The sequence below is a fragment of the Mesoterricola sediminis genome (assembly GCF_030295425.1).
GTDB classification, from domain to species: domain Bacteria; phylum Acidobacteriota; class Holophagae; order Holophagales; family Holophagaceae; genus Mesoterricola; species Mesoterricola sediminis.
In genome coordinates this window covers 3145652-3201148 of record NZ_AP027081.1, presented here as the reverse complement: position 1 = coordinate 3201148, position 55497 = coordinate 3145652, and the positions used below count along the sequence as shown (strand labels likewise).

The following is a 55497-nucleotide window of genomic DNA, read 5'->3' as shown; positions in this document are numbered from 1 at the left end:
CCACGCGCCGGTCCCCGGCGCGGTCCTGGGCCTGGGGCTCCTGCTCCTGCTCCTCGGCACGGGCCGGCTGCCGATCCGGGCCCTCCAGCACAGCACCCGCTGGCTGATCGGCGAGATGCTCCTGTTCTTCATCCCGCCCATGGTGTCCTTGCTCGACTACCCGCAGTTCCTGGGCTGGCTGGGGGTGAAACTGATCGTGGCGATCGCCGCGGGCACCCTGGCGGTGATGGTGGCGACGGCGGCGACGATCGAGATCGGCCACCGGGCCCTGCGCCCGCGGCGTTAAGGGGGGGATGGCGATGTCCTGGCTGGCTGGAGCCCTCTGGTCCCTGGCGACGATTGCCCTGTACGGGCTCGCCAAGCGCCTCCACCGGCGTTTCCAGGCCTGGTGGAGCTCCCCGCTCCTGACCGCCCCGGCGACCCTCCTGCTCGCGGCGGCGAGCCTCCACGTGGGCTACCGCGCGTACATCGGGGGGACCCATTGGCTGGTCGCGCTCCTGGGACCCGCCGTGGTCGCCTTCGCCGTGCCCATCCACAAGCGGCGCGCGCTGATCCTGCGGCATGGGCCCCTCCTCCTCGCCGGGGTGATCGTCGGCAGCCTGACCTCCTTCGCGTCCTCCCTCCTCCTCGCCCGATGGCTTGGGCTGGACGGGACGCTGGTGCGCAGCCTGCTGCCGCGCTCCATGAGCACCCCCTTCGCCCTGCTCGTGTCGGACAGCCTCGGGGGGGTGCCCGCCCTCACGGCGGTGTTCGTCCTCCTGACGGGCGTCCTGGGGGCGGCCCTCGGCGATGGGGTCCTCGGCGTGCTGCCCCTGCGCACCGGCCTCGCGCGGGGGGCCCTGTTCGGGATGGGCGCCCATGGCGCCGGCACGGCGCGCGCGCTGCAGATCGATCCGGAGATGGGCGCCATCGCGGGCGTGGTAATGGTGCTGGTCGGCCTGGTGAACCTGGCGGTCGCGCCGTTCCTGGGCCCCCTGCTGCGCCACCTCCTGTGACGATGAACGCCAGGATCCGACGGGCGCCCGGGGGGCTATGCTGGAGGGGCCGGACGGCCTCCGCCCGGATCGCCCGGTGAATCCATGACCGTACCGCTTGTCATGTTCCTCGTCTTCTCTGGCCTGGCCCTCCTGGTCTGGGCGGCCTTCCGGTCCCGGTGGTACCAGGAGCGCCTGGGGGATCTGCAGGGCATGCGCCGCGCGGCGGGGCAGGAGGAGGACGGCACGGGGCTGCACCGCCTCGACCCCCTTCACCAACTGACCCGCCCGGGCGACGGGCCGCGCCGGCCACGCGCCTGAACCCCCCTGCCACCCCTGGAGGCGACCCATGCGCATCACGGACCTGCCCTTCGGCCTCCCGGACGGGATGGGGGCCCCCCGGGCCTTCATCGTCGCCTGAGGAGGTGGCCATGCCGTTCCTGCCCGCGACCTTCCAGGTGCCCCCCGAGGCCCGGCATCCCCGCTTCCGCCTGCGGCCCCTGGCGGAGGCCGACGCCGAACGGGACCTGGCGGCGGTGCTGGGGAGCCGGGACCGCCTCTGGGCCCGCTTCGGGGCGGCCTGGGGTTGGCCGCCGGCGGACCTCTCGCTGGCGCGGAACCGGCTGGACCTGGCCTGGCACGCCAAGGAGTTCCTGCGGCGATCCTCCTTCGCCTACACGGTGGTGGACCCCGGCGACCGGCAGACCCTCGGCTGCGTCTACGTGGACCCCGGGGAGACGGCGGACGCGGAGGTGGCCTTCTGGGTGACCCAGGCTGCGGCCGACCAGGGGCTGGAAGCGGACCTGGAGGCGTTCCTGGAGACGTGGCTCCGCGAGGCCTGGCCCTTCCGGACCTTCCGTCTGGGCGGGCGCCACCTGGAAGGGCGGCCGACGGTCCCGGCCCTCGTGCTGATCGACGTCCAGCGCTCCCTCCTGGACGAGGGGCCCTGGAACCGGGAGGGGCTCCTGGACGCCCTGGGCCGCCTCCTGGCCGGGGCCCGAGCCGCGGGGGCCCCGGTGGTCTTCGTGCGGGACACCCGGGTGAGGCCCGACGGCGCCCTGGACGGAAGTCTGGCGGTCCTCCCGGAGGATGGCCAGGTGATCAAGGATGCCTGCGACGCCTTCCTGGACACGGACCTGGACGCCTGGCTCCGGGCGCGGAGAATCGGCCGGCTGGTCATCGGGGGGCTCCAGAGCGATTACTGCATCGACACGACATGCCGGCGGGCGGCCTCCCTGGGCTACCGGGTGGACCTGGTCGCCGAGGCCCACTCCACCTTCGGCCACGGTGCCCTGGAGGCCGCCGCCATCGTCGCCCACCACAACCATGTGCTCCGGGCCTTCAAGGCGGGCCGGGGGGCGGTGCGGGTCCTGCCCCTGGCCCGGGTGGACTGGTCGGAGGGCTGACCTACCGCCGGACGGGGATGCGGTGTTCGCAGGGGGTGCGCGTCTGGCACTTGCCGCAGCCGTACCGGGGCTGGTGGCGGGCGAGGGTGCCGTCCTGCCAGACCTTGCAGGGGCCGTGCTCCTTGCCCGCCTCCGTGATGGCGGCGGCAGGGCAGCGGGGGATACAGGCGCCGCAGCGCCCGCAGTAGGCGTCCAGCGTCTCGTAAAGGCGTGGGGTGTGGGGCAGGGGGGCGTCCGTCACCACGCTGCCGATGCGGCCGGCCGAGCCTGCCCGGGTGATGAGGGAGCGGCTGAGGGAGAAGGTGCCGAGGCCGGCGATGTAGGCGGCGTGGCGCTCGGACCAGTTGGCCCGCATGGCCTGGACCGCGTAGCGGGGATCGGTGACCGGGACGAGGGCCCGCCAGCCGGAGGCGCGGAGGTGGGCGGCCAGGGCTTCGGCCATGGCTTCCACGAGGAACCCACCTTCATACCGGCCGTAGAGCCATTCGGTGGCCGTCTCCGTGGGCACCCGGTTGGCCTCCCGCACCCGGGCCGTGAAGGGCAGGAAGAAGGCGACGACGGACCGGGCGCCGGGCACCCACGCGTCCGGCGGGAGGTGGTGGGGGCCGACCACGTCCGGCGCCCGCAGGCGGCCCCAGAGCGGATCGGCGGCCGAGGCCACCCCCACCAGGGGGGCCTCGAAGAGGTCCAGGGGGCCCGGGGCCGTCAGGGGGGTGGCGAGGGCCTCCGGCTGGGCGATCCGGTTGGGGCCGGCATGCATGAGCCAGCGCTCCAGTTCCACCTGAAGGTCCATCAGCCGCATGGCGGCCTCCCGCGTCCGAAGCGGCCCCCGCGGGCCCCCCCCGATGGTACACCCCGCGCCCGGGGATGTCCTTCCCGAGGGCGGCGCCCGCGCCGGTCCAGCCCCTGGGGCCCTTCGACCCCTCGCCCTCCGCGCCGGGGGGCGCGGAGGCGCCGGCCTCAGGAGGCCGCGGTCCCCTTGTGCCGCCCGGCGAGTTGATCCGCGATGGGGTCGGTGAGGCGGCCTGCGAGCCGCGCGGCGATGGCGCCCGGCACCTCTTCCGGGCGGATGCCCAGGACAAAGGCGATCTCCCCGTGGAGCAGGCGCTCGGCCTGGGTCAGGAGGCGGTGGTCGGCTTGGTTGGGCAGCTTCTTGTGCGCCTTGCGGTGCTGGCGGTCCTCGAACAGGACCCGCACGAGCCGCGCCAGGGAGCGGCAGTCGCCCGAGGCCAGGAGGGCGGCGCATTCCTGGTTCCGTCCCCGGTCGCTGGGCGAGGCCAGGCCTTCCAGGTCCTCCAACCCGTCCAGGAGCGCCTCCACCGCCTCCCGGGTCAGCAGCGGGCGCATCCGGGCCCGGAGTTCCTCGCTCGCCAGGGGCACGTACAGGGTGAGGGCCGGGTCGTCCACGGGGCGGAGCACGAAGCAGGTCTGGCCCGCCAAGGCCCCGGTGCGTTCCTCCCGGATGTCCGCCACGCGGCAGACCCCGTTCAACCCATAGAAGAGGTGATCGCCCACCTTGAAGGACGTCCCCGCTTCGGATCCCATCCGGCTTGCCTCCTGCCTTGACACGGTCCCCTCCTGGATATAGTTATATATCCATTACTATTTTAGCCCTCCCGCTTCCCCGAGGCAAGCATGGCCCACCCCGCGCCGGAGCCCGTTCACCCCAGCGATCGTCAGGAGCTGCTGGCCAGCCTCGCGGAGGGCATCCTCGGCCTGGCCCGGGAGCTGACGCTCTTCGCGCCCGCCGACCCGGAGGCGGTGCGCCTGACGGCGACGGAGATCCACGTGATGCGCCAGATCCTCCGCGACCCGGGCTGCATGCCCAAGGAGGCCGCCCGGGGGGCCTCCCTGCAGCGGAGCAACTTCAGCGTGGCCCTCCGGGGGCTCCGGGCCAAGGGGCTGGTGGCGGCGGAGCCGGATCCGGCGGATGGACGCAGCCTGCGCCTCTGGCCCACGGAACGGGCGGCTTGGAACCATGCCCACTTCCGCCGGACCTGGGCCGCCCTCCTGGACGCGGCCCTGGACCCGGCCCTGGACGTGGCGGCCTGCGCGGAGGTGCTGGGCCGCATGGAGGCGCAGGTGGCCGCCCGCCGGCGCCGGGGACCCGTCCCGCCTGGACAGGCCGGGGCCCGCGTGGTGTCATGAGCCCCTGACCTCCCGGGGGGCGCCGTGAACGACCTCTACCGCATCGATCCCAAAGCCCTGGAGGCCCGGCGCCGCGAGGCCCAGGAGACCCACGTGGTCACCCTCCAGGAGGACGCCGTGAAGCCGCCCCCCACGGTGGGCACCGCGCCCTGGCAGGCCATCCTCTTCGGACCGGCCCTGGGCCAGCCCTCCGGCGAACCCCGCCGGACCTCCCCCTGGGTGGGGCGGGTCCTCCTCGCCCTCGCGGGCGCGGCGGCTCTGGCCTGGCTGGTGCGGCTGCTGCTGCGGGGGTTCTAGGCCACCGGCACCTCGGGGGGGCCGCCCAGGACGAGGAAGGGCTCCTTCAGGCCCACGAGGTGGGCGAAGTTCTTGAGGCGCTCCAGGTGGGTGGGCCCCAGCCGCGTCTGGGGGGGGTAGAGGAGGATGCCCTCCCGGGTCTGGACCCCCTCGACGAGGGTCTGGCCGGCCTGCACGGTCTCGTGGGTGGCCAGGTGCGGGGCGTCCCCGGCGACCGGGGCCCCGTCCTCGGGCATCAGGAGGGCGGTGCCCAGGGCCTCCAGGACCCGGGGGTCGTGGACGCCCGCCCCCTCCCGGAGGCGCTCCAGGGCGGCGCCGGGGGTGTGGCCGGAGGCGCGCAGGTCCAGGAAGTCCGAGCCCGCCTTGAGGATCCGGGCCGCCAGCGGCAGGGCGTCCTCCCGGATGGCATCCTCGGGGAACCCCGCGCCGCCGTATTCCTTGGTCATGTAGAGGATGGCCTGGGCCACCCCCTCCATGCGGGGGATGTGGAGGAGCAGGTTGGAGCTGATCTCCGGCAACCGCTCGATGGCCTCCACCTCCTGGGGGGTCGCCTCGCCCTGGCGAACCCGGGCCAGCACGCCCGGGGGGAGGGTGAGGAGGCCGATGCGGCTGAGGAGGCACGCGACGTTGACGATCCAGGGGGAGGGGTGGTTCAGGACCCGCGCCATGCGCTGGGCCAGGGGCGCCAGCTGCTGGGCGCGGGAGAAGGCCTCCGGGTCGGCGATGGAGAGCAGTTCCACCAGGAGGGCGATGCTGCCCTTCAGGGTGCCCTCCACCAGTTCGTGCTCCGCGGCCACGAGCTGGTACTGCTTGATGGCCAATTCGAGGGTGAGGGCCAGGTCGTCGGCATCGCAGGGCTTGGTGAGGAAGCGGAAGATGCGGCCCCGGTTCACGGCCTCGATGGCGGTCTGCTGGTCGGCGTTGCCCGTGAGCATGATCCGCACGGTGTCGGGGGCCAGGGTCCGGGCCATGGACAGGAACTGGATGCCGTCCATGCCGGGCATCCGCATGTCCGAGAGGATGACGGCGTAGGGGCCGGAGGTCCGCATCAGCTCGAGGGCCTCGGCGCCCCCGGGCGCGGTGTCGATCTGGAAGCGCTTCCTCAGGTTCCGGGTGTAGGCGGACAGGATGTTCGGATCGTCGTCGACCAGCAGGACCTTGTCTCTCATTCGTTCGTCTCCTGGGCCGGCTTGTGGAGGGGGATGCGGAGGATGAAGGTGGAGCCCGCGCCCGGTTCGGTCTCGAAGGCGACGGAACCGCCGTGGCGCTCCACGGCGACGCTGTGGACGATGGCCAGGCCCTGGCCGGTGCCGCGGCCCACCTCCTTCGTCGTGAAGAACGGGTCGAAGATCCGGGCCTGGACGGCCTTGGGGATGCCCGTCCCCGTGTCCCGCACGCGGATGGCGGCCATGTCGCCCTCCAGGGCGGTGGAGACGGTGATGGTGCCCTTGGCGCCGGCGGGCACGGCGTCGGCGATGGCGTGGGCCGCGTTGACGACCAGGTTGAGCACGGCCTGGTTGATCTCTCCGGGGTGGCAGAGGACGGGGGGCAGTCCGGGGTCGAGGTCGAGGACGAGATCGGCCACGTACTTCCATTCGTGGCGGCTGACGGTGACGGTGCTCTCGATGGAGCGGTTCAGGTCCACCTGCACCATGGCCTCGCCCCCGGGGTGGGAGAAGTCCTTCATGGCGCGCACGATGCGGCTCACCCGGGCGATCCCCTCCGTGGACTGCTCCAGGGCGCGGGGGATCTCCGTCCCCAGGTAGGCGACGTCGGCCTCGTCGATGACGCGGCGGGCCTCCGCCGGGTCCAGGGTCCCGGCCAGGGCGGCTTCCGCGGCCTCGAAGGCGTCGAGGACGTCGCGGAAGGCGTCGGTGAGGAACTTGAGGTTGTCGCCCACGTACTGGGAGGGGGTGTTGATCTCGTGGGCGATGCCCGCGGCGAGCTGCCCGATGGCCTCCAGCTTCTGGGCCTGCCGGAGCTGGACCTCCAGGCGGAGGCGCTTCTGGTCCGCCGCGACCCGGGGGGTGATGTCCTCGAACATCCAGACGGAGCCTTCGTCGGGCTGCGTGGGATCCAGGGCCCGTCCCACCACCCGGCACCAGAAGCGGGTGCCGTCCTTGCGCGCCGTCTCCCAGGTGTCGTCGGTGGGCTCGCCGCGCTCCAGGGCCGCGTAGAGGGCGGGGGCCTGGGCCTGGTACGCGGTGTCGTCCGGGTAGAGGACGCGCGTGGTCTGGCCGACGATCGCCTCCATGGGGAGGCCCAGGAGCTCGCCGCACCGGGGATTGGCCCATTCGATGATGCGCTTCCGGATGAAGGCGATGCCGAGGATGGAGTTCTCCAGGACGAGGTTCTTGATGGCGTGGGCGCGCATCAGGTCCAGGTCGAGGGCCGCCCGCTGGGTGATGTCCCGGGCGACCACCACCGCGAGGCCGTCGACGGCGCCCGAGGCCTGGACCGGGGTGATCCGGCTCTCGACCTGCCGCCAGGACCCGTCCCGGTGGCGCATCCCGTACTGGAGGGTCGTCTCCCGGCCCCTGGCCAGGGCCTCGGCGATGCTGCTCCGGACCCGCTCCCGGTCCTCGGGGTGGACGAGCTCGAGGGGACCCGTCGCCTCGAGCTCGTCGAACGAATAGCCCAGCTGCCTGACGTACGCCCGGTTCTGGTAGACCCGCCGGCCCTCGCGGTTGACCAGGGAGACCAGGTCCCCCGCGTGGTCGGAGATGATGTGGAAGATCTCCTCGTTCTCCCGCAGGCGGCGTTCGGTGGAGAGCCGGGTCCGCTCCGATTCGGCGCTGCGGGCCTGGGCCCGGAGAAGGCTGGCGGTCGTGGTCTTGCGCTCCCAGGCGTACCGCGCGGCCCGCACCAGGGCGCCCGTGGAGACCTCCCCCTTGGCGAGGAAGTCCTGGGCCCCCGCGCGGATGGCCTCCAGGGCCAGCTCCCGGTCGTCCCGGGCGGTGAGGATCACCACGGCCGGGTCGAAGCCCTCCGCCCGGATCATGGAGAGCCCCTCCAGCCCCTTGCAGTCGGGGAGGCCCAGGTCCAGGAAGAGGATGTCCACCGGGTTCGCCCCCATCCGCGCCAGCGCCTCGCCCAGGGAGGCGCAGGCGCCCACGGGCAGGTCCGGGAAGCCGAGGCGCAGGGTCCGGGCGGTCAGTTCGCGGGCGAGGGCGTCGTCCTCGACGACCAGGAGGCCGCGGGGCTGGGGGACCTGCATTCCGGGGTCGGGCATGGTGACATCGATCCTACCAATCCTATCGGCAGCCTCCAGGGGATATTGATATCCGGCGCGACAGGGCGGAAGGTCCGGTATCCTGGGCGGAAACCGGGGTCCCCCATGACGGGCCGCACGCGCATCCTCTTCGTCGATGATGAACCGCTTGTCCTCCAGGCCCTGGAGCGGCAGCTCCGGGGCCTGCGCGGCGAATGGGACATGGCCTTCGCCGACAGCGGGGAGCGGGCCCTGGAGCGCCTCTCCCTGGCGCCCTTCGACGTGGTGGTGGCCGACCTGGGCATGCCGGGCATGGACGGCACGGCCTTCCTCGGCCAGGTCATGAACCGGTACCCGGGGGTGGTGCGCCTGATCCTCACGGGCCATTCCAGCGCGGCCCAGATGCTCCACGCCGAGGGCGTGGCCCACCAGTACCTGGCCAAGCCCTGCGAGCCCGAGACCCTGCGGGCCGTGATCCGGTCCGCGGCCGGGACGGCCTCGGCCATGCGGAACGAGGCCGTGCGGCGGATCCTGGGCGGCGTGCGCCGGCTCCCGGCGCTGCCCGCGGCCTACCAGGAGATCCAGACCCTCCTGGAGGAGGAGGACGTGAAGATCGCGGACCTGGGCCGGGTGGTCAAGCGGGACCCGGGGCTGGCGGCGAATGTCCTCAAGGTCGTGAATTCAGCCTACTTCGGCCTCCGGCAACATGTGTCCGACCCGGCGGACGCCGTCGCCTACCTGGGGATCGACACCCTCAAGGGCCTGGCCCTCGTCCACGGGGTGTTCGGGCAGGTCACGGACCTGCCCGCGGGCTTCAGCGTGGGCGGACTGTGGTCCCACTGCCTCCAGGTGGCCCTGGCCAGCCGCGGCATCGCCCGCCACGAGCGCCTTCCCCGGGAGGTCCAGGGGGACTGCTTCACCGGGGGCCTGCTCCACGACGTGGGACTCCTCATCCTGGCCTCCGCCCTTCCCGACGCCTACGGCGCGGTCCGCGGGCTGATGGCCTCGGGCCAGGACATCGTCGCGGCCGAGATGTCCGTCCTGGGCGTCCACCACGGGGAGGTGGGCGCCTGGATCCTGGGCCTGTGGGCCCTGCCGGCTCCGGTCGTGCAGGCCGTGGCGGCCCACCACGCGCCCCCCGACCTGGATCCTCCCGGCCCCGCGGGCATCGTCTCGGCGGTGGAGGTCCTGTCCGCCGCCCATGGCGACGGCGCCGTCTTCGGCCTCGTCCGCGATCCGGATCCCGGGCGGGTCCAGGCGCTGCTGGGGCCGCGGGCCGAGGCCTGGACCGCCGCCCTGGAGTCCCCGGACTGAGCCCGGATTCCGCCATTGATAGGGCTCGACTCGAACAGGCATCCCGGCTGAGGCCAGGGTGAACGGGGATCTGGCTTCAGCAGGCTGCTTCAAAAATCAGACCTTGCGAATGGTGCAAGCTCTCTTTCAGGTCCTCGACGGCTGGATCCGGGCTGAGCCCGCTCAGGCCCGCGGGAACCGGCAGACGTCGGGCAGCTCGACGTGGAACCGGCTGCCGCCGCCGGGGTTGTCGTCCACCCAGATCCGTCCCCCATGGGACTCCACGGCGGCCTTGCAGTAGGCCAGCCCCAGGCCGCGGTTGTGCCGGGCGTGGAAGGTCCCATGGCGGGTCTCCAGCTGGGCGTAGAGGTCGAACATGCGCCCCCGGACGTCCTCGGGAACCCCCGGGCCGTGGTCGGCGACCCACAGGTGCAGGGACCCATCCTGGCCCCGGTCCGCGCCGAGGGCGAGGAGGCTCCCTTCGGGGGCGTAGCGGAGGCTGTTGTCGAGCAGGTTGTCCAGGACGCGGTCCATGAGCACCGGGTCCATGGCGTGGCGGAAGCCGGGGGGCAGGGGCTGGATGCCGGCCCTCACCTTCCGGGCCCCGAAGAGGACGGCGTGCCGCGCGAGGACGGCGTCCAGGAAGGGCGCCACCTGCACCTCCGCCAGATCCGGCTGGATCCCCGCGTGCTGGGACCGGAGATGGTCCATCCAGGACACCACCAGCTTCATGAGGTGCTCGGTGCCGGCGAGGACCCGGCCCCAGGCCTCCCGGTCGGGCCCCTCGGCGGCGGCCCGCATCTCGGCCTGGAGGAGGATCGCCGCGATGGGGTTCTTGAGGTCGTGGAGGAGGAAGGCCTGGAGGCGGTCCTGGAGCTCGCGGCCCTGGAGGATGACCTGTTTCTGGTCCTCGATGGTGGCCACGCTGGTCTTGAGGTCCTGCACGAGGAGGCCCACCCGGATGAGGGACTTGACCCGCAGGAGGAGCTCCTGGCGGCGCACCGGCTTGGCGAGGAAATCGTCGGCGCCGCAGCTCTGGGCCTGGGCGTAGGCCTCCTCCACGTCCGTGCCCGTGAGGATGAGCACGGGGGTGTGCTCCCAGCCGGGCATGGCTCGCAGGCGGCGGCAGGCCTCGATGCCGCCCAGGCCCGGCATCATCACGTCCAGGATGACCAGGTCCGCCCGCCGCCGCTCGGCGTAGGCCAGGACATCGGCTCCGTCCGCCAGGCCGTGCACGGTGTACCCCTCGCGCACGAGCGCCCGGTTCAAGGCCAGCCGCGTGTTGCGGTCGTCGTCGACGACCAGCACCGTTTCGCCATTGCCCCAGCCGGACGTCATGGCCCCCCCAGGATGGGGCCCATTCTGCCATGAACGGCACGTTTCACGGAGCCATGAGAGGATCGGTCCTGGAGACCTTCCATGACCTCCATCCTCCTCAAGAAAGTCCTGGCGGCACCCGGTTCCGACGAGGCCTGGTTCGAGGGGCTCCTCCGCTGGGTCCTGGAGGCCTCCCCCCGGGGCGGGCCCGATTCCCCCCGCAGCCGCAGGCTGGAAGAGCTCCGGTCCCACCTCGAGGACCATCCCATGGCGGACACCTGGCGGGCCCGCATCCGCCAGGTCTGGACGCACACCAGCGCCGTGGGGCTCCTGGCCGACGCGGGCCTCCCCGTCCACGGCGCCTTCCTGCGGGAGGCCCTGGAGCGCGTCCTGGACGGGATGGTGCCCAGCCTGGACGAGGCGGGGGATCTCTCCGCCCTCCTCCACCGCCTGCCCCTGGACGAGCGGGACGGGGACTGGATCGAGGGCCTGCCCCGGGACCGCGGGCCGTGGCGGGAGCTGCTGGCCGTGCCGGGGCCGGCCCTGTGGGACGCCGTCCAGCTCCTGGCCCACCGCGCCGCGGCCCTGGGCCTGAGCCGGGACCTGCTGGGCCTGGGGCCGCGGGACCGGGAGCTGGACTCCCCCTTCGCGCGGCTTCCCGAGGCGGCCGCCGACCTCCGGGAGGGACGGGACCCGGGCTGGGAGGGCCTGCTCGGGGCCTGCGCGGCCCGCATGGCGGCGGGCCTCGCCCACATGGAGACGCACGGCATCAGCACCGAGCTGGTGTACCGGCTCGACCTGCTGGAGGCCACCATGACGCGCATGGCGCGCCTGGCGGCCCTGGGGCGCGGGGACCTCGACGGCCAGGCCTTCGCGGCGGAGCTCGTGCGCCAGAAGGCGCGGAACCGCCGCCTCGGATCCCTCGTGCGCGAGAGCGTGCGCCTCATGGCCCGGAAGGTGGTGGAGCACGCGGGGCAGACCGGGGAGCACTACATCGCCCTGACCCGTTCCGAATGGGCCCGGACCTTCGTCTCGGCCGGCGGGGGCGGCATCGTGACCGCCTTCACCGCCTTCTTCAAGTACGCCATCCCGGGCCTGGGCATGGCGCCCCTCCCCGCGGGGGTCGCCTTCGCGGCCAACTACGCGGCCAGCTTCATCACCATGCAGTTCGCCCACCTGACCCTCGCCTCCAAGCAGCCCGCGATGACGGCCGCCACCCTCGCGGGGGCGCTGGAGGAGGCCCACGCCCTGTCCCGGCTCCGGGAGATGGCCGCCGGCATCACCCGGAGCCAGGTCATGGCCACCCTGGGCAACGTCCTCGTCACCCTCCCCGTCACCGCGGGGATGGCCCTGGCCTGGCGCTGGGCCACGGGCCGGCCCTGGGTGGACCCCGCGACGGCGGCCCACAGCCTCCACGGGATGCACCCCTTCCTGTCGTGGACGATCCCCTACGCCATCCTGACCGGCGTCATGCTGTGGATGGCCAGCCTCGCCTCCGGCTGGGCCGCCAACTGGAGCGCCTATCGGCGGCTCCCCGAGGCCCTGGCGGCCCATCGCCGCCTCCGGGCGGTCCTGGGCGCGGAGGCCGCGGCCCGCGTCGGCGATCTCACCCGGCGCCACTTCGGCGGCGTCGTGGGCTACCTGGTGCTGGGCTTCCTCCTGGGCTTCCTCCCCGTGGCGGCGGCCTTCGCCGGCATCCACCTGGAGGTGCGCCACGTGACGCTCAACGCCGCCTCCCTCGCCCTCTGCGCCGTGCAGGACGCGCCCCCCTGGCGGGACATCGCCTGGGGCCTGGCCGGCGTCGCCGTCATCGGCGTCTGCAACTTCGGGGTCTCCTTCTACCTGGCCCTCCGCACCGCCATGCGCGCCCGGGGCATCGCGGGCAAGGTGCGCCTCCTGCCCGTCATCTGGCGCCAGTTCCTGCGGGAGCCGTGGTTCTTCCTGGGGCCGCCGCGGGGGTGAGGGCCCCCGGGCTCAGCCGTGGACCTTGTGGAAGTACCACGCGGTGAGGACGAAGCCCACCAGGATGACGATGACCCGCACCGTGCGCCGGCCGACGCGGTGGGCCATGTGGGACCCGAAGAGGCCCCCGGCCATGGCGGCCGCGGCCATGACGGCGGCGGCGCTCCAGACGATGTTGTGGGCCCGGAAGACCGCCTCGCCGGCCAGGAAGCAGAGGATGGCGATCCCGTTGATGGAGAGCGACAGGAAGTTCTTGAGCCCGTTCATCTGGTGGATGTCGCTCAGCCCCAGGAGGGAGAGGGCGGCGAGCATGAGGATGCCGATGCCGGCCCCGAAGAACCCGCCGTAGACCCCCACGAGGAACTGGAAGCCCACGGCGCCCACCCACCAGGCCCGGCTCCGCTCGCCTCCAGGGTGGGCGCCCAGGAAGCGCTGGATGGGATCGTTGGCGGCCATGAGGAGGGTGGCCGTGAGGATGAGCCAGGGGATGAGCAGGTTGAAGGTGCTGGCGGGGGTGGCGAGCATCAGGCCCGCCCCCACCAGCGCGCCGCCGAGCGAGGGGGGCATGAGCCGGAGCGCGAAGCTCCGGGTGCCCTTGAGGTCGCCCCGGTGGCCGATGAAGCCGCCCACGGAGCCGGGCCAGAGGGCCAGGGTGCTGGTGACGTTGGCCTGCTGCCCCGTGAGCCCGATGCCCAGGAGGGCCGGGAAGGACACGAGGGTCCCGCCACCGGCGATGGCGTTGAGGGTCCCGGCCGTGAAGGCCGCCCCGGCGACGGTGAGGTACTGCCAAGCGGTGTGCATGGAAGAAGCCTAGGGTGTGTTCGTAATCTAGGCTAGTAATGGCTAATCCCCATCCGTGCCGGAGCATGGGGGAGCTGGAATAGTGAGTCTGTGCTGCAGTGCCTGATGGCGCCGCGCATTCGCAGCATCCTATTGGAACGCGGAGGCGCGGAGGATCTCGCTGAGGCTCGCGGAGAAAGGATCAAGCCCACAAGCCCCCTCCACTCGATATCCAGGAAAACCTCCCGCTTCACCTTATGGCCGGCCAGTCTCAGGGAGTGCGCCAGACAGACCTTGTAGGGATCTTCCAGGAGTCCGTGCCCCAGAGCCTTCTGGATCTCGATGGCCTCCCCGATGATGGCCTGGGTGATCTCCTTGTGCGGATGATCCTCCCCGTCGACCTCTCCCCAATGCCTTCCCATCACGCCTCCCGTTGGGACGTGTCATTGGGAGGTGGCAGGTTCCAGGAGCGCTTTCCTCCGCGACCCTCTGCGAGATCCTCCGCGCCTCCGCGTTTCATAGGATCAATGAGGATCCGGAACGCTTGTCACCCTCCGCTCATAGCCTCAGCCAGATCACGATGCAGGCCAAAGCCACCTGGGCTGAGAAACTTCGCGCCGTTTTGTCGAACCTGGTGGCCAGCGCCCTGAACTGTTTGAGCTTGGCGAACCCATGCTCGATGGCATGGCGGGCCTTGTATAGGTGTGAGTCCCAGGCCGCCGGATTCTTGCGCCGGGGATGAGGTGGGATGACGGCTGTCGCACCCATGGCCTCGATCGCCTTCCTTACCGGGTTCCCATCGTAGGCCCGATCTCCGAACCCGTACTCTGCCTGCCAACCGCACAGCAATCCTTCAGCAGACCGGCTTTCATGGGCTTGCCCCGGAGTGACCAGGAAATCCAAAGGATTACCGTGGGCATCGCAGATCAAATGGATCTTGGTCGAGCATCCACCCCGAGATCGTCCGAGCGCCTGGTTCCAGAGCCCCCCCTTTTGCCTGCTGAATGTTGATGAGCGCGAATGATGGTGCCATCCGGCATGACCCACTCCAGGTCGGCTTCCTTGCGCAGGAACTCCAGGATCCTTTGCCACACGCCGCGCTTGGCCCAGGCCTCAAATCGCGTGTACACGCTTGTCCAAGGTCCAAATTCCTCCGGCAGGTCCCTCCACGGCGCCCCAGTCCTGTGCCTCCACAGGATCGCCTCCACCATGGGACGGTTGGGGTGACGGGATCGCCCCATCCCTCCACGCTCTGGCGGAAGGAGCGGTTCAAGCTTTGCCCACATGGCATCGGTCAGGAAACTTCTCGGCATCGTTACCCCAGGAAAATTCGTGGTGTACGAGCCTTTACGTATGAGTACAAGTTAACTATTTATCTAATCTATAGATTCCGAACACAGCCTAGGCGACCGGACCGGCCTTGGGAAGCGCGGGCAGCTCCCGGAGGACGGCGGCGACGGCCTCCGGGACGGCGGCGGCCACGGCGGGGCTGAGCTCGGTGGCCAGGTCCTGGGGCAGGGCGATGCTGACGGTGATCAGCGCGACGTCCGGCTCGGGGGCGCCCAGGAGGTAGAAGCTGTCCAGGAGGTCCCGGAGGCCGATGTCGTGGGCGGCGAGGCTGGGGGGGAAATCCGAGCTGAAGCGGGGCCGGAGGCGGCGGACGGTGCCGGGCGGGTTTCCGTCGGCGGTGGCGTCCACGAGCACCAGCCTGCCCGCTGCCTGCATGGGCTCCAGGAGCACCAGGCTGCCGGTCCCGCCGTCCAGGCAGGTCACCCCGGGCGGGGCGGGGGCGGCCGCGAGGGCGCGGACGACGTGGACCCCCACGCCCTCGTCGCCCAGGAGGGTGTTGCCGATGCCGAGGACCAGGACGTCAGGGGCCTTCACGCCGCTCCTTCCGCTCGAACTTCCAGCCCCCGACCATGGAGGAGGTGGTGCCCCGGCCCTCGATGTAGTCGTGGTAGAAGACCAGGTAGATGTGCACCATGCAGAAGAGCACGTAGAACCAGAGCATGATGTGGTGCCACTGGCGCACGTTCTGGTCCCCGCCCAGGAGGGGGACCACCCACGCGAAGGCCTTGGCCACCCAGCTGCCACTCATGGGCGCGTAGAGGGCGAAGCCGGTGGCCACCTGGAACAGGAACAGGAAGAAGGTCCCGAAGTAGATGGCGCCCGCCAGCGGGTTGTGGCCCAGGTGGACGTGGCCCTTGAGCCGCGTCTGGAAGATGTCCACCTTGAGGACCTCCAGGATCTCGGCCAGGGTCCCGCGGGAGGTGGGGATGAAGGTCTTCCAGGAGGCGTACTGGTTGCCCGCGAAGCCCCAGTAGATGCGGGCCGCGAAGTTCACCAGGAAGACCCAGGCCGCCGTGAAGTGGACGAACCGGACGGCCCCGAACCAGTACTGGCCCGAGGCCTCCTGGGCCATGTCCACGTGGACGGGGTTCCCGATGGCGAAGCCCGTCGCCATCAGGAGGGCCACGGCGATGCCGTTGATCCAGTGGAAGGCCCGGACGGGGAGCTCCCAGACATAGACGCGCCGGTAGGTCGCGTTGGTGGAGGTCATGGCCGCCTCCCGTCAGTTGAACTGGACCTGGTGGATCTGCCTGCCGTCCGGATCGTACAGGTGGACGGCGCAGGCCAGGCAGGGGTCGAAGGAGTGGATCGTCCGCAGGATCTCCACGGGCTGGTCCACGTTGGCCACCGGGGTGCCGATCAGGGCGGCCTCGTACGAGGACCGCTGGCCCTTGCCGTCCCTGGGGGAGGCGTTCCAGGTGCTGGGCACCACGAGCTGGTAGTTGTCGATGGCCTTGTCCTTGATGCGGATCCAGTGGGCCAGGGCGCCGCGGGGCGCCTCGGTCAGGCCGACGCCCTGGGCCTCGGCGGGCCAGGTGGCGGGGTCCCAGGCGTGGCGGGTGTGGGTGCGCAGCTCGCCGTTGCGGATGTTGCCGATCAGCTCGTCGAAGAACCCCTTCATCCAGTGGGCCACCACCTGGGTCTCGACCCCGCGGGCGGCGGTCCGGCCGAGGGTGCTGAAGAGGGCGGTCACCGGGACGTCCAGCTTCTTGAGGACGGCGCCCACGAGCTCCTTCACGTCCGTGTTGCCCTTGGCGTAGGCCACGAGCATCCGGGCGAGGGGGCCCACCTCCATGGGGTGGTCCTTCCAGCGCGGCGTCTTGAGCCAGGAGTACCGGCCCTCCACGTCGAGCTGCTCGTAGGGGGGCTTGGGGCCCGTGTACGCGAACTCGGTCTCCCCCTTCCAGGGGTGCAGGCCCTTGTCGTCCCCGCCCGCGTAGCGGTACCAGCTGTGGCTGATGTACTCGCGGATCTCCTCCTCGTTCTTCCCGTTGACCTCGTGGACCTCGTTCAGGTTCCGGCCGAGGATGGCGCCGCGGGGCAGCAGGAAGGAGGAGACGTCCCCGTAGCCCCGGGTGGGCAGGTCGCCGTAGGCCAGGTAGTTCTCGAGGCCGCCGCCGATGGCCCCCCAGTCCTTGTAGAAGGAGGCCACCGCCAGGAGGTCGGGCACGTAGACCTGCTCCACGAAGGCGATGGCGTCCTTGATGAGGCTCGCCACGTGGTTGAGGCGCTCGGTGTTGATGGCGCCCACCTCCTCCGTGCTGAAGGAGCAGGGCACGCCGCCCACGAGGTAGTTGGGGTGGGGGTTCTTCCCGCCGAAGATGGCGTGGATCTTGACGATGTCCTTCTGCCACTCGAGGGCGTCCAGGTAGTGGCTGACGGCGATGAGGTTCACCTCGGGGGGCAGCTTGTAGGCCTTGTGGCCCCAGTAGCCGTTCGCGAAGATCCCGAGCTGCCCGCTCTCCACGTACTTCCGGAGCCGCTGCTGGACGGCGGCGAAGTGGCCGGGGTTGGACTTGGGCCAGGGCGACAGGGACTGGGCGATCTTCGAGGCGGCGGCCGGGTCGGCCTTGAGCATGGAGACCACGTCGACCCAGTCGAGGGCGTGCAGGTGGTAGAAGTGGACCACGTGGTCCTGGAGGTACTGGGCGCAGAACATGAGGTTGCGCACCAGCTCCGCGTTCTTCGGGACGGTGATCCCGAGGGCGTCCTCCACGGCCCGGCAGCTGGCCAGGGCGTGGACGGTGGTGCAGACGCCGCAGACCCGCTCGGTGAAGGCCCAGGCGTCCCGGGGATCCCGGCCCTTGAGGATCTTCTCGATGCCGCGGACCATCGTGCCGGCGCTGTAGGCGTCCTTCACGACGCCGTTCTCCACGACCGCCTCGATCCGGAGGTGGCCTTCGATGCGGGTGACGGGATCGATGACGATGCGCTTGTTCATCACTTGGCCTCTTCTTCCTCGACCTGGCCGGCGGGGGCGGATTCCTTCACGGTCTCACTGATGACGGGACGCTTGCGGATGTTGGTGGTGACGGCGTGGGCGGCCACGCCCACGGCCACGCCCACCCCCAGGGCGGCGCCGATGGCGTCCGCGGTCCGCTCGATGGCGAAGCCCTGCACCATGGGCTGGTGGCGGTAGAAGGGGGAGGCGTCCCAGAATCCGTTCTCGGAGCACCCGATGCAGCCGTGGCCCGACTGGATCGGGTAGCTGGTGGACTGGTTCCACTTGGTGACGGCGCAGGCGTTGTAGGTCACCGGGCCCCTGCAGCCCATGTGGAAGAGGCAGTAGCCCTTGCGGGCCCCCTCGTCGTCCCAGGCGTCCACGAACATGCCCGCGTCGTAGTAGGGGCGCCGGTAGCAGGTGTCGTGGACGCGGCGGCCGTAGAACTCCCGGGGCCGGCCCTGGGCGTCCAGCTCGGGGCCGCGCCCGAACAGGAGGAGGTGGACGATCACCGCAGCCATCACGTCCGCGATGGGGGGGCACCCGGGCACGTTGATCACCGGCTTGCCGATGAGCTTGTGGATGGGGGTGGCGTCCGTGGGGTTGGGCTTCGCGGCCTGGACGCAGCCGTACGAGGCGCAGTTGCCCCAGGCGATGACGGCCGCGGCGCCCGCCGCCGCCTCCTTGAGGATGTCCTGGGCGCTGCGGCCCCCGACGCAGCAGTAGGCCCCGTCCGCGCCGGTGGGCACCGAGCCCTCGACGAGGAGGATGTACTTGCCGGCGTACTTCTTCATGGTGTCGTCCCGGCACTTCTCGGCCTGGTGGCCGGCGGCGGCCTGGAGGGTCTCGGTGTAGTCGAGGCTGATGGCGTCCAGGAGGATGTCGGCCACGACGGGGTGGCTGGCCCTGATGAACGATTCGCTGCAGCAGGTGCACTCCTGGAAGTGGAGCCAGAGCACGGGAGGCCGGCTCTTCTTCTCCAGCGCCTCCGCGACGGCGGCGGTGGCCTGGGGCCCCAGGCCCGCGGCGGCCGCGGCGAAGCTGCAGAACTGGAGGAAGTCGCGGCGGCTGTGCCCCTTGGCCTTCATGGTCTCCCACAGGGTTTCCCTCGGTTCGGACATGCAGCCTCCTCTGGCGAGAATGAGACGCGATATTATTAAATATTCAATATCCTTGGGTGGGCCGAGGCTATGGTAGGCGGGTCCGGGCGGAAGTCAATCGATAGAAGACCTTCCCGGTCCCCGTTGGCCCTGTGGGATCATGGGGCCAGCCCCTTGAAAGGACCCCCCATGAACCCCCGGATCCTCCTGGTACCCGTCCTGGCCGCCACCCTTCCCGCCTTCGCCGCCGAACCGGCCCGGCCCGCCCAGGAACTCCTGGACGCGGCCCGGAAGGCCGCGGCCCCCGACCGCGCCGTCTTCGTCGCCTTCCACGCCTCCTGGTGCTCCTGGTGCCGCCGCCTGGAGGGCGTGCTGGCCCGGCCCGAGGTGAAGGCGGTCCTGGACCGCCACTTCGTCGTCCAGTGGCTCACGGTGCAGGAGCGGGGCGAGAAGAAGCTCCTGGACAACCCCGGCGCCGCGGAGCTCTACGCCCGCTGGACCGGGGGCGCGCCGTCGGGCATCCCCTTCTACGGGATCCTGGACGCCCAGGGGACGCTGAAGGGCACGTCGCTGCGGGTCCTCGAGGCCGGCAAGGCCCCGGAGAACCTGGGCTACCCCGGGTCGGACGCGGAGATCGGGCAGTTCCTGGCCTTCCTGAAGGAAGGGGCGCCGAAGCTCACCGCCGCCGAGGCGGAGGTGATCCGCGGGGCCCTGGACGCCGCCAAGCCCCGGCCGAAGGCCTGAGGAGACCCGCCATGGAACCCGCCAACCGCTTCGACGCCGCCGCCGCGACCTGGGACCAGGAGGACCGCCGGGTCGTCCTGGCCCGCGAGGTGACCGCCGCCATCCTGGACCGGGTGCGGCCGGAGCCCGCCTGGCGGGCCCTGGACTTCGGGGCCGGCACGGGCCTGGTGACCCTGGCCCTGGCCCCCCACGTGGGGCGGATGACCGGCGCGGACACCTCCGAGGGCATGCTGGCGCAGCTCGCCGCCAAGGCGGGGGCCCTGGGCCTGCCCGTCGAGGTGCGGCGCCTGGACGGGGCGGGGGACCTGGGCGGCCCCTACGATCTGATCGTCAGCAGCATGACCCTCCACCACGTGGTGGACGTGCCGGCCCTCCTGGTCCAGCTGGCCCGGCACCTGGCCCCGGGCGGCCGGATCGCGCTGGCGGATCTGGAGCCCGAGGACGGGTCCTTCCACGGGGAGGACGCCTCGGACGTGCATCACCTGGGCTTCGAGCCGGCGGACATCGCCGCCTGGCTGGAGGCGGCGGGGCTGCGGGACGTGGCCGTGGCCCGGGCGGTGGAGACCACCAAGAAGGGCCGGACCTTCGGCATCTTCCTGGCGACCGGGCGCGCGGGGGCCTGACCGGCATCCGGGGGATGGTGATCGACCGGGCGGTCCGCGACAATGGGGCATGCCCGAGCGAACCACCGGCCTTCGCGCCATCCATGTCCGTCCCGGCCACCCGGACTTCCTCGACCTGCCCTGGGGCATGCCGCTGGCCGCCTGGCCCGGTGCCACCGAGCGGATCCTGGAGCTGCCCCGGGGCCTCTCCCGCCACGAGGTGCAGTTCGTGGACTACGGGGACGGCGCCCTCTACGCGGTGAAGGAATTGCCGGCGGGGCTGGCCGAGAAGGAATACGGCCTCCTCCTGGAGATGCAGGCCCGGCGCCTGCCCACGGTGGAGGCGGCGGGCCACGTGGCGGCGGGGGACTGCAGCTACCTGGTCACCCGCTACCTGGACGCCTCCCACCCCTACCGGGTGCTCTTCCTGAACAAGGGCCTGGAGCGCTACCGGGTGCGGCTCCTGGACGCCATGGCGGGCCTGCTGGTGCGCCTCCACCTGGCCGGGGCCTACTGGGGGGACTGCTCCCTCTCCAATGTGCTCTTCCGCCGGGACGCGGGCCAGCTGGGGGCCTACCTGGTGGACGCGGAGACCTCGGAACTGCATGACCGGTTATCGGACGGCCAGCGTCGCCTGGACCTCATGATCATGGAGGAGAACGTGGGGGGCGACCTCCTGGACATCTCCATCGCCGTGCCCCTGCCGGAGGGCCTGCGGCCCGAGACCTTCGGGGCCGATGTGCGCCGGCGCTACGAGAGCCTGTGGCACGAGGTGAACCGGGAGGAGGTGCTGAGGCCCGACGAGCGCTGGCGCATCCAGGCCCGCATCAAGGCCCTCCACGCCCTGGGCTTCTCGGTGCAGGAGATCCGCTTCGTCGCCACCGGGGACGGGGACAAGCTGGTCATGCGCCCCATCGTCACCGACCGGGACTACCACCGGCACCGGCTCCACGACCTCACGGGGCTCGTGGCCGAGGACCGCCAGGCCGAACTCATGCTCAACGAGATCCGGGAGCTGCGGGCCCGCATGGCCAAGGCCCACAAGCGGGAGGTGCCCCAGTCCGCCGCCGCCTTCCGGTGGCTCACCGAGACCTGGGACCCCGCCCAGCAGGCCCTGGCCCCCCTCGTGAAGACCGACGCGGAGGCCGCCGAGATCTACTGCCAGGTGCTGGAGCACAAGTGGTTCATGTCGGAGAAGGCCGGCAAGGACGTGGGCCTGGACGCGGCCCTGAAGGACTACCTGAAGCGCTTCAAGCCCCGCCGCCGGAAGCAGGGCTGAACGCGAAGAACGGGCGCCTTCCGGCGCCCGTTCCGGATGCTTCAGGATCGGCTACTTGCAGCAGCAGGCGGCCTTGGCGACCTTCTCGACGTGCTGGGCCAGCTGGCCGGGCTTCACTTCGGCGAGCTCGTAGGCCACGCGCACCATGGGCTTGCTGACCTTGAGGACGCGGGTGATGTCGATGGGGGTGGCGGAGACCACCACGTCGCAGGGGGTGGCCTCGATGGTCTGCTCGAGGTCGGCGACCTGCTCGGGCCCGTAGCCCATGGCGGGCAGGATGCCGCGGGCGTTGGGGTACTTGTTGTAGGTGAAGGCGATGGACTTCACGGCATAGGGGGTGGGATCGACGATGGAGCCCACGCCGACCTTGCGGGCCGCGACGACGCCGGCGCCGTAGCTCATGGAGCCGTGGGTGAGGGTCGGGCCGTCCTCGATGATGAGGGCGTTCTTGCCCTTGACCATCTCGGGCTTCTCGCAGGTCACGGGGCTGTTGGCGCGGATGACGGCGGCCTTGGGGTTGAGCCTGGCGGCGGCGGCCTCGATGGCCTTGATGTCCTCTTCCTTGGCGCTGTCGCACTTGTTGATGACGATGACGTCGGCGCGGCGGAAGTTGGCTTCGCCGGGGTGGTAGATCTGCTCGTGGCCGGGGCGGAGGGGATCGGCGATGACGATGTGGAGGTCGCTGGCGTAGAAGGGCAGGTCGTTGTTCCCGCCGTCCCAGAGGATGACGTCGGCTTCCTTCTCGGCGCTGCGGATGATCTGCTCGTAGTCGACGCCCGCGTAGACGACGAAGCCGTTGTCGATGTGCGGTTCGTACTCCTCCCGCTCCTCGATGGTGCACGCGTGGAGGTCCAGGTCGGCGTAGGTGCCGAAGCGCTGGCAGGCCTGCTTGGCCAGGTCGCCGTAGGGCATGGGGTGGCGGATGGCCACGACCTTCTTGCCCAGGCCCTTCAGGATGTTGGAGATGTAGCGGGTGGTCTGGCTCTTGCCGGCGCCGGTGCGCACGGCCGTGATGGCGATGACGGGGACCTTGGACTTGATCATGGTCTTGTCGGCGCCCAGCAGCTCGAAGTCGACGCCCAGGGCGATGCACTGGCTCGCCATGTGGCCCACGTACTCGTGGGTGACGTCCGAGTACGAGAAGACGGCGACGTCGGGCTTCTCGCGCCGGATCAGGTCGACCAGCTCGCTCTCGGGCACGATGGGGATGCCCGCGGGGTAGAGCTTCCCGGCCAGGACGGCGGGGTAGAGGCGGCCCTCGATGCCCGGGATTTGGGTGGCGGTGAAGGCCACGACCTGGTAGTCCGGATTGTCCCGGTATACCGTGTTGAAGTTGTGGAAGTCGCGGCCAGCGGCTCCCAGGATGACGACGCGACGCGGAGTGGACATTGGTTTCTCCCTGAATGGGGTCGACCGAATGACCGACACACCCGAAATGGGTAGTCATGGCCTCGGGACCATGGATGATGGGAGCATCCTAGCCGGGGGCCGCTCTTTTTTCACGGTGAGTGTGACTTTCCTCACGGCTGCCGGTCCGGACGTCGAAAGTGCTAGTCTGTCGGCATGAACGCCTCCAGAATCCTCCGCCGCGTCCTGGGGCACCTGGCCTTCCGCATCCTGGCGGGCCTGGTGATCCTCTATGGCCTTTTCGGGTTCCTGGCCCTGCCGGCCCTCGTCCGGACCCAGCTGCCCAAGCGGCTGGCCGCCCAGCTCCACCGGGAGGTGAGCCTGGCCCGGGTGCGGACGAACCCCTTCGCCCTCTCCGCCACCCTGGAGGGGTTCCGGGTGAAGGACCGGGATGGGTCCCCCTTCTTCGGCTGGGACCGGCTGTACGTGAACCTGTCCGCTTCTTCCCTCTTCCGGCTGGCCCCCGTCTTCCAGGAGATCCGCCTGGAGGGTTTCTCCGCCCGCATCGTCCTGGACGCCCAGGGCGAGCCCACCTTCAAGGACCTGATGGAGCCGGCGCCCGGACCGGCCAAGCCCTCCGGCCCGCCGCCGGAGATCCGGATCGGCCGCCTGACCGTGACCGGCGCCCGGGTGGAGCTGCTGGACCAGCAGCCCCGGCCCCCCTTCGCGACCACCCTCGGCCCCCTCAGCCTCACCCTCGACGGGTTCCGGCTGGCCCGGGACAACCGCAATCCCTACGCCTTCTCGGGCAGCACCGAGCGGGGCGAGCGCTTCGGCTGGCAGGGGCAGTTCTCCGTGGAGCCCCTGCGCAGCGCCGGGTCCTTCTTCGTGCAGAACGTCTACCTGCCCAAGTACGCCCCCTTCTACCGGGACGAGGTGGCCTTCGACCTCCAGGGCGGCGCCCTGGACTTCAAGGCCGCCTATGACTTCCAGTGGGGGGAGGGGCGCCACGCCTTCCTCCTCAAGGACGGCGAGGCGGGCCTCGCGGGCCTGGCGCTGGCCGAGCGGGGCCAGGCCGAGCCGGCCGTCGTGGTGCCCCAGGCCCAGGCCCGGGGCCTGGAGGCGGACCTGATGGCCAACAAGGCCAGCCTGGCCAGCCTGGTGGTGCGCGGCGTTCGGCTCACCGTGCGGCGGGACGCCACCGGCTCCCTCAACCTCCAGCGCATGGCCGTCCTGAAGGAGAAGCCCAAGAAGCCCGACGACAAGCCCTTCGCCTTCACCCTCGCCGAACTGGGCCTGGAGGACGCCGCCCTGCGCTTCGTGGATCAGGGCCCCAAGCGGCCCGTCGACCTGGGCCTGGACCAGATCGCCGTGCACCTGAAGGGCCTGAGCCTGGACAAGGACGGGACCTGCGACCTGGACGCCGGCCTGCGGTGGAACGGCCGGGGCACCCTGCGGGCGACTGGTCGCCTGGCGCCCATGAAGGCCTCGGGCCAGGTGGACCTGAAGGCCGACAACCTGGACCTGACCCCCTTCAACGGCTACCTGGAACCCTTCGCGGACATCCTCATGACCTCGGGCCGCTTCTCCGGATCCGGGCGCGTGGCCTTCGACGCCCCCCGGGACGCCTACGCCTTCAAGGGGGACGCGCGGGTGGACGCCTTCAAGGCGCAGGACGGGCCGGGCCGCGAGGCCCTGGCGGGCTGGGACGCCCTGAAGGTGACGGGCATCCAGGTCAGCACGGCGCCCCAGACCGTGATCCTGGGCGGCATCGACTGGGAGGGCCCCACGGGCCGCTACATCCTCTCGGCCCAGGGCACCTCCAACGTGGCCGCCGCCCAGGCCGCCGCCGCGCCCGCGCCGGCGAAGCCGGCCCAGGCCGCCGCCCCCCTGAAGGCGGAGATCGGCGGCTTCCGCATCCACCACGGGGCCTTCACCTTCCTGGACCGGTCCATCCAGCCGGTGGCCGCCCTCTCCCTGGACGCCATCGACCTCCAGGTGGGCCGGCTGACCATGGACCCCGGCGCCCGGGCCTCCCTGGACCTCAAGGCCAAGGTGGACGGGCGCTCGGCCTTCACCGCCAAGGGCACGGTCAACCTCCTGTCCCAGGCCAAGTACACGGATCTGGCCCTCCGGCTGGACGGCATGGACCTGTCCCCCCTGAGCCCCTACGCGGGCAAGTTCCTCGGCTACGGCATCGAGAAGGGCAAGCTGGAGGTGGGCATGACCTACCTTGTCCAGGACACCCGGCTCCAGGGTGAGAACCGCATCCGCATGGACCAGTTCACCCTGGGCCCGGGCACGGACAGCCCGGACGCCGTCCACCTGCCCGTCAAGCTGGGCCTGGCCCTCCTCCGGGACCGCCACGGCCTGATCGATCTGGATGTGCCGGTGCGGGGCGACCTGGCGGAACCGGACTTCCGGCTCGGCCGGGTGATCTGGCGGGCCATCCTCAATGTGTTCGCCAAGATCGCCACCAGCCCCTTCTCCCTCATCGGGAAGGCCTTCGGCGGCGGGGACGCGGACCTGAGCGTCCTCGTGTTCCAGCCGGGCAGCGACCAGATCGACGCCCAGGGGGCCAAGGTCCTGGAGACCCTCCGCAAGGGCCTGTTCGAACGGCCCGGCCTGCGCCTGGACCTGGAAGGCACGGCCAGCGAAGCCGAGGACTTGCCGGCCCTCCGCCGCCAGGAGCTGGAGGCCCAGCTGGGCCGCCTCAAGGGCAGCCCCGTGACGGCCGACGACCGGGCCAAGTGGCTTCGCGCTGCCTGGCTGGAAGCCTTCCCGCCACCCAAGGAGAAGGGGGCCAAGGCGCCCCCCGAACCCCCCGCCGCGGACATGGAGGCCCAGCTCCTGGCCCGGGTCCAGGTGGACGCCGGGTCCCTGAAGCTCCTGGCCCGGCGCCGGGTCCAGGCGGCGCGGGAGCGGATCCTCCAGGGGGGCCAGGTGGAGGAGGGCCGGGTCTTCCTGGCCGAGGGCTCCGAGCGCGCCCGCAAGGAGGGCGGCCCCCGGGTCTTCTTCGAGCTGAAGTGACGCCTGGACGGAACAGGGGCCCTCGCGGGCCCCTGTTCACGGAACGGCGGGCGGGAGGCTACCTGGCGGTGGCGTACTCGCGCAGGCCTTCCTGGGTGGGCTTCATGGCCTTCTCGCCCTTCTTCCAGTTGGCGGGGCAGACCTCGCCGTGCTGGGTGTGGAAGTCGAGGGCGTCCAGCACGCGGAGGACCTCCTCCACGTTGCGGCCCAGGGGCAGGTCGTTCACGGTGATGTGCCGGAGGACGCCCTTCTCGTCGATGATGAACAGGCCGCGCAGGGCGATGCCGCCGTCGAGGAGGACGTTGTAGTCCGAGGCGATCTTCTTGTTCAGGTCGGAGACGAGGGGGAAGGACAGGCCCTTGATGCCGCCCTGGGCGCGCTCGGTGTTCGCCCAGGCCCAGTGGCTGAAGTGGGAGTCGACGGAGACGCCCAGCACCTGGGTGTTCCGGGCCTCGAACTCCTTGACGGCGTCGGAGAACGCGATGATCTCCGTGGGGCAGACGAAGGTGAAATCGAGGGGGTAGAAGAAGAGCACCACCTTCTTGCCCTTGAACTCGCCCAGGGTGACGTCCTTGAACTGGCCGTCGACGAGGGCGGTGGCCTTGAAATCGGGCGCGGGTTGGGTCACGAAAGCAGCCATGGGAGCCTCCAGGAGGGGGGGTGGAAACCGGTGAAAACCCAGGCTACCCCGGGCTCCCGGGCCTGGGCAAGGGAAATGTGACAAATTTGGTAAACTATGTGTAAATCCCCGCTCATGGTAGGCTTATCCTTTCTTTTTGCACGGTTTTTCAGAGGCGTTCATGCAGGACATCCAGTTGAAGGTCTTCTCGGAGACCGGCCGCCTGAAGCAGGTGGTCGTTCACCGGCCCGGTCCCGAGGTGGACATCATGGTGCCGGACATGATGGAGCAGCTGCTCTTCGACGACATCCTCTACGGGGACCTGGCGCGGCGCGAGCACGACGTCTTCAGGCAGGTCCTGGAGCGGGTCGCCGACGAGGTCCTGGACATCCAGGACCTCTTCGTGGAGGCCATGGACTCCGAGGGCACGAAGCTGGCCTTCATCGAGGATTTCCGCCGCCTCGTGGACCTGCAGGACGAGTCCGCCAACCTGCTGCGGGACATGGCCCCCGCCGACGTGGCCCAGGCGCTGATCACCGGCATCCCCTGGGAGGACACCCTGGGGCACACGCACTGGCAGAAGCGCTTCGACTACACGGTGCGCCCGATCCCGAACCTGCTCTTCATGCGGGACCCGGCCGCGGTCGTGGGCCACGGCTACAACATCAACTTCATGGCCACGTGGGCCCGGGAGCGGGAGCCGCTCATCCTCAGCTACGTCTTCCGGCACCACCCCCGGCTCCGCCACCTCAAGGAGACGGACCGCCTCTTCGACCAGCTCACGCCCCTCCTGAAGGGGGAGATCCGCATGCCCCAGAGCCTGGAGGGGGGCGACACCCTCGTGCTCTCGGAGCGCGTGCTGGCGGTGGGCTGCAGCGAGCGCACCTCGGCGGACGCGGTCTACCAGCTGGCCGAGAGCCTCCGCCAGGACCACCACCGGGGGGAGGGGACCTTCGACACGCTGCTGATGGTGCTCATGCCCAAGATCCGCAGCGCCATGCACCTGGACACCATCTTCACCCGCACCTCCGAGGACGAGTGCCTGATCTACCCGCCGTTCTTCACGGACGACAGCCGCGAGCTGCTGAATGTGGTGAAGTTCGACCTGCGCCACGCGAGCCTCCACACCTCCACCGAGCCCAACCTGCTGCGGGCCCTCCGGGGCTGCGGGATGGACCTGCGGCCCATCCGCTGCGGCGGCGACAACTACATCATGCAGCAGCGGGAGCAGTGGACGGACGGGGCCAACGCCTTTTGCCTGGCCCCGGGCGTGATCGTCCTGTACGGCCGCAACCGCGCCACCGCCGAGGAATTGGCCCGGGCCGGCTACCAGGTGACCCTCGCCCGGGACCTGCTGGCCGATCCCGCCATCGATCTCCTGGACGGGCGCAAGTACGCCGTGCTGCTGGAGAGCAGCGAGCTGAGCCGGGCCCGCGGGGGCCCGCGCTGCATGACGATGCCCCTGTCCCGGGACTGAAACCCCGGAATCTGTGACCTCGCTCACCCTGCTCCCGAACAGGCGGGCCGCATAATCGTCTTGCCTAGATTGGGAGCCCCCATGACCTCGTCCGCCAAGCCCCAGACGAAGATCTTCTCGCACGGCTACGACCCCCAGCGCTCGGAGGGCGCTGCCGTCCCGCCGGTGTTCCGGACCTCCACCTTCATCTTCAAGACCGCCGCCGAAGGCAAGCGGGCCTTCGAGATCGCCTACGGCCTGGACGCGGCCAAGGCGGGCGAGAGCCCGGCGCTCATCTACACCCGCGTGAACAACCCCAACAGCGAGATCCTCGAGGACAAGATCACCGCCTGGGACGGCGCGGAGGCCGCGGCCCTCTTCAGCTCGGGCATGGGCGCCATCTCGAGCGCCTGCTTGGCCTTCCTGCGGCCCGGCGACACGCTGATCTTCTCCGACCCGGTCTACGGCGGGACGGAGTTCTTCTTCCGGCGGGTGCTGCCCCAGTTCAACGTCCGCACCATCCCCTTCCCCGCGGGCGCCACCCGGGAGGACATGGAGCGCCTGGTCAAGGACGATCCCACCGTCAAGCTGATCTACATCGAGAGCCCCGCCAACCCCACGATGCTCCTCTCCGACGTCCGCGGCGCCCGCGAGATCGCGGACCGGTACAGCAGCGACGACCGGCGCATCCTGGTGATGGTGGACAACACCTTCATGGGCCCCATCTTCAGCCGGCCCCTGGACCAGGGCGCCGACGTGATCCTCTACTCGGCCACCAAGTTCCTGGGCGGCCACTCCGACCTCGTCGCGGGCGTCGCCATGGGCTCCGCGGAGCTGGTGGGCCAGATCAAGGTCATGCGCACCATCCTGGGCTCCAACAGCGATCCCGACACCGCCTGGCTCATCCAGCGCAGCCTCGGCACCCTCCAGCTCCGCATGGAGCACCAGCAGGAGAGCGCCCAGCGCATCGCGGAGTTCCTGCGCACCCATCCCAAGGTGCAGTGCGTGGCCTATCCGGGCAGCCCCTCCATGGGCGCGCGCCAGGTGGAGCTCTGGAAGACCCAGTGCACCGGCACCGGCAGCCTCATCAGCTTCTGCGTCAAGGGCGGGGAGGCCGAGGCCTTCAAGGTGCTGGACGCGGTGGAGCACCCCAAGCTGGCCGTGAGCCTCGGCGGCATCGAGAGCCTCATCGAGCACCCCTCCACCATGACCCACTCCGACATGACGCCCGAGGAGAAGGCCCACGCCGGCATCACCGACAACCTGATCCGCATGTCGGTGGGCCTGGAGGACGCCCAGGACCTCATCGACGACCTGGCCCAGGCCCTGGACCGGATCTGACGGCCCCACAAAGAAAGCACCCGGTTTCGGGTGCTTTCGGGTCTCGCCAGCGAAACGGACTCCGGACGTCCGAAGCTGGGGAAGGGGCTCGCTCTGAGGCGGCCTCGCGTTGGGGGTGAGAGCGGTTCTTTTCTACCCTGCCCCCAGCATAGGCCTCCCGCGGCGGGCTGCAAGGCCCGCCAGCGCTGGGTTTGCGGCCTAGGGGGCGGCAGGCCCGGCGTAGTTTCCGAAACGTTGGAGGCGTTCCAGATGATCCGTGGGGCCCTCGAGGACGTGCCCCGCATTTTTCCAGGCCTCCTGGAGGGCGGCGTGCGGGGAACGGCCTTGCGCGGCTTCCTGCTCGGCGGCCAAGGTGTAAAGGATCATGTGGGCGCCGCGCAGGGCCGCCGGCCTGGGCTCCCGGGTGCGCGTCCAGTAGAAGGCCATGGCCTCCCGGAGGCTGGGGCCCGCGTCTGAGCCCGCCTGGATGCAGATCCGCGCCTCGAGCACCTTGGCCCGGAGCCAGTCCGCCTGGAGCATGGGATCGGCGGGGTTCAGGCGCAGCCCCGCCTCCGCCAGGGCGAAGAGGGCGCCGCCCTCGGCGCGGGAGGCGCGGCCCTGGGCCAGGTCCAGCCGCAGGAGGGCCTCCCGTGCCTGGACAGACGCATGGTGCAGTTCGGGGTCGCTGGGGGCCCAGTGGAGGGCCTCCGTGGCCCAGGTGAGGGCCTCCCGGTAGAGGCGGGCGGCGCCGGCCCCGTCCTGGGCCCGCTCCAGGGCCCCCGCCTTCCGGTGCAGGGCCTGGCAGCCCAGCCAGACCCCCGTCACCCGGTAGGGATTGGCCGCCATGCAGGCGCGGGCCTGGGCCAGGGCGAGGTCGTCGTCGCCGTCCATGTAGGCCATGGATCCCCGGGCGATGGCGAGGCGGTCCGGGCGGACGCCACTCAGGTGGGCCATCCAGAAGCGGGCCTGGTCCCGCCGGTCCGAGGGCGCGGGCAGCCCGTTGAAGGCCGCCTCCTCGGCTTCGGCCATCCAGGCGCGCCATGCGGACGCTTGTGCCAGGTAGGCGGTCAAGGGGGTCCGCCGCCCCCCGCGCCAGGCGGTGTCCAGCGCCGTGAGGGCGCCCTGGGGATCGCCCGCGCAGAGGCGGGCCGTCCCCTCCACGAGCCGGGCGGAGGCCTGGATCCGGTCCCCGGGGACGGTGAACCGCGAATCGGCCGATTGGATGGCGTCCTGGAGGCGGGCGAGGTCCGGCCGCAGGTCGTGGGCCGGCGCCCCCCGGCTGCGGTTCCAGGCCTCGGTCAGGCCCAGCACCTCCAGGTCCGCCCGGGTGGCGACCGTCTCGCGCAGGGCCCGCTGGCGGGATCGCCTGACGCCCGCCAGGCCCGCGCCGGCCAGGGCCAGGACCAGGGCCGCCAGGCCCACGGCGAGCCCCAGGCGCCGGGGCCTCTGGCCGGGGGCGGGAACCTGGAAGGCCCGCAGGTCCCGGGCCAGGAGGTCCATGGTGGGGTACCGGTCCGCCGGGTCCGGCGCGAGGCACCGGAGGAGGATGCGCTCCAGGTCCCCGGGAATGGAGGGCTCCAGGCTCCTGGGTCGGGGGAAGCGCTGCTCCCGCTTGATGCGCACCATTTCCCGGGTCACGGTGCTCACGCAGGGAGGCCGCCCGACCAGGAGGAAGTAGAGGGTGCCCCCCAGGCCATACACGTCCGAATGGGGGCCGACGTGGCTGCGGTCCCCCCGCACCTGCTCGGGGGCCATGTAGGCGGGGGTCCCCGTGAGGGCGTTGGGCAGGGTCAGGCCGGATTCGTTGACGGCCATGGCCAGCCCGAAATCCACGATGACCGGCTTCCAGGCGTCGTCGACCCACTGGAGGAGGACGTTGCCGGGCTTGACGTCCCGGTGGACGAGGCCGTGGCGGTGGGCGTGGTGGAGCCCGTCGGCCACCTGGGCGCAGATCGCCACGATCTCCCCGAGCTCCAGCTCCGGGGAGGCGTCCTCCAGGTCCGGGCCTTTGACCAGCTGCATGGCGATGCGCGGGGCCCCCTCGTAGACCTCGATGTCATAAATTTCGCATATATTCGGGTGGTGGAGCCGGGCCTGGAGCTGGGCCTCGTGCATGAAGCGGATCATGGCCGCGGGCTCCATGCGGGTGAGCACCTTCAGGGCCACCGTGCGCCCCAGGAGGGTGTCCCAGGCCTCGTGCACATCCCCCATGCCGCCGGATCCGAGGCGCGGCCCGAGCAGGTACCGCCCCTCCTTCCTGGCGCGTTCGGTCCATTCGGGCTTGGCGCTGGCATTGGGCATCTGGGTGCAGGCTCCCGTTCGTCGGAATGGCACCAAAATAGTAATGATTAATTGCTACGTCAATATGTAGTTTACGACGGGAGAACCAGGTCGTCCGGTTTTTTCACGGGGGCCAGGCAGGCCTGCCCGCGGCAGACGAAGGCGCAGGGCTCGGGGCTCCGCCGCCCCGCGTGGAGGGGGAGGCCGGGGTCGGCCTCCACCAGGGTCACCAGGGCGCCCGGGGCGGCCTGGCGCCGGGCCTCCGCCAGCAGGGCCCGGGTGCGGGGATCCGCGGGATCCCCGGCGATGGCCACCTCCGGGTCCGGCGCCCGCAGGGAGGCGAGGACCTCCGCCATGGCGGCGGCCCCCGCCGGGCTCCGCTCGAGCCAGGGCGCCGCGGCGCGGACGGCGCCCTCGGCCCCCTCCAGGAAGGGGCCGTGGCCGAAGAGGCGGTGGAGGTTGCGGAGGGCCCGGGCGGCGAGGGCGTTGCCGGAGGGCATGGCGCCGTCGTGGAGGGGCTTCTGGCGGATGGGCAGGTCGTGGCGCGCGGGACTGGCGAAGAAGCCCCCCGCGGGGTCCTGGAAGGCCGCCAGGATGCCTTCGCCCAGCTCCCGGGCCCACCGGGCCCAGGCGGGGTCGAAGTCGGCCTGGTACAGGTCCAGGAGGCCGCAGGCGACGGCGCCGTAGTCCTCCAGGAACGCGGGCGTGTGGGCGCGGCCCCCCCGCCAGGTGCGCAGGAGGAGGCCGTCCCGCCACAGTTCCCGGCGCAGGAACCGCGCCAGGTCCTGGGCGGCGCGCAGGTGCGCCTCCCGGCCCAGGGTCCGCGCCGCCTGGGCGAAGGCGGAGAGGGCCAGGCCGTTCCAGGAGGCGACGATCTTGTCGTCCCGCCCGGGGCGGACCCGCCGGTCCCGCCAGGCCCGGAGCCTGAGCCGGAGGTCCTCCGCCAGGGCCGGTCCCGCCAGGTGGAGGACGGTGGCCCCCGCCTCGAAATTGCCCTCCGGGGTGATGCCGTAGGCCGCGCAGGCCCGGGCGCCGTCCTCCGGGCCCAGGGCGGCCTCCGCGTCGGCGGGGGTGAACACGTAGAAGCGGCCCTCGTGCCCCTCGCTGTCGGCGTCCTCCGAGGCGTGGAAGGCCCCGGCGGGGTCCCGCATGTCCCGCAGGAGGTAGTCGAGGATCTCGACGGCCACGTCGGCGTAGCGGGGCTCACCCGTGAGGCGGTGGGCCTCCAGGTGGACCGAGGCCAGCTGGGCGTTGTCGTAGAGCATCTTCTCGAAATGGGGCACCGCCCACCGGGCGTCGACGCTGTACCGGGCGAAGCCGCCCCCCAGGTGGTCCCGGATCCCCCCCCGGTCCATGGCGTCCAGGGTGGCCAGGGCCATGCGCCGCCCGTCCTCCCCGCCCCGCCGGAGCAGGAGCTCCAGGTTGGCGGGCTGGGGGAACTTGGGGGCCGCGCCGAAGCCGCCCCAGCGGTGGTCGTAGGCCTGGGCGTGCCAGGCCAGGGCCTCCCGGACCACCTCCGGCCCGGGCAGGGCCGGGGCCGAGGGGACCTCCCGGGCCAGGAGGGCCGCGAGCTGGCCCGCGTCCGATTCCAGGGCCTCGCGCTGTCCGGCCCAGGCGCTCCGGATCCGCCGGAGCAGGTCCAGGAACCCGGGCATGCCCTGGCGGGCCCGGGGGGGATAGTAGGTGCCTCCATAGAAGGGGCGGAGGTCCGGGGTGAGCCAGACGCTCATGGGCCAGCCCCCCCGGCCCGAGATGGCCTGGACGGCGCCCATGAAGAGGTCGTCCAGGTCGGGGCGCTCCTCCCGGTCCACCTTGATGGGCACGAAGTGGGCGTTCAGCTCCGCGGCCACGTCGGGATCCTCGAAGGACTCCCGCTCCATCACGTGGCACCAGTGGCAGGCGCTGTACCCGATGCTCAGGAAGATGGGACGGTCCTCCCTCCGCGCCAGGGCCAGGGCCTCGTCGTCCCAGGGGTGCCAGTCCACCGGATTGTGGGCGTGCTGGAGCAGGTAGGGGCTGGTGGCGTCCGCGAGGCGGTTGGGCATTTCCGACTCCTTGAGTCAACATTCTGGCACGGATCGTGTGTGGCGTGCGTTTCCATTGAGTTCCCGGCCATTGGAGGGTAAGATCATGGGTTCATCCCATGCCGGGATGGCTCTGCCTGCACCCAGGACCCATGTTCGAATCCCTTTCCGAAAAACTCGGCCGCGCCCTCAAGTCCCTCGCGGGCCAGAGCCGCCTCACCGAGAAGAACATCGAGGAGGCCCTCCGCGAGGTCCGCATGGCCCTCCTCGAGGCGGACGTGCACGTGCAGGTCGCCCGGGCCTTCCTGCAGCGGGTGAAGGAGAAGGCGCTGGGGGTGGAGGTCCTGCAGGGCCTGAATCCGACCCAGCAGTTCATCGACATCGTGCACCAGGAGCTCACCGCCATCATGGGCGGCGTGGCCCCCGAGCAGCCCCTGGACTTCGCCAGCCGGCCGCCCACCGTGGTGATGATGGTGGGCCTCCAGGGCTCGGGCAAGACCACGACCTGCGGCAAGCTCGCCAAGTATCTCAAGAAGAACGGCCGTTCCCCCCTGCTCGTGCCCGCGGACGTGTACCGCCCGGCGGCCATCGAGCAGCTCCATGTGGTGGCCAAGGACGCCGGCGTCCCCAGCTACCGCACCGAGGAGCGCCGCCCCGTGGAGATCTGCAAGGCCGCGGTGGCGGAGGCGGGTCTCAAGGGCTGGGACGTGGTCATCCTGGACACGGCTGGCCGTCTGCACCTCGACGAGGTGCTGATGGACGAGTTGGCAGCCATCAAGGCGGCCTGCGGTCCGACCGAAATCATCTTCGTGGCCGACGCCATGACCGGCCAGGACGCCGTGCGCAGCGCCGGCGCCTTCCACGAGAAGCTGGGCAGCACCGGCGTCGTGCTCACCAAGGCCGACGGCGACACCCGCGGCGGCGCGGCCTTCAGCATCAAGCACATCACCGGCACCCCCATCAAGTTCGTGGGCGCGGGCGAGAAGCTGGACGACTTCGAGCGCTTCCACCCCGATCGCATGGCCCAGCGCATCCTGGGCATGGGCGACGTCCTCACCCTCATCGAGCACGCCAAGGACCGCATCGACGAGAAGGATGCGGAGCGCATGGCCCAGCGCCTCATCAAGAACCAGTTCACCCTGGACGACATGCGGAGCCAGTTCCAGCAGATCCAAAAGCTGGGGAGCATGCAGAAGATCCTGGGCATGCTGCCGGGCATGGGCAAGATGAAGGACCAGCTGGAGACCGTCGTGACGGACAAGCGGGTCAAGCACCTGGAGGCCATCCTCAATTCCATGACCCCCAAGGAGCGGCAGAACCACAACCTCCTGGACGGCAAGCGCAAGCGCCGCATCGCCGCGGGCTCCGGCCGGCCGGTCCACGAAGTCAATCAACTTCTGAAGCAGTACCTGCAGATGAAGAAGATGATGAGCCAGATGAACAACCCGTCGTTCATGAAGCGGATGCAGGCCATGTCCAACATGCCCAACCCGCCCTTTTCCCTCTAACCCAGCACCATTCCTCAATACCAAGGAGTCCTGATGCTCTCCATCCGTCTCGCCCGCAATGGCGCCAAGAAGCGGCCCTTCTACCACATCGTCGTCTCCGAGAACGACCGCATCCCCACCGGCCGCGCCATCGAGATCCTGGGCTTCGTGAACCCCATCGCCACCAACGGCGAGACCGTCCGCATCGACGGCGAGAAGGCCAAGGCCTGGATCGCGAAGGGCGCCCAGCCCTCCAAGACCGTCCTCGAGCTGTTCAAGAAGAACGCCATCCTGTAGTCTGAACCGCCGGCCGAAAGGCCGGCGCCCCAGGCACGTTGGCCGGGCGTGTCCCGGTCTCCCGGCGGAGCTTCCATGAACTTCGAAGCCTTTGTCACCGACGTCCTCACCCCCGTCCTCGATCACCCGGAAGCCCTCCGGGTCGAGGTGAAGGGCGAAGGACGCAAGATGGACGTGCTCATCTTTGCCGAGCCCAAGGACCGCGGGCGCATCATCGGCAAGGGCGGGCGCATGATCAGCAGCCTCCGGACCCTGGCGAAGGCCGCCGGCGAGAAGGCCGGGCTCAACGTGAGCCTGGAACTCTACGACGGCGACGAGCCCCGGGAGCGCTGATGTTCCTCCTGGCCCACCTCGCGAAGGTGCAGGGACTCAAGGGCGAGTTCCTCCTGCACGAGGTGATGGACGCGCCGGAGAAACTGGAGACGATGGGGGAGCTGGTGCTGGCGCCCCCGTCGCTCGACCTGGCCGAGGCCGGGACGCCCCCCGCGGAGGCGCGGCGGATCCGGGTGCGGACCTTCCGGTTCCACCAGGACCGGGCCTGCGTGAGCTTCGAGGGCATCCCCGACCGCACCGCGGCCGAGCCCTTCAAGGGCTGGGCCCTGTGGGCCCCCGACGAGGCCGTGGAACGGGAGGAGGGCGAGTCCTTCCGCCACGAGTGGGCCGGTTGCCAGGTGTACGTGGCCGGGGCGCTGGTGGGCGAGGTGCTCCGCCTGGACCCCACGCCCATGGGGTACGACATGGTCGTCCTGCGGGACCTGCGCCCGGGCCGGACCGGCCAGCGGGACGTCCCCTACATCAAGGCCTGGTTCCAGATCGACTGGGCGGCGCGCCGCATCGACCTGGACCCCCCCCCGGGCCTGCTGGACCTGGACCGGGACTGAGGGGCCCCGGAGGCCCGGGTCACTCGAAGGCGACGTCGAACGCGGCCTTGCCCAGGGCCTTGCCCTCGGCGTCCAGCACCTCGACCGTCCAGGCGCCCTCGTCGCCCTTCCGGAAGGTGCGGTAGGCCTGGGTGCGATAGGGCACGTGGGGCAGGGCGAGGGCCTGTCGGAACAGCTCCTTGCCGTCCCGGCTGAAGGCCACGAAGACCTGGGTGCCCTCGGCGACGCGGCCCGCCTCGCCCTGGACCCGGGCCCAGGCGTAGATGCGGGTGCCGGGGGCGACCTTGAACGCCGTCGCCTCGCCGGTGGGGGCGAACTTCTCGACGCCGGTGCAGGCCTTGACCTCGGCCTCGGTGGCGGCGCCTTCGGCGGCGCGGGCCGCGGGGACCGCCTGCGCCAGGGCGGCGCAGAGCAGGACGGGCAGGACGGAACGCAGGGACATGGCATCTCCTTGAAGGATGAATAAAATATTAATCAATTTTTTCGTTTGGCAAGCTCTTCTGACCTGGAAAGGGAAGGAATCCGGGTTCACGCCCCGTCCGGCGCCGGCGCGTCGTTGGTGACGAGGGCGTAAGCGGTCCAGAGGGCGAGGCCCGCCTCGAAGGCGAGCATGAGGCCATGCCAGCCCGCCTGGAGGCCCCAGGCGCAGGCCCCCACGGCGGTGAGATGGACGGCCAGGGCCAGGGCGTCCAGCCAGGGACTGCCGAAGGCGGCGCCCTCGGCGGCCTGGAGGCGGCTGTGCCGGCGCCCGTAGAGGAAGTAGATGGCGCAGCCCGCGTAGAGCCAGGCTCCGAACCGCAGCCAGGTGGGGCCGGGCATCTGGGCCATGAGGAACAGGGCGGTGGCCGCCCCCAGGGGCCCCAGGAGGGCCGGGCAGGGGGCCCGGAAGGGGCGATCGGCCGTTGGCCGGGTTCGCCGCAGGATGGGCACGGCGGCGCACACGAGGGCGAAGGCCAGGAGGGTGCCGAGGGAGACCAGCTCGGAGAGGAGGGGGAGGGGCAGGAGCCCGGCCGCCACGGCGGCGAGGGGGCCGACCGCGAGGGTGGCCGTGCGGGGGCCGCCCGTGGCGGGATCCAGACGGCCGAACCAGGGCAGGAGGCCGTCCTGGCCCAGGGCGAAGAGGATCCGCGCCTGGCCCATCAGGGTCACGAGGACGCCGCTGGTGAGGCCCGCCAGGGCGCCGCCCTTCACGAAGGCGGCGAGGGCGAGGCCGGTCCCGGCGCTCCAGCCCCGCTGCCGGATGATGGTGTCGATGCCGTGGGCCAGGGGCTCCCGGCCCAGGTCCCGGAAGGGCACGATGCCGGTGAGGACGAGGGCCACCAGCGCGTAGAGCAGGGTGCTCACGGCGATGGTGGCGAGGATGCCCGCGGGCACGTCCCGCTTGGGTTTGCGGGCCTCGAGGCTGGCCGTGCTCACGGCGTCGAAGCCGATGTAGGAGAGGAAGACCACCCCCACGGCGGTGAGCACGCCCCCGGCGCCCCAGCCGTAGCGCGCGCCCTCCTGGGCCACCTCCCGGGCGGGGACCAGGGCCAGGAGGCCCCGGGCCGCGGGGTCGGCGACCAGGTTGTCCCGGGTGACGAGGCCGATGCCCAGGGCCACGAAGACGGCGATGACCACGAGCTTGAGGACCACGATGGCGTTGTTGAGCCGGGCCCCGCCCCGGGCGCCGCGGACCAGCACGGCGGTGAGCAGGAGGGGCAGGAGGGTCGCCGGCAGGTTCCAGAGGCCCCGCGCCGCGGCGCCGCTGGAGAGGACGACCGTGTCCAGGGGCCCGCAGGAGAGGAGGCGCAGGGCGTCCGGCAGGCGCAGGCCCAGGGTGTCCTGGAGCAGGGAGGTGAGGTAGCCGGACCAGGCCACGGACACGAGCACGGCGCCCAGGCCGTATTCCAGGCAGAGGCTCCAGCCCACGACCCAGGCCGGGAACTCCCCCAGGGAGGCGTAGGTGTAGGCGTAGGCGGAGCCGGCGCCGGGCACGAGGCCCACCATCTCCGCGTAGCAGAGGCCCGCCACCGTACAGAGGGCCCCCGCCGCCAGGAAGCTGTAGACGATGCCGGGGCCGGCATAGCGGGCCGCGGCGATGCCGGGGATGGAGAAGATGCCCGCGCCCACCACCAGCCCAAGGCCCAGCATGATCAGGCTGAAGAGGCCCAGGCTGCGGGTCAGCCCCGCCCGCCCCGCGGCCTCCGCCTCCCGCCTGAAGTGGGTTGGGGTTTTCATCAGGATGAGCTGCTTGACCAAGCGCGGCCCCCTTTCACGAACCCGGAGGGGTCGGGAGAGGAGTGCAGCCGGGGGGCGCCCGGTTCCGGAGGAAGGATCTTCAATAATTGTTATTGTTGATGTTCACCAACCCGCGTTCGGCGCGCTGGACCCCGAAGCCGCCTCGGCCCGGATGCGGCGGTTGATCGGGCGCGGCTCGAGCGGCCCTCCCGGCCGAGGTCAGGGTGAGGGGCGGCTCCGGTTCCGGCGGCCTGCCCTAGTCGGTGTCCCGGCCGTGGCCGCTGGCGGGGATCTCGAAGCCGGCCTCCCGGTACTCGTTGATCTTGTTGCGGACGGTGCGCAGCGCGATCTCGAGCTTCTGGGAGCAGTGGGTGCGGTTCCCCTCCAGGGCCCAGAGGGTGGAGAGCAGCCAGAACCGCTCCAACTCGGGCAGGGGGATGCCCAGGGGCAGGGCCACGAGGGTGCCCAGGGGCACGCCCTTGAGGGGCTCGTGGGGATCGGCGACGCGCAGGTCCCGGCCGGCCGGGACGGGGGGCGGCGGCGGGGCGGGGAGGGGCGCCGCGGGGGCGGCCATCACGGGCGGCGGGGGGAGCTCGGCATCGTCGGGCAGGCCCTCCAGGCCCTCGGGGCCCAGGAGCCAGGCCAGGTCGGCGCCGGTGAGCGCGTCGCCCGGGTTCAGGACGACGCAGCGCTGGATGGCGTTCTCCAGCTCCCGGATGTTGCCGGGCCAGCCGTGGCGGCCCAGGGCCTCCCGGAAGCTGGGGGCCAGGGCGGGTGTGGGGCGGTCGTTCTCCCGGGAGTACCGCTCGGCGAAGTGGAGGGCCAGGAGCTCCAGGTCGGCGGGGCGCTCCCGCAGGGGGGGCAGGCGCAGGGGGATGACGTTGAGGCGGTAGTAGAGGTCCTCCCGGAACCGGCCTTCCTTCACTTCGGTGGCCAGGTCCCGGTTGGTGAGGGCGATGAGCCGCACGTCCACGGCGATGGGCCGGCTCCCGCCGAGGCGGTCCACGGTGCGCTCCTGGATGGCCCGCAGCAGCTTGCCCTGAAGGGCCAGGGGCAGCTCGCCGATCTCGTCGAGGACGAGGGTCCCGCCTTCCGCCTGCTCGAAGCGGCCCGGCTTGGCGGACGTGGCGCCGGTGAAGGCCCCCTTCTCATAGCCGAAGAGTTCGGATTCCAGCAGGTTCTCGGGGATGGCCGCGCAGTTGATGGCCACGAAGGCGGCCTTGCGCCGGGGGCTGGAGGCGTGGATGAGCTTGGCCAGGAGCTCCTTGCCGGTGCCGCTCTCCGCCTGGATGAGGATGGTGGCCTTGCTGTCCGCGGCGCGCCGGGCGAGGGCCAGGGTCTCGGCCAGGGCCGGGTCCTGGGTGAGGATGACGGGCGCTTCGCCGGGGGCCTCGGCCCGCAGGCGGTCGTCGCTGCGGATGGCCTTTTTCACGGCCTGCACCAGCTCGTCCGGCCCGAAGGGCTTGGAGAGGTAGTCGAAGGCGCCCAGCCGCATGGCCTCGCGGGCCGTGTCCAGGCTGCCGAAGGCCGTCACCAGGAGCACGGGGAGGCCCGAATCCAGGGCCTTCAGGCGGGCCGTGAGCTGGAGGCCGTCCATGCCGGTCATGCGCAGGTCGGTGACGACCGCGTCGAAGGCCCCGGGCCGGGTCAGCCGCAGCGCGTCCTCGCCCGAACGGGCCTGCTCCGTGACGAAGCCGGCGCGCTTGAGGCTGAGGGCCATGCCCTCCCTCATGCCGGGGTCGTCGTCCACAACAAGCACTCGCAAAGGGTTCGCCATGTTCAGCCTTGTCCTAGGACCATTATCAGGGATGGAGCGGATTCCGGGAATGCTGGGAGCGCCGGAGCCGCTTGGGCCCCTCGTGGGTGGGCGCCTCCCCCCGGACGGGATCGCCGTGGCGGGCGATGAGGAGGTAGAGGTGACGGCGGCTGACGCCCATGCGCTTGGCGGCCTCCAGGCGGTTGCCATAGGCGCGGCGCAGGGCGCGGTGGAGCAGGAGCCGCTCGAGGGCGTGCAGATTGGCGGCCAGGTCGTCCTGGTCCAGGGGCAGCCGGGGCGCCGGGTCCTCGGGGAGCTGGCCCAGGAGCCGCCAGCGCACGAGGCGGTTCCGGAGGCCCCGCAGGTTCCCGGGACAGGGCAGGGCCGCCAGGGCCGGCGGCAGGGGCGGCGCCACGGCCTCCTCCCGGGCGAGGGTCCAGAAACAGCGCTGCACGCTGTCCGGCGCCTCCTCCAGGGTGGGGAGGCGGAAGGCGAGGCAGCGGGAGGCGGCCCGGGCCCGGGCCGGGGCCTCGGGGTCCAGGTGGGCGCCCAGGACGCCGCGGGGGTTCGCGTCCAGCCAGGCCAGGAGATCGTCCTCCGAGAGGCGGTCGGCGTCGTCCAGGAAGGCGCGGCCCGAGGTCCCCGCCAGCCACGCGCCCAGGGTGCTCACGCCGGTGCCGGTCTCCCCGAAGATCCAGAGGGGGCCGGGATGGCCGGCCAGGGCCTCCAGGCGGCCCCCCCAGGCCTCGTGGCCCGGGAGGCCCTGGACGCGGTCCAGGCTCACGCGGGCCTCGGGATGACGAAGAAGAGCACCGCCACGACGTGGCAGAGGCTGCCGCCCAGCACGAACAGGTGCCAGACGGCGTGGTGGTACTTGAGGGACTTCCAGGCGTAGAAGGCGACGCCCGCGCTGTAGAAGACGCCGCCGCCCAGGAGCCAGGCGAGTCCGCCCGGCGACAGGGACGCGGCCAGGGGCCGCGCGGCGATGATCACGAGCCAGCCCATGCCCAGGTAGACGGCGGTGGAGAGCCACCCCAGGCGGCTGATGAAGATGCTCTTGAAGGTGATGCCCAGGACGGCGAGGCCCCAGATGACCCCGAAGATGCTCCAGCCCCAGCCGCCGCGCAGGGACGCCAGGCAGAAGGGGGTGTAGGTGCCGGCGATCAGCACGAAGATCGCGTTGTGGTCCAGGATCTTGAAGACCCGCTTCACCCGGGGGCCCCGGAAAGCGTGGTAGAGGGTGCTCATGGTGTAGAGCAGGACGAGGGCCGACCCGAAGATGGCGGCCCCCACGATGTGCCGGGCGGTGCCGCGCAGGCTCGCGAAAACGACCATCAGGACGAGGGCGGCGACGCCCAGGGCGGCGCCGATGCCGTGGGTGAGGCTGTTGGCGAGTTCCGCCGCGCGCCCATTGCTCTCGGGGTGGGGTTCCATGGAAGTCCTCCCCCGCATCATCGCACAGTTGGGCGCGGGTCCGCGCCCCCCGCGGGGCTCAACGGACCGGCGCGTCCTCGGCGAGGACGGCGTCGACGATCCGCTCGACGTACTCGGGCTGGACCCCCAGGGCCCGGAGGGTGCCCGTGCGGTCGATGACGGCGTAGGTGGGCCAGTAGGCCACGCCCCAGGCACGGGTCGTCTCGGCGGTGGGGTGGGCCGTGGGGTAGCGGATCCCGCGGTCCTTCACGACGTCCGGCATCTTCTCCTCGCCGCGGCCGCTGCCGCACGCCGCGACCAGCACCACGCCGCGGTCCTTGTACTTGGCGGCCATCTCGTTGTTGTGGGGGATGGAGCGCAGGCAGGGGCCGCACCAGGTGGCCCAGAAGTCCACGATGACCACCTTGCCCTTCAGGGCGGCCGGCGGGACCTCCCCGTTGATCCAGCCCGACAGGTCCAGCTTCGGGGCGGGCTTGCCGAGGAGGGCCGCGTGGGCGGCCCACTTCTCCGGGAGCCAATGCCCCTCCTGGGCGAGGCGATCGGCCTCCCGGGGGGCCTGGGCGAGCAGGAGGCAGGACGCGAGGGGCAGGAGGGCGGCAAGGCGCATGGGGGCTCCGGGGCAGATCCCCATTATCGCCCGGAGGGCCGCGGGAACAAAGGAAAGGGGGAAGCCTGGTCCTCGCGCTCCACGTTCTTGAACGCGTCAGCCAGGGTGGCCTTCTTCTTCGCCCTGCGGGCTCAGACCCCTTCGACAACGAAAAGGCGCCCTCGCGGGCGCCTTTTCTGGGGAAGCGGAGGAACTAGTCCTCGCGCTCCACGTTCTTGAACGCGTCAGCCAGGGTGGCCTTCTTGAAGGGCTGCAGGCTGCTCTTGGCGGCCTCGAGGTCGCCGCGCTCCTGGTCCATCTCGTACTGCTTGACCGAGAGGCCGATGCGGTGCTCGGTGGGATCCAGCTTCACGATCTTCATCGTGAGCTCCTGGCCGGGGGCGAACTCCTTGGTGATCTCCTCGACCCGCTTGCGGCTGAGCTCGGAGACGTGCACCAGGCCCTCGATCCCCTCGCCGAGGTCGACGAAGGCGCCGAAGTCGGTCAGGCGCGCGATGCGGCCGGTGATGGTGTCGCCCACGTGGTGGCCTTCGAAGAAGATCTCCCAGACGTTGGGTTCCATCTGCTTGACGCCCAGGCTCATGCGCTGGTTCAGGGGATCCAGGCTGAGGACCTTGGCGGTGACGGTGTCGCCCTTCTTGACCACTTCGCCGGGGTGCTTGATCTTCTTGGTCCAGCTGAAGTCGGAGACGTGGATCAGGCCGTCGATGCCCTCCTCCAGCTCGACGAAGGCGCCGAACTCGGTGATGTTGCGGACGGTGCCGTTCACCACCTGGCCGATCTGGTACTTCTCGGCGACCTCCATCCAGGGGTTGGGGGTGATCTGCTTCATGCCGAGGCTGATGCGGCGGCTCTCGGGATCCACCTGCAGGATCTGGGCCTCGACCATGTCGCCGAGGTTGACCATGCCCTTGGCGGACTTGACCTTCTTGGTCCAGCTCATCTCGGAGACGTGCACCAGGCCCTCGACGCCGGGCTCCAGCTCCACGAAGGCGCCGTAGTCGGTGATCGAGACGACCTTGCCCTTGACCGTGGCGTTGACCGGGTAGCGGTCCTCGACGGTGAGCCAGGGATCGGCGAACTTCTGCTTGTAGCCCAGGGACACGCGCTCGGTGTCCTTGTCGTACTTGAGGATGGCCACCTCGACCTTGTCGCCCACCTGGAACATCTCGCTGGGGTGGTTCAGGCGGCCCCAGGACATGTCGGTGATGTGCAGCAGGCCGTCCACGCCGCCGAGGTCGACGAAGGCGCCGTACTCGGTGATGTTCTTGACGGTGCCCTCGACCAGCTTGCCTTCCTCGAGGCCGGCCAGCGTCTCTTCCTTCAGGTTCGCGTTGATGGTCTCGAGGAAGAGCTTGCGGCTCAGGACGATGTTGCCCCGGCGGCGGTTCACCTTGATGACCTTCATGTCGAAGGACTTGCCGAGGTACGGATCCAGGTTGCGCACGGGCTTCGTGTCGACCTGGCTGCCGGGCAGGAACGCGCGGATGCCGATGTCGACGGCCAGGCCGCCCTTCACCTTCTCCAGCACGACGCCGTGGACGGTGAGGTTGGCGCGGAAGGCCTTCTCCACCTCGTCCCAGATCTTCATCTTCTCGGCGCGCTCGCGGCTCAGGCGGACGTTGCCGTTCTGGTCCTCGAGGTGCTCGAGGAGCACTTCGACCACGTCGCCGACGGCCACGCCGACGGTGCCGTCGGGGTTGTTGAACTCGTCCAGGTTCACCGTGCCCGAGCCCTTGTACCCGATGTCGATGATGACGTCCTTGCCGCGGATCTCGACGACCACGCCGCGGACGACCTCCTCCTCGCGGAGCGCCCGGGTCTCACCCTGAAGGGCATCGAGAAACTCCTGGGACTCAGGGGTCTCGTCCTCCAGCAGCGACGCGTCGAGCACCGTGATCCGGCCCAGCTGCTTGGAGCCTTTGCCCTTGATGAGTGTTGAAAGTTGGGACATTCGTCCACCTCGAAAAGTTGCCCCCTCCCTGGGGGGCTGGAATCCCGGCACATGCGTCCGGCAGAATTGACAGACTATCGTGGAACCCCTTGGGTTCCCAGGGAAAATACGGACCGGCCCCCCCCTTTTCCCTCAGTCCTTCCGGAATTCGGACCGGACCTGGTCCCGGCACTCGGGGCAGACCCCGTGGGAGAAGCTCGCGCCGCTCCGCCGGGCCAGGAAGTGCTCCATTTCGTCCCAGGAACCGGAATCGTTGCGGATCTTCTTGCAGTAGGAGCAGACGGGGATGAGCCCCTCCAGGGTGCGCATTTCGTTCCGGAGGGCCTCGTTGTGGGCCGTCAGCCAGCGGGTCCGCCAGCGCACCACGGCCAGGCCCAGGCCCAGGGCGGCCAGGGCGTAGGCCCCGAAGGCCCAGGGGGTCGCCCAGGGGGCGGGCAGGACCCGGAAGGGGATGCGGAGGGCCTCGGTCTCCTGGCCGGCGTGGTTCCGGGCGGTGACCTGGAGTTCGTATCGTCCGGCTGGCAGTCCGGTCAACTCCCGGCGGGGCTCGGCCTGCCAGGGGGCGGCCTCCCCTTCCAGGCCCCGGATCCAGGTGCGGTACCGCACGTCCTCCAGCCGGTGCAGGGCCGAGACCCGGAATTCCAGCACGAGGCGGCGCACGCCGTGGGGGAAGACCAGCGGCCCGTCGCCGGTCCAGGCCCGGTTGTCCACCAGGATCCGGGTGAGGGCGGGGGTCTGGAGGGGGGCGGAGGGCCGCTCCAACGACGGGTCCAGCACGGCGGCGCCCTTGGCGGTGCCCACCCAGATGCGGCCCGCCCGGTCCTGGAAGCCCGTGTTGGCGGCCAGGGTGTTGGTGGGCAGGCCGTCCCCCGTGGTGAAGGTCTCCAGCTGGGTGGGCACCGGGAGCCCGTCCCGGGTGCCCAGGGTGATGCGGGCGATGCCCCGGGTCGTCAGGGCGTAGAGCCGGCCCTCCCGGTCCTTGAACAGGCCGGAGATGAAGGGGGTGGGCAGGCCGGGGGTGTTGGTGGTGGTGAACATCTCCCAGCGGGGGTCGGCGGCCCCGGTTTCCAGGCGGCCAATGCCGCCGCCCGGGGTGGCGGCCCACAGCCAGGTGCGGCCGCCGGGACCCGTGGACGCGACCAGGCCGTAGAGAGAGGGGTTGGGCAGGCTGCCGCCGCCCACGTTCAGGGTGAGGCTGTCCCCCTGCAGGCGGAGGAGGCCCCGCCCCCCGGTGCCCACCCAGACGGCGGGATCATCCGGCCGGCCGCCGGACACGGCCAGGGACAGGGCGGTGAACTCCGGCTCTCCGGGCCGGGGCAGGACCTGGCGCCATTGGCCGTGCTCCCGGCAGGCCACCCCGTTCCCGGTGGCGGCCCAGAGGCGGGTGCCGCCGTCCGGGGCCGGGGTCTCCACGAGGGCGTGGACCATGGCCCGGAGCACGGGCAGGGGGGTCTCGGCCCGCCATTGGCCGTTCTCCCGCACGAAGAGCCCCCGGAGGGTGCCCGTCCAGAGCCGCTCCCGCCCCGCCTCGCGGGTGGCCAGGAGGGTGCTCACGAAGACATTGGCCAGGTCGGGGCGCACGCGCTCGGGCCGGGGACCGTCCTTCCCCCACCGGACCAGGCCCCGGGCCGTGCCGATCCAGAACCCCTCCCCGGTTTCGGCGAAGGTGTTCACCTCGGCGCTGGGCAGGCCGCACCGCTCGTCCAGGATCCGCCAGCCGCCCAGGTCCAGGAAGCCGACGCCCGAACCCCGGGTGCCCAGGATGAAATCGGGCCGGGTGCCGGGCAGGCTCTTCAGGGCGTAGATGCCGGACGTGGGCCCCAGCTCCCCGTGGTTCAAGGTGTGCCAGGCCCCGGCGCCGAACCACGCGAGGCTGGCGTCGAAGGTGCCGGCCCAGACGGCAGGCTTGCCGTCGGGACCGTCGCCCAGGGCGAGGCTCGTCGGGAAGGGGCTGGGGAAGTGGGTGGGGGCGGGGTACAGGGACCAGGCCGCCCCGTCCCAGCGGGCGAGGCCATAGCCCCAGCAGGCGACCCACACCTCCAGCGGGCCCCCGGTGGTGGGCACCTGGAGGATGTCGCTGGCGCCCCGGCGCAGGGCCGGGAGGTCCTTCCCCACCCGCTGCCAGACGCCAGACCGGAGGGCGAACATCCCGGTGTGGCCGGCCGCCCAGAGGCTTGTGCTGCCGTCCCGTTCCCGGACCTCCCGCAGCTTCCAGATCATGTCGGACAGGCCGCCCTGGGAGGGGTCCGGGGGGAGCCAGCGCCCCTCCGCGAAATGGGCGACGCCCCGGCTGGTGCCGGCCCACACCTCCGGGGCGCCCCCGGGTCCGGCGGTCTCCAGCAGGCAGTTGACGCGGTTGGAGGGCAGGTCCCGCCCCCCCTCGAAGTGGGTCCAGGCCCCGGCCCGCCACCGCCAGAGGCCCCCGTCCTGGGTGCCGAACCACAGGGCCCCGCTGCGGTCCTCCAGGACCGTGCGGACAAAGGAGGAGCGGCTGCCCCCCGGGAGGGGGAAGGGTTCCCAGCCCCGCTCGGTGTGGCGGGCCGGCCCGTCCACGGTGCCGGCCCAGAGGGTGCCCTGGCGGTCGAGGAGCAGGGCGTGGACGGTGTCGGCGGGGAGCCCCGCCCGGGAATCGCTGAACCGCGTGAGGGGGCGCGCGGCCTGGAAAGGATCCGGGGCCGCGAGGGCGACGGCGGCCGCGCCCCATAGGAGGAGCCGCCTGCTCCAGGCCAGGGCCGCCCGCCGCCAGGTCAGGGGTGGGCGCAGGGTGGAAGGCGCCATCATAGGCCCATGGTACTCCCGGAAGCGGGGACCGGGGGGGCGGATCCTCAGGGGGCCGTCTCCGCCATCAGGAGGACGAAGCGGTCCAGGACCTCCCGGGCATCGGGGGCCGGGTCCCCGTTGAGCAGGAGGGCGAAGGCCAGGCGGGTGCCCCCGGGGCCCTCGGCGTAGCCCGCCAGGCCATGGGTGAAGCGGAGGGTGCCGGTCTTGGCGGCGACCCGGCCTACGGCCGCGGATCCGCCCATGCGGGCCTGGAGGGTGCCGTCCACCCCGGCCAAGGGCAGGGCGGCCCGGAAGGCGGGGCCCTCCGGGCGCTTGTCCAGGGTGGCCAGGAGGGCCGTGAGGGCCTCGGGCGCCACCAGGTTCTTGCGGGACAGGCCGCTGCCCTCCTCCAGGATCACCCCCTCCCGGATGCCGGCGGCCTCCAGGAAGGTCCGCTCCGCCGCGAGGCCCGCCGCCTCCGACCGCCCCTGCTGGAGGAGGAGGAGTTGGGCGTACAGGTTGTTGGAGGCCTTGAGGGTGGCCCGCACGAGATCCTTGAGGGGGCGGGAGTCCAGGCCGGCCAACTCCCGGCCCGGCGTGGGATCGGAGTCCCGGACGGCCCGGGCGGTCCCGTCCACCTGGACCCCCCGCCGTTCCAGGGAACGCCGGAGGAGGCGGGCCGCGAAGGCCTCGGGGTTCCGCACGGGCACCGCCAGGGTGAGGGGCGGGGCGCCGGGGGGCAGGGCGCCCGTCACCACGAGGGTGTCCCCCTCCCAGGCCAGGTCGATGGCGGGACCGGGGCCGGTGGCGGTCCGGTTCGCCAGGGGCAGGAGGCCCAGGCCGGGCTGGGGGAAGAGGAAGCAGGGCCGCCCCGGGGCGGGGCCCGGGTAGATGCGGAGGTCGACCATGTTGTCGTGGACGGTGAGGGCCGACACGTCCGCGCCGTAGGCGAAGGCCCGGTCCTGGATCTCCCAGCCCGAGCCCCAGGGGCGGGTCCTGAACCAGCGGCCGTCGCCCACCACGTCGCCCCGGACCCGCCGGAGCCCGGCCCGGACGAGCTGGTCCGCCAGGGCCTCCAGGGGATCCGGCCGCCAGGGACCGTCGTTCCGGCGCGCCAGGAGCATGGGGTCCCCCCGGCCCACCAGCAGGAGATCGCCGGCCAGGGTGCCGTCGGCGCCCAGGGGCCCGGCCGCGGCCACCGAGGTGCGGAAGGTGGCCTCCGGCCCCAGGCCGCAGAGGGCCGAGGCGCAGGTGAAGAGCTTGGCGCAGCTGCCGGGGACGAAGCCCTTGTCCGCGTTCCAGGCGAAGACGGTCCGCCCCGTGTCCAGGTCCCGCACGTGCACGCCCAGGTGGACCCGGGCGAAGCGGGGCGACGCCGCCAGGTCCCGGAGGCGCTCCGGGAGGGCGGGCCCCTGGGCGAAGCCCGCGACCGCGGCGAGGCAGAGGATCAGCATCCGCATGGAACGAGCATAGATCATCCAGGCCCGCCGGGACGGAAAGCCGGTCCCAGGGGGGAAGGGCCTACAGTTCCTGCAGCTTGCGCACCCGCACCTCGCCCCGCAGGGTCTCCACCGCCTCGCAGGCGGCGAGGGCGGCGCTCATGTTGGTGACGCAGGGGATCTTGAGGCGCAGGGCCTGGCGGCGGATGCTGTCCTCGTCCGAGAAGGCGTTCTTGCCCTTGGGGGTGTTGATCACCCACTGGATCTCGCCGTTCTTGAGGAGGTCCACGGCGTGGGGGCGGCCCTCGTTCACCTTGTGGATGCGGCGCACCCGGTAGCCCGCGGCCTCCAGGGCCCGGGCGGTGCCCTCGGTGGCGCAGAGGCCGAAGCCGAGGGAGACGAGGCGCCGGACCAGTTCGGGGAGCATGGGCTTGCCCGGGTCGCTGACGCTGAGGAAGACCGTGCCCGAGAGGGGCAGGCTCATGTTCGCCGCCTGGAGGGCCTTGGCGTAGGCCTCGCCGAAGCTCTCGCCCAGGCCCATGACCTCGCCGGTGGAGCGCATCTCCGGCCCCAGCACCGGGTCGACGCCCGGGAACTTGGCGAAGGGGAAGACCACGCCCTTCACCGCGACGGCCAGGGCCTTGCCATCCTCGACGCCCTGCTCCCGAAGGGACTCGCCCAGGCCGATGCGGGCGGCGACGCCGGCCCAGTTGACCCCGGTGGCCTTGGAGATGAAGGGCACGGTGCGGCTCGCGCGGGGGTTGGCCTCCAGGCAGTAGGGGACGCCGTCCTTGAGGGCCCACTGGAGGTTGAGGAGGCCGCGCACGCCCAGCTCGAAGGCGAGGGCGCGGCTCATGGCCTTGACCTGCTCCAGGACGGCCTCCTCCACCCCCAGCGGGGGGAAGACGGCGTAGGAGTCGCCGGAATGGACCCCGGCCTCCTCGATGTGGGCCATGACGCCGGCCACCACGGCGCGCTCGCCGTCGCAGACCAGGTCCACGTCCAGCTCCTGGGCGTTCTCCAGGTAGCGGTCGATGAGCACGGGCCGGTCGTCGCTGACCAGGGAGGCCTCGCGCATGTACTTCTCCAGGCCCGCCTCGTCGAAGACGATGGCCATGGCCCGGCCGCCCAGCACGAAGCTGGGGCGCACCATGACGGGGTAGCCCAGGCGCCCGGCCACCTCCAGGGCCTGCGCGGGGCTCACGGCCGTGCCCCAGGGGGCGGCCGGGATCTCCAGCTTCCGCAGGACCTCCCCGAAGAGCTTGCGGTCCTCGGCGTCCATGATGGCCTTGTGGTCCGTGCCCAGGAGGGGGACGCCGGCGCCCTGGAGGCGTCCGGCGAGCTTGAGGGGGGTCTGGCCCCCGAACTGGGTGAAGACCCCCAGGAGCTGGCCGCCCGCGGCCTCCCGGTCCACGATGGCCTTGACGTCCTCGAAGGCCAGGGGCTCGAAGTAGAGGCGGTCGGAGATGTCGAAGTCCGTGCTGACGGTCTCGGGGTTGCAGTTGACGAGGATCGCTTCCACGCCCTTGGCCCGGATGGCCTCCACCGCCTGGACGCAGCAGCAGTCGAACTCGACGCCCTGGCCGATGCGGTTGGGGCCGCTGCCGAGGACGATGGCCTTGGGGCGGCCCGTGGGCGGGGCCTCGCTGACCTGCTCCCAGGTCTGGTACAGGTAGGGCGTCTCCGCCTGGAACTCGCCCGAGCAGGTGTCGATGCGCTTGACGGCTCGGACGAGGCCGAAGCCCTTCAGCCGCGCGGCGACGTCCGCCTCGCGGGCCCCGCAGAAGGCCGCGATCTGGGCGTCCGTGAAGCCGGCGCGCTTGGCCTTTTCCATGAGCTCGGCCGGGAGCCGCTGCAGGGGGAAGCCCCTGAGGCGTCCCTCCAGGACCACGATCTCCTCCATCTCCTGGAGGAACCACGGGGTGATGCGGGTCAGGCGGTGGAGCTCCTCCACCGTGTGGCCGGCCTTCAGGGCCTGGTAGATCCAGAAGACCCGCTGGGGCCCGGGGGTCAGGAGGTGCTCCTTGAGGCGGGAGAGGTCGAGGCGGCCCTCGAGGCCGCCGGCGAGCCCCTGGTAGCCCTCCTCGAGGCTCCGGAGGGCCTTCTGGAAGGCCTCCTGGAAGCCGCGGCCGATGGCCATCGTCTCGCCTACGCTCTTCATCTGGATGCCGAGCACCGGCTCCGTCTCGGGGAACTTCTCGAAGGTGAACCGGGGGACCTTGACGACCACGTAGTCCAGCACCGGCTCGAAGGCGGCCTTGGTGCGGCCGGTGATGACGTTGGGCAGCTCCCAGAGCCGGTAGCCCAGGGCCAGCTTGGTGGCCACCCAGGCGATGGGGAAGCCGGTGGCCTTGCTGGCCAGGGCCGAGGAGCGGGAGACGCGGGGGTTCATCTCGATGACGATGATCCGGCCCGAATCGGGGTCGAGGGCGAACTGGATGTTGCTGCCGCCGGTCTCCACCCCGACCCCCCGGATGACGGCCTTGGCGGCCTCGCGCATGCGCTGGTACTCGGGGTCGGTGAGGGTGAGGATGGGCGCGACGGTGATCGAGTCGCCGGTGTGGATGCCCATGGGGTCGAGGTTCTCGATGCCGCAGATGATCTCCACGTTGTCGTCCAGGTCGCGGACGACCTCGAGCTCGAACTCCTTCCAGCCGAGGATGCTCTCCTCGACGAGCACCTGGTGGATGGGGCTCAGGTCCAGGCCCTTCTGGGCGATGGCCTCGAACTCCTCCACGTTGTAGGCGATGCCGCCGCCGGAGCCGCCCAGGGTGAAGCTGGGGCGCAGGATGGCGGGGAAGCCGGTGAGCCTGGCCAGCTCCCGGGCCTCCTCCATGCTGTGGGCGAACCCGCCCCTGCAGGTCTCGAGGCCCAGGTCGTCCATGAGGGCCTTGAACTGCTCGCGGTCCTCGCCCCGGGCGATGGCCTCGGGCTGGGCGCCGATGAGCCGCACCCCGTGGCGCTGGAGGATGCCGGCGCGGTGGGCCTCCATGGCCAGGTTGAGGGCGGTCTGGCCGCCCACGGTGGGCAGCAGGGCCGCGGGCTTCTCGCGCTCGATGACCTTCTCCAGCACCGCCAGGGTCAGGGGCTCCAGGTAGGTGGCGTCGGCCCGCTCCGGGTCCGTCATGATGCTCGCGGGGTTCGAGTTGAGGAGGATCGTGCGGACCCCCTCCTCCCGCAGCGCCTTCAGCGCCTGGGTGCCGGAGTAGTCGAACTCGCAGGCCTGGCCGATCTGGATGGGGCCCGCGCCGAGGACGAGGACGGAGGTGATCTCGGGATTCCTAGGCATGGAAGGCCTCCATCATGCGGCCGAACCTGGCGAAGGCCCCCCGCGCGTCGTGGGGCCCCGGGGAGGCCTCCGGGTGGTGCTGCAGGCTGAAGACCGGGAGCCGCCGGTGGGCGAGGCCCTCCACGGTGTTGTCCGAGAGGTGGCGGTGGGTGACCTCCACCTCGGGGGGGAGGCTCGCGTCGTCGACGGCGAAGCCGTGGTTCTGGGCGGTGATCTCGATGCGCCGGGTGGCCAGGTCCAGCACGGGCTGGTTCGCGCCGCGGTGGCCGAACTTCAGCTTGAAGGTGCGCCCGCCGAAGGCCAGGCCCAGCAGCTGGTGGCCGAGGCAGATCCCGAAGATGGGGATGCGGCCGATGCAGGCCTCCACCTCCTTGCGCATGCCGGGCAGCGCGTCGGGATCGCCGGGGCCGTTGCTGAGGAAGAGACCGTGGAAGCGCGGCGCCGTGAGCTCGGAGGCCGGGGCGTCCCAGGGGAAGACCTCCAGGTCGTAGCCGGCCGCGGAGAGCTGCCGGAGGATGGACCCCTTGATCCCGCCGTCCAGCACCGCCACCCGGAAGCGCGCGCCGGGGGTGAGGAGCTCGTAGCGGTCCCGGCAGCTCACCTCGCCGGCCAGGGCCTGCCCGGACATGTCGGCGAGCTGGGCCGCCGCCGCCTTGCCCCCGGCCAGGGAGCCGTCGGCCTCCGTCCACACCAGGCCGGGCTGGGCGCCGGCGTCGCGCAGGTGGTGGGTGAGGGCGCGGGTGTCCACTTCGGTGATGACGGGGATGCGGTGGCGCTTGAGCCAGCCGGCCAGGTCCCCGAGGGCGCGGGTGTGATCGGGCTGGAGGGTGAGGCGCCGGCAGATGAGGCCGGCGGCCCAGGGGCGCGGGGCCTCGTCCAGGTCCCCGTGCACCCCGTACACCCCCTGTTCGGGGAAGGTCATGCAGACCATCTGTCCGGCGAAGCTGGGGTCGGTGAGGATCTCCTGGTAGCCCGCCATGGCCGTGGTGAACACCACCTCCCCGCCGCCGCCCCGCCCCAGGGGCGCGAACCCGTTGAAGCAGGTTCCATCCTTCAAGATCAAGTGCGCGAGCATGCGGCCTCCCCACCCTGCCTGGGGGCAGGGGTCCGTCGGACCCCCCTCGTTCGGCATTCCGATGAGATTAGTGCGAAGTCGTCGCAGGATACAGTCTTGAATGTCTCCAGATTTTAAGAGATAATCATAGCTTCCTTTCCGGGCCCCAGGTTGAAGATTTTTGTTTGTGGATGAAAAATTTGCATCCAGGAAACGATTCATGCCTGGACTGCCTTCTGGGCGATCGATGATGTTGCAAAATTTGCAATTCGTTGTGCAAATTCGTGGCATCGCCCGGGTCTCGGCCCGTGAGTCCACGCGGATATGAATTTAAATTATTTATTAACCTGTCCCGGCGGCCCCCGGCCTGGCCCGGGCGGGTGGGGATGGGGGAGGCGGGGCCGGAATCCAAAGGGCCGGGCCCCCCGCGGGGCCCGGGGAGGTTCCATGGCCCTGCCGCTGGCCGTCATCGTGTCCGATGTCCACCTGGGCGACCCCTCCGGGGTCGTGTCGCCCTTCCCCCGCAGCGGCTATGCGGACCTGGGGGGGGTCCGGGTGCGCCGGGACTGGCTGGACTGGATGGCCCAGGTGGACGCGCGCCTCGCCGCCGAGGGCGCCGGGGCGCGCATTCCCCACCTGGTGATCAACGGCGACTTCTGGGACGTGTCCATCCGCAACATGGACGAGGTGGCGGCCCTCTCCCTGGCCTTCTTCGACGCGGCGGAGGTGGAGCGGCGCTTCGAGCAGATCCTCTTCCTGCCGGGGAACCACGACCACGTCCTGTGGAGCTGGGTCCAGATGCAGACCACGGTCATCCGGCCCCTGGAGAAGCTGAAGGGGGCGCCGGCCGTGCCGGGGGGCAGCGTGGTGTTCCCCATGCCCCACGCCGCCTGCGCGGTGCTGGACCTGCGGGGGGCGACGCCGGCCTTCGCCATCCAGGGGGTCCAGGGGCCGTACACCGGCGACGTGTTCGTCTCCGGCCTCACCCGGGGTCGCATCCCCGTGAACGTCGCCTACCCGGCCCTGCACGTGCTCCGGGGGGACGGCACGGCCCTCCTGGTCACCCACGGGCACTTCTTCCAACTGGCCTGGACCCTCCTCAGCGAGGTGCTCGGCCCGGCCCTGGATCCGCCCTTGCCGGGCGGCCTGGATTTCTACTACCTGGAGTTGCTGAACGCCAGCCTGACGGATTTCCTGAACTTCGCCCTCGGGCAGGTGGGCCCGCTCAGCGGGACCCTCCAGCGCATGTACGACCAGATCCGCGCCGGCCACGAGCCGCCCGAGGTGAAGCGGATCATGGACGCCATCCGGGACCTCATGGACCGCGCCCTGGATTTCAAGGCCGAGCCCCGCTGGAAGGCGGGCCTCCAGGAGTGGGGAAGCGACCGGCTCCTCGACTTCCAGCTGTACCTGCTGAAGCGGGTGGTGGGCCTCGCCCTCCGTCGGTCGGAGGCGGGCTGGGTGATGCCCACCGTGCGGGGCGAGGGGGCCTTCCTGGAGGACCCCCGCAACGCCGCGCGCCTGGACGCGTTCATGGCCTGCGCGGCCAAGGACGACAGCCTGCGGGGCTTCCGCGTGGACGACCTGGTCTTCGGGCACACCCACCAGAGCCTGGCCGGCCGTCCCTTGACCCTGCCCTCGGGCCGCCGCCTGCGGTGCTGGAACACGGGCAGCCTCGTCTGTGCCGGGGAGGGCTGTGACTTCCAGCCGGTGACCCTGGACCGCGCCGGCCGGGTGGCGGCGATGGCCCCCGCGCCCTGAGGCCCCCGCGGCAGCGGTTGTGAAGGCCCCCCGATGCCCTGGGCCAGGGGCTCACCCGCCGTGGCGGCGGGCGTGGGCGTAGAGGGCGGGCCAGAGGACGGCCAAGGCTTCCTGGACGAGGACGGGCAGGACGGGGCGGCCGTTGCCGCGCACCCAGGCGCGTTCGGCGTTCCGGAGGGCGGCGAGGGCCAGGGCCGCCTCCAGGTCCGCGACGCGCTCGCCGTGGACCCCGGCGGCCCCCCAGGCGCGGAAATGGGCGGCGAGCAGGGCGAGGAGGTCCTCGTCCTTGGCGGCCCGCAGGGCGCGCAGGGGGGGATCGGCCTCGATGCGGGCGAGCCTGCGCAGGGCCAGGTCCCGTTCCTCCTCCAGGTGGCGGGCATAGGCCTCGAAGGCCGCGACGAGGCCCTGGCGCTGGAGGACCTCCCCCAGGCCCGCCACCAGGTCCGGGTGATCGAAGAAGAAGGCCGCCTCCAGGTCCACGGGGGTGAGGGTCCCCGGCGCGGCCGCCAGGGCCCGCTCCAGGGCTTCCCGCCGCTTCTGGGCCTGGCGCTCCCGCCGGGGCGCCGCCATGTCAGGCGCCCCTTTCCGGGCGGCCCGGCGCTGCGGGGAGGGGTCCGGCGGGGGGGGTGGGGTTGCGGGAAGACGGGACGGGGGCCAACGTGCGCTCCGGGGTTCCAGCATGCCAGAGGGCCCCCGGGGGCGGGACGGAATTGCCATGAACCTTTTGTTTGTCCGGGGCAGGTATTGAACGTGCGGCCGAGGTCGGGAGCGGAACTCCCGCCGGCGCGCGCGGTCACCCGATGCGGGCGCTTGCCCCATCCCTCTGGAGTTCGTCATGTCCTTCCTTCCCTCCCTGTCGCGGCACGCCGTTCGCGTGGCGGGTTTCTCCCTGGGGCTTTTCGCCGCCACCCTTCCCGCTCACGCGGTGGAGGTCACCCTGACGCCCGCCTTCCAGCGCGTGACGGACACGGGCGACCTTGAGATCCTCACCCGCGTGGACACCGATACGCTGGATGACGACGCGAACGTGCACCTCGGCTTGCAGCTGCACTGGGCGGCCGGCGACGGGAACAACTACGCC

General features: G+C 71.4%; 47 protein-coding genes and 1 pseudogene (2 of these 48 only partly in view). 20 read left to right on the top strand and 28 right to left on the bottom strand.

The window, feature by feature from the left end; genetic code table 11:
- The 4 genes from R2J75_RS14030 to R2J75_RS14015 form a co-directional block, all read left to right on the top strand.
- Positions 1-286: the 3' portion of a CidA/LrgA family protein gene (locus tag R2J75_RS14030; RefSeq protein ID WP_316410412.1), read on the top strand. Its footprint begins 77 nt before the window's first position; 286 of the gene's 363 nt are visible here — the last part of the coding sequence; the start codon falls outside the window, past its left edge; its stop codon occupies positions 284-286.
- 7 nt (positions 287-293) lie between these two features.
- Positions 294-995, top strand: coding sequence for an LrgB family protein (locus R2J75_RS14025; RefSeq protein ID WP_316410411.1), 702 nt, complete (start codon positions 294-296; stop codon positions 993-995).
- A gap of 84 nt (positions 996-1079) precedes the next feature.
- Positions 1080-1295 carry a hypothetical protein gene (locus R2J75_RS14020; protein WP_243331405.1) on the top strand — a complete coding sequence of 72 codons (216 nt, stop codon included), beginning with the start codon at positions 1080-1082 and terminating at the stop codon, positions 1293-1295.
- Positions 1296-1405: 110 nt separating this feature from the next.
- The gene (locus R2J75_RS14015) at positions 1406-2380 is read left to right on the top strand and encodes an isochorismatase family protein (RefSeq protein ID WP_243346146.1); all 975 of its coding nucleotides are present in this window, start codon (positions 1406-1408) and stop codon (positions 2378-2380) included.
- A 1-nt stretch (position 2381) separates the two neighbouring features.
- Here the strand turns inward: R2J75_RS14015 and R2J75_RS14010 are convergent, their stop codons facing one another.
- Positions 2382-3182 carry a hypothetical protein gene (locus R2J75_RS14010; RefSeq protein WP_243346147.1) on the bottom strand — a complete coding sequence of 267 codons (801 nt, stop codon included), beginning with the start codon at positions 3180-3182 and terminating at the stop codon, positions 2382-2384.
- 158 nt (positions 3183-3340) lie between these two features.
- Positions 3341-3925: a CarD family transcriptional regulator gene (locus tag R2J75_RS14005; RefSeq protein ID WP_243331417.1), complete on the bottom strand. Its 585-nt coding sequence runs from the start codon at positions 3923-3925 to the stop codon at positions 3341-3343.
- Between the two features lie 90 nt (positions 3926-4015).
- On the opposite strand from R2J75_RS14005, the gene R2J75_RS14000 reads away from it, so the two are divergent.
- Positions 4016-4528, top strand: coding sequence for a MarR family winged helix-turn-helix transcriptional regulator (locus R2J75_RS14000; RefSeq protein WP_243331419.1), 513 nt, complete (start codon positions 4016-4018; stop codon positions 4526-4528).
- A gap of 24 nt (positions 4529-4552) precedes the next feature.
- Positions 4553-4825, top strand: a complete 273-nt coding sequence (locus R2J75_RS13995) for a hypothetical protein (protein WP_316410410.1) — start codon at positions 4553-4555, stop codon at positions 4823-4825.
- On the opposite strand, the gene R2J75_RS13990 is transcribed toward R2J75_RS13995, so the two are convergent.
- Positions 4822-5994 (bottom strand): response regulator, encoded by a 1173-nt coding sequence (locus R2J75_RS13990; RefSeq protein ID WP_316410409.1) that lies wholly within the window; start codon positions 5992-5994, stop codon positions 4822-4824. The two genes, R2J75_RS13995 and R2J75_RS13990, sit on opposite strands and share 4 nt — an antisense overlap.
- Positions 5991-8057 (bottom strand): PAS domain S-box protein, encoded by a 2067-nt coding sequence (locus R2J75_RS13985; protein WP_316410408.1) that lies wholly within the window; start codon positions 8055-8057, stop codon positions 5991-5993. The genes R2J75_RS13990 and R2J75_RS13985 overlap by 4 nt, the downstream gene beginning before the upstream one ends.
- Before the next feature lie 105 nt (positions 8058-8162).
- Between R2J75_RS13985 and R2J75_RS13980 the strand changes: the two genes are divergently transcribed.
- The gene (locus tag R2J75_RS13980; protein WP_243331424.1) at positions 8163-9350 is read left to right on the top strand and encodes a response regulator; all 1188 of its coding nucleotides are present in this window, start codon (positions 8163-8165) and stop codon (positions 9348-9350) included.
- Between the two features lie 162 nt (positions 9351-9512).
- Here the strand turns inward: R2J75_RS13980 and R2J75_RS13975 are convergent, their stop codons facing one another.
- A complete protein-coding gene (locus R2J75_RS13975; RefSeq protein ID WP_316410407.1) occupies positions 9513-10667 on the bottom strand; it encodes a hybrid sensor histidine kinase/response regulator in 1155 nt (384 codons plus the stop codon).
- Between the two features lie 81 nt (positions 10668-10748).
- Between R2J75_RS13975 and R2J75_RS13970 the strand changes: the two genes are divergently transcribed.
- Positions 10749-12608, top strand: a complete 1860-nt coding sequence (locus R2J75_RS13970) for a hypothetical protein (RefSeq protein ID WP_316410406.1) — start codon at positions 10749-10751, stop codon at positions 12606-12608.
- A gap of 12 nt (positions 12609-12620) precedes the next feature.
- Here the strand turns inward: R2J75_RS13970 and R2J75_RS13965 are convergent, their stop codons facing one another.
- The 7 genes and pseudogenes from R2J75_RS13965 to R2J75_RS13935 all read right to left on the bottom strand — a co-directional run bounded on the left by R2J75_RS13965 (position 12621) and on the right by R2J75_RS13935 (position 18800).
- Positions 12621-13409: a sulfite exporter TauE/SafE family protein gene (locus tag R2J75_RS13965; RefSeq protein ID WP_243331430.1), complete on the bottom strand. Its 789-nt coding sequence runs from the start codon at positions 13407-13409 to the stop codon at positions 12621-12623.
- A 32-nt stretch (positions 13410-13441) separates the two neighbouring features.
- Positions 13442-13810: a GxxExxY protein gene (locus tag R2J75_RS13960; RefSeq protein WP_316410405.1), complete on the bottom strand. Its 369-nt coding sequence runs from the start codon at positions 13808-13810 to the stop codon at positions 13442-13444.
- A 136-nt stretch (positions 13811-13946) separates the two neighbouring features.
- A pseudogene (locus R2J75_RS13955) lies at positions 13947-14674 on the bottom strand (IS5 family transposase).
- Positions 14675-14789: 115 nt separating this feature from the next.
- Positions 14790-15272, bottom strand: a complete 483-nt coding sequence (locus R2J75_RS13950) for a hydrogenase maturation protease (RefSeq protein ID WP_316410404.1) — start codon at positions 15270-15272, stop codon at positions 14790-14792.
- Entirely contained in the window at positions 15259-15948 is a 690-nt protein-coding gene (gene cybH / locus R2J75_RS13945) for a Ni/Fe-hydrogenase, b-type cytochrome subunit (RefSeq protein WP_243331433.1), read from the bottom strand. The genes R2J75_RS13950 and cybH overlap by 14 nt, the downstream gene beginning before the upstream one ends.
- 12 nt (positions 15949-15960) lie before the next feature.
- Entirely contained in the window at positions 15961-17679 is a 1719-nt protein-coding gene (locus tag R2J75_RS13940; protein WP_243331435.1) for a nickel-dependent hydrogenase large subunit, read from the bottom strand.
- Complete coding sequence (locus R2J75_RS13935; RefSeq protein ID WP_243346154.1) at positions 17679-18800, bottom strand: hydrogenase small subunit; 1122 nt, start codon at positions 18798-18800, stop codon at positions 17679-17681. The genes R2J75_RS13940 and R2J75_RS13935 overlap by 1 nt, the downstream gene beginning before the upstream one ends.
- A 168-nt stretch (positions 18801-18968) precedes the next feature.
- Here R2J75_RS13935 and R2J75_RS13930 point away from each other — a divergent pair, with 168 nt between their 5' ends.
- Genes R2J75_RS13930 through R2J75_RS13920 form a run of 3 tightly spaced genes read left to right on the top strand, consistent with a single transcriptional unit; the run spans position 18969 to position 21404 of the window.
- Entirely contained in the window at positions 18969-19523 is a 555-nt protein-coding gene (locus R2J75_RS13930; protein WP_279342687.1) for a thioredoxin family protein, read from the top strand.
- Between the two features lie 11 nt (positions 19524-19534).
- The gene (locus R2J75_RS13925; protein ID WP_316410403.1) at positions 19535-20146 is read left to right on the top strand and encodes a class I SAM-dependent DNA methyltransferase; all 612 of its coding nucleotides are present in this window, start codon (positions 19535-19537) and stop codon (positions 20144-20146) included.
- A 49-nt stretch (positions 20147-20195) separates the two neighbouring features.
- Positions 20196-21404, top strand: a complete 1209-nt coding sequence (locus R2J75_RS13920) for a DUF4032 domain-containing protein (protein WP_243331440.1) — start codon at positions 20196-20198, stop codon at positions 21402-21404.
- A gap of 51 nt (positions 21405-21455) precedes the next feature.
- Here the strand turns inward: R2J75_RS13920 and R2J75_RS13915 are convergent, their stop codons facing one another.
- Positions 21456-22793 carry a cyclic 2,3-diphosphoglycerate synthase gene (locus tag R2J75_RS13915; protein WP_243331443.1) on the bottom strand — a complete coding sequence of 446 codons (1338 nt, stop codon included), beginning with the start codon at positions 22791-22793 and terminating at the stop codon, positions 21456-21458.
- A gap of 174 nt (positions 22794-22967) precedes the next feature.
- Here R2J75_RS13915 and R2J75_RS13910 point away from each other — a divergent pair, with 174 nt between their 5' ends.
- Positions 22968-25781 carry a DUF748 domain-containing protein gene (locus R2J75_RS13910; RefSeq protein WP_316410402.1) on the top strand — a complete coding sequence of 938 codons (2814 nt, stop codon included), beginning with the start codon at positions 22968-22970 and terminating at the stop codon, positions 25779-25781.
- A 58-nt stretch (positions 25782-25839) separates the two neighbouring features.
- On the opposite strand, the gene R2J75_RS13905 is transcribed toward R2J75_RS13910, so the two are convergent.
- Entirely contained in the window at positions 25840-26421 is a 582-nt protein-coding gene (locus R2J75_RS13905; RefSeq protein ID WP_243331446.1) for a peroxiredoxin, read from the bottom strand.
- A gap of 160 nt (positions 26422-26581) precedes the next feature.
- On the opposite strand from R2J75_RS13905, the gene R2J75_RS13900 reads away from it, so the two are divergent.
- Positions 26582-27877 carry an arginine deiminase gene (locus R2J75_RS13900; RefSeq protein WP_243331449.1) on the top strand — a complete coding sequence of 432 codons (1296 nt, stop codon included), beginning with the start codon at positions 26582-26584 and terminating at the stop codon, positions 27875-27877.
- 81 nt (positions 27878-27958) lie between these two features.
- The gene (locus R2J75_RS13895; RefSeq protein WP_243331451.1) at positions 27959-29197 is read left to right on the top strand and encodes a trans-sulfuration enzyme family protein; all 1239 of its coding nucleotides are present in this window, start codon (positions 27959-27961) and stop codon (positions 29195-29197) included.
- A 198-nt stretch (positions 29198-29395) separates the two neighbouring features.
- Here the strand turns inward: R2J75_RS13895 and R2J75_RS13890 are convergent, their stop codons facing one another.
- Both R2J75_RS13890 and R2J75_RS13885 read right to left on the bottom strand, forming a co-directional pair.
- The gene (locus tag R2J75_RS13890) at positions 29396-31477 is read right to left on the bottom strand and encodes a serine/threonine-protein kinase (protein ID WP_316410401.1); all 2082 of its coding nucleotides are present in this window, start codon (positions 31475-31477) and stop codon (positions 29396-29398) included.
- A 71-nt stretch (positions 31478-31548) separates the two neighbouring features.
- Positions 31549-33501: a thioredoxin domain-containing protein gene (locus tag R2J75_RS13885; RefSeq protein ID WP_316410400.1), complete on the bottom strand. Its 1953-nt coding sequence runs from the start codon at positions 33499-33501 to the stop codon at positions 31549-31551.
- A 131-nt stretch (positions 33502-33632) separates the two neighbouring features.
- Here R2J75_RS13885 and ffh point away from each other — a divergent pair, with 131 nt between their 5' ends.
- From ffh to R2J75_RS13865, 4 genes are all read left to right on the top strand, one after another.
- Positions 33633-34988 (top strand): signal recognition particle protein, encoded by a 1356-nt coding sequence (gene ffh / locus R2J75_RS13880; RefSeq protein ID WP_316410399.1) that lies wholly within the window; start codon positions 33633-33635, stop codon positions 34986-34988.
- Positions 34989-35021: 33 nt separating this feature from the next.
- Positions 35022-35264, top strand: coding sequence for a 30S ribosomal protein S16 (gene rpsP, locus R2J75_RS13875; RefSeq protein WP_243331460.1), 243 nt, complete (start codon positions 35022-35024; stop codon positions 35262-35264).
- 75 nt (positions 35265-35339) lie between these two features.
- On the top strand, positions 35340-35597 hold the full coding sequence (locus tag R2J75_RS13870) for a KH domain-containing protein (RefSeq protein WP_243331461.1): 258 nt from the start codon (positions 35340-35342) through the stop codon (positions 35595-35597).
- Positions 35597-36145, top strand: coding sequence for a ribosome maturation factor RimM (locus R2J75_RS13865; RefSeq protein ID WP_243331463.1), 549 nt, complete (start codon positions 35597-35599; stop codon positions 36143-36145). Before R2J75_RS13870 ends, R2J75_RS13865 begins: the two co-directional genes overlap by 1 nt.
- A 19-nt stretch (positions 36146-36164) precedes the next feature.
- On the opposite strand, the gene R2J75_RS13860 is transcribed toward R2J75_RS13865, so the two are convergent.
- From R2J75_RS13860 to carA, 11 genes are all read right to left on the bottom strand, one after another.
- Positions 36165-36587: a DUF2914 domain-containing protein gene (locus tag R2J75_RS13860; protein ID WP_316410398.1), complete on the bottom strand. Its 423-nt coding sequence runs from the start codon at positions 36585-36587 to the stop codon at positions 36165-36167.
- An 86-nt stretch (positions 36588-36673) separates the two neighbouring features.
- Positions 36674-38362, bottom strand: coding sequence for an APC family permease (locus R2J75_RS13855; RefSeq protein WP_243346160.1), 1689 nt, complete (start codon positions 38360-38362; stop codon positions 36674-36676).
- A gap of 256 nt (positions 38363-38618) precedes the next feature.
- Positions 38619-40139, bottom strand: coding sequence for a sigma-54-dependent transcriptional regulator (locus R2J75_RS13850; RefSeq protein ID WP_279342688.1), 1521 nt, complete (start codon positions 40137-40139; stop codon positions 38619-38621).
- Between the two features lie 25 nt (positions 40140-40164).
- Positions 40165-40902: a helix-turn-helix domain-containing protein gene (locus R2J75_RS13845; RefSeq protein WP_243331472.1), complete on the bottom strand. Its 738-nt coding sequence runs from the start codon at positions 40900-40902 to the stop codon at positions 40165-40167.
- Positions 40899-41552 carry a PAQR family membrane homeostasis protein TrhA gene (gene trhA, locus R2J75_RS13840; protein ID WP_243331473.1) on the bottom strand — a complete coding sequence of 218 codons (654 nt, stop codon included), beginning with the start codon at positions 41550-41552 and terminating at the stop codon, positions 40899-40901. The genes R2J75_RS13845 and trhA overlap by 4 nt, the downstream gene beginning before the upstream one ends.
- Before the next feature lie 58 nt (positions 41553-41610).
- Entirely contained in the window at positions 41611-42159 is a 549-nt protein-coding gene (locus tag R2J75_RS13835) for a TlpA family protein disulfide reductase (RefSeq protein ID WP_316410397.1), read from the bottom strand.
- Between the two features lie 193 nt (positions 42160-42352).
- On the bottom strand, positions 42353-44113 hold the full coding sequence (locus tag R2J75_RS13830) for a 30S ribosomal protein S1 (protein WP_243331475.1): 1761 nt from the start codon (positions 44111-44113) through the stop codon (positions 42353-42355).
- 132 nt (positions 44114-44245) lie between these two features.
- A complete protein-coding gene (locus R2J75_RS13825; RefSeq protein ID WP_316410396.1) occupies positions 44246-46891 on the bottom strand; it encodes a ligand-binding sensor domain-containing protein in 2646 nt (881 codons plus the stop codon).
- Between the two features lie 47 nt (positions 46892-46938).
- Positions 46939-48333 carry a D-alanyl-D-alanine carboxypeptidase/D-alanyl-D-alanine endopeptidase gene (gene dacB, locus R2J75_RS13820; protein WP_243346163.1) on the bottom strand — a complete coding sequence of 465 codons (1395 nt, stop codon included), beginning with the start codon at positions 48331-48333 and terminating at the stop codon, positions 46939-46941.
- Positions 48334-48394: 61 nt separating this feature from the next.
- Entirely contained in the window at positions 48395-51601 is a 3207-nt protein-coding gene (gene carB / locus R2J75_RS13815) for a carbamoyl-phosphate synthase large subunit (protein WP_243346164.1), read from the bottom strand.
- Positions 51594-52676, bottom strand: a complete 1083-nt coding sequence (gene carA, locus R2J75_RS13810) for a glutamine-hydrolyzing carbamoyl-phosphate synthase small subunit (protein ID WP_316410395.1) — start codon at positions 52674-52676, stop codon at positions 51594-51596. The genes carB and carA overlap by 8 nt, the downstream gene beginning before the upstream one ends.
- A gap of 426 nt (positions 52677-53102) precedes the next feature.
- Here carA and R2J75_RS13805 point away from each other — a divergent pair, with 426 nt between their 5' ends.
- On the top strand, positions 53103-54416 hold the full coding sequence (locus R2J75_RS13805; protein WP_316410394.1) for a metallophosphoesterase family protein: 1314 nt from the start codon (positions 53103-53105) through the stop codon (positions 54414-54416).
- A 51-nt stretch (positions 54417-54467) separates the two neighbouring features.
- Here the strand turns inward: R2J75_RS13805 and R2J75_RS13800 are convergent, their stop codons facing one another.
- Entirely contained in the window at positions 54468-54986 is a 519-nt protein-coding gene (locus tag R2J75_RS13800) for a hypothetical protein (RefSeq protein ID WP_243331499.1), read from the bottom strand.
- Between the two features lie 265 nt (positions 54987-55251).
- Between R2J75_RS13800 and R2J75_RS13795 the strand changes: the two genes are divergently transcribed.
- Positions 55252-55497, top strand: the 5' portion of a protein-coding gene (locus tag R2J75_RS13795) for a hypothetical protein (protein ID WP_316410393.1). Its footprint extends 258 nt past the window's final position; the window shows 246 of its 504 coding nt (coding positions 1-246); the start codon lies at positions 55252-55254; the stop codon falls past the right edge of the window.

Excerpts from the sequence above, each read along its gene's own strand:
- R2J75_RS13830 (WP_243331475.1), bottom strand. The coding sequence starts at position 44,113 with ATGTCCCAACTTTCAACACTCATCAAGGGCAAAGGCTCCAAGCAGCTG.
- R2J75_RS13960 (WP_316410405.1), bottom strand. The coding sequence starts at position 13,810 with ATGGGAAGGCATTGGGGAGAGGTCGACGGGGAGGATCATCCGCACAAG.
- R2J75_RS14000 (WP_243331419.1), top strand. The coding sequence starts at position 4,016 with ATGGCCCACCCCGCGCCGGAGCCCGTTCACCCCAGCGATCGTCAGGAG.
- R2J75_RS13900 (WP_243331449.1), top strand. The coding sequence starts at position 26,582 with ATGCAGGACATCCAGTTGAAGGTCTTCTCGGAGACCGGCCGCCTGAAG.
- R2J75_RS13850 (WP_279342688.1), bottom strand. The coding sequence starts at position 40,139 with ATGGCGAACCCTTTGCGAGTGCTTGTTGTGGACGACGACCCCGGCATG.
- R2J75_RS13895 (WP_243331451.1), top strand. The coding sequence starts at position 27,959 with ATGACCTCGTCCGCCAAGCCCCAGACGAAGATCTTCTCGCACGGCTAC.
- R2J75_RS13825 (WP_316410396.1), bottom strand. The coding sequence starts at position 46,891 with ATGGCGCCTTCCACCCTGCGCCCACCCCTGACCTGGCGGCGGGCGGCC.
- R2J75_RS13905 (WP_243331446.1), bottom strand. The coding sequence starts at position 26,421 with ATGGCTGCTTTCGTGACCCAACCCGCGCCCGATTTCAAGGCCACCGCC.
- ffh (WP_316410399.1), top strand. The coding sequence starts at position 33,633 with ATGTTCGAATCCCTTTCCGAAAAACTCGGCCGCGCCCTCAAGTCCCTC.
- R2J75_RS13930 (WP_279342687.1), top strand. The coding sequence starts at position 18,969 with ATGAACCCCCGGATCCTCCTGGTACCCGTCCTGGCCGCCACCCTTCCC.
- R2J75_RS13860 (WP_316410398.1), bottom strand. The coding sequence starts at position 36,587 with ATGTCCCTGCGTTCCGTCCTGCCCGTCCTGCTCTGCGCCGCCCTGGCG.
- R2J75_RS13980 (WP_243331424.1), top strand. The coding sequence starts at position 8,163 with ATGACGGGCCGCACGCGCATCCTCTTCGTCGATGATGAACCGCTTGTC.
- R2J75_RS13915 (WP_243331443.1), bottom strand. The coding sequence starts at position 22,793 with ATGTCCACTCCGCGTCGCGTCGTCATCCTGGGAGCCGCTGGCCGCGAC.
- R2J75_RS13970 (WP_316410406.1), top strand. The coding sequence starts at position 10,749 with ATGACCTCCATCCTCCTCAAGAAAGTCCTGGCGGCACCCGGTTCCGAC.
- dacB (WP_243346163.1), bottom strand. The coding sequence starts at position 48,333 with ATGCGGATGCTGATCCTCTGCCTCGCCGCGGTCGCGGGCTTCGCCCAG.
- R2J75_RS13865 (WP_243331463.1), top strand. The coding sequence starts at position 35,597 with ATGTTCCTCCTGGCCCACCTCGCGAAGGTGCAGGGACTCAAGGGCGAG.
- R2J75_RS13920 (WP_243331440.1), top strand. The coding sequence starts at position 20,196 with ATGCCCGAGCGAACCACCGGCCTTCGCGCCATCCATGTCCGTCCCGGC.
- rpsP (WP_243331460.1), top strand. The coding sequence starts at position 35,022 with ATGCTCTCCATCCGTCTCGCCCGCAATGGCGCCAAGAAGCGGCCCTTC.
- R2J75_RS13890 (WP_316410401.1), bottom strand. The coding sequence starts at position 31,477 with ATGCCCAATGCCAGCGCCAAGCCCGAATGGACCGAACGCGCCAGGAAG.
- carB (WP_243346164.1), bottom strand. The coding sequence starts at position 51,601 with ATGCCTAGGAATCCCGAGATCACCTCCGTCCTCGTCCTCGGCGCGGGC.
- R2J75_RS13870 (WP_243331461.1), top strand. The coding sequence starts at position 35,340 with ATGAACTTCGAAGCCTTTGTCACCGACGTCCTCACCCCCGTCCTCGAT.
- R2J75_RS14020 (WP_243331405.1), top strand. The coding sequence starts at position 1,080 with ATGACCGTACCGCTTGTCATGTTCCTCGTCTTCTCTGGCCTGGCCCTC.
- trhA (WP_243331473.1), bottom strand. The coding sequence starts at position 41,552 with ATGGAACCCCACCCCGAGAGCAATGGGCGCGCGGCGGAACTCGCCAAC.
- R2J75_RS13910 (WP_316410402.1), top strand. The coding sequence starts at position 22,968 with ATGAACGCCTCCAGAATCCTCCGCCGCGTCCTGGGGCACCTGGCCTTC.
- R2J75_RS13805 (WP_316410394.1), top strand. The coding sequence starts at position 53,103 with ATGGCCCTGCCGCTGGCCGTCATCGTGTCCGATGTCCACCTGGGCGAC.
- R2J75_RS14015 (WP_243346146.1), top strand. The coding sequence starts at position 1,406 with ATGCCGTTCCTGCCCGCGACCTTCCAGGTGCCCCCCGAGGCCCGGCAT.
- R2J75_RS13975 (WP_316410407.1), bottom strand. The coding sequence starts at position 10,667 with ATGACGTCCGGCTGGGGCAATGGCGAAACGGTGCTGGTCGTCGACGAC.
- R2J75_RS13940 (WP_243331435.1), bottom strand. The coding sequence starts at position 17,679 with ATGAACAAGCGCATCGTCATCGATCCCGTCACCCGCATCGAAGGCCAC.
- R2J75_RS13985 (WP_316410408.1), bottom strand. The coding sequence starts at position 8,057 with ATGCCCGACCCCGGAATGCAGGTCCCCCAGCCCCGCGGCCTCCTGGTC.
- cybH (WP_243331433.1), bottom strand. The coding sequence starts at position 15,948 with ATGACCTCCACCAACGCGACCTACCGGCGCGTCTATGTCTGGGAGCTC.
- R2J75_RS13935 (WP_243346154.1), bottom strand. The coding sequence starts at position 18,800 with ATGTCCGAACCGAGGGAAACCCTGTGGGAGACCATGAAGGCCAAGGGG.
- R2J75_RS13990 (WP_316410409.1), bottom strand. The coding sequence starts at position 5,994 with ATGAGAGACAAGGTCCTGCTGGTCGACGACGATCCGAACATCCTGTCC.
- R2J75_RS13885 (WP_316410400.1), bottom strand. The coding sequence starts at position 33,501 with ATGCCCAACCGCCTCGCGGACGCCACCAGCCCCTACCTGCTCCAGCAC.
- R2J75_RS14025 (WP_316410411.1), top strand. The coding sequence starts at position 294 with ATGGCGATGTCCTGGCTGGCTGGAGCCCTCTGGTCCCTGGCGACGATT.
- R2J75_RS14005 (WP_243331417.1), bottom strand. The coding sequence starts at position 3,925 with ATGGGATCCGAAGCGGGGACGTCCTTCAAGGTGGGCGATCACCTCTTC.
- R2J75_RS13800 (WP_243331499.1), bottom strand. The coding sequence starts at position 54,986 with ATGGCGGCGCCCCGGCGGGAGCGCCAGGCCCAGAAGCGGCGGGAAGCC.
- R2J75_RS13835 (WP_316410397.1), bottom strand. The coding sequence starts at position 42,159 with ATGCGCCTTGCCGCCCTCCTGCCCCTCGCGTCCTGCCTCCTGCTCGCC.
- R2J75_RS14010 (WP_243346147.1), bottom strand. The coding sequence starts at position 3,182 with ATGCGGCTGATGGACCTTCAGGTGGAACTGGAGCGCTGGCTCATGCAT.
- R2J75_RS13855 (WP_243346160.1), bottom strand. The coding sequence starts at position 38,362 with ATGAAAACCCCAACCCACTTCAGGCGGGAGGCGGAGGCCGCGGGGCGG.
- R2J75_RS13925 (WP_316410403.1), top strand. The coding sequence starts at position 19,535 with ATGGAACCCGCCAACCGCTTCGACGCCGCCGCCGCGACCTGGGACCAG.
- carA (WP_316410395.1), bottom strand. The coding sequence starts at position 52,676 with ATGCTCGCGCACTTGATCTTGAAGGATGGAACCTGCTTCAACGGGTTC.
- R2J75_RS13965 (WP_243331430.1), bottom strand. The coding sequence starts at position 13,409 with ATGCACACCGCTTGGCAGTACCTCACCGTCGCCGGGGCGGCCTTCACG.